This is a genomic window from Shewanella sp. KJ2020 (assembly GCF_024197625.1).
Lineage (GTDB): Bacteria > Pseudomonadota > Gammaproteobacteria > Enterobacterales > Shewanellaceae > Shewanella.
On record NZ_JAKUKD010000001.1, the window covers coordinates 1 to 57,671 of the forward strand.

General features: G+C 46.0%; 52 protein-coding genes and 1 tRNA gene. 34 read left to right on the plus strand and 19 right to left on the minus strand.

From position 1 onward, the window contains the following. Positions 1-1,169 precede the first annotated feature (1,169 nt). Positions 1,170-1,385 (minus strand): hypothetical protein, encoded by a 216-nt coding sequence (locus MJO46_RS00005; RefSeq protein WP_253987558.1) that lies wholly within the window; start codon positions 1,383-1,385, stop codon positions 1,170-1,172. A 343-nt stretch (positions 1,386-1,728) separates the two neighbouring features. On the opposite strand from MJO46_RS00005, the gene MJO46_RS00010 reads away from it, so the two are divergent. Then, positions 1,729-3,822: a TonB-dependent siderophore receptor gene (locus MJO46_RS00010; protein WP_367880905.1), complete on the plus strand. Its 2,094-nt coding sequence runs from the start codon at positions 1,729-1,731 to the stop codon at positions 3,820-3,822. Between the two features lie 260 nt (positions 3,823-4,082). On the opposite strand, the gene ggt is transcribed toward MJO46_RS00010, so the two are convergent. Next, the gene (gene ggt / locus MJO46_RS00015; RefSeq protein ID WP_253987560.1) at positions 4,083-5,822 is read right to left on the minus strand and encodes a gamma-glutamyltransferase; all 1,740 of its coding nucleotides are present in this window, start codon (positions 5,820-5,822) and stop codon (positions 4,083-4,085) included. A gap of 107 nt (positions 5,823-5,929) precedes the next feature. On the opposite strand from ggt, the gene MJO46_RS00020 reads away from it, so the two are divergent. Further along, positions 5,930-7,207 carry a GNAT family N-acetyltransferase gene (locus tag MJO46_RS00020; protein ID WP_253987561.1) on the plus strand — a complete coding sequence of 426 codons (1,278 nt, stop codon included), beginning with the start codon at positions 5,930-5,932 and terminating at the stop codon, positions 7,205-7,207. Between the two features lie 98 nt (positions 7,208-7,305). On the opposite strand, the gene MJO46_RS00025 is transcribed toward MJO46_RS00020, so the two are convergent. The 3 genes from MJO46_RS00025 to MJO46_RS00035 form a co-directional block, all read right to left on the minus strand. Further along, positions 7,306-7,929 (minus strand): LysE family translocator, encoded by a 624-nt coding sequence (locus MJO46_RS00025; RefSeq protein WP_253987562.1) that lies wholly within the window; start codon positions 7,927-7,929, stop codon positions 7,306-7,308. A gap of 296 nt (positions 7,930-8,225) precedes the next feature. After that, positions 8,226-9,266, minus strand: coding sequence for a 4-hydroxyphenylpyruvate dioxygenase (hppD, locus tag MJO46_RS00030; RefSeq protein WP_253987563.1), 1,041 nt, complete (start codon positions 9,264-9,266; stop codon positions 8,226-8,228). Positions 9,267-9,339: 73 nt separating this feature from the next. Continuing rightward, positions 9,340-10,500 (minus strand): homogentisate 1,2-dioxygenase, encoded by a 1,161-nt coding sequence (locus MJO46_RS00035; protein ID WP_253987564.1) that lies wholly within the window; start codon positions 10,498-10,500, stop codon positions 9,340-9,342. A 225-nt stretch (positions 10,501-10,725) separates the two neighbouring features. On the opposite strand from MJO46_RS00035, the gene MJO46_RS00040 reads away from it, so the two are divergent. Then, the gene (locus MJO46_RS00040) at positions 10,726-11,640 is read left to right on the plus strand and encodes a LysR family transcriptional regulator (RefSeq protein ID WP_253987565.1); all 915 of its coding nucleotides are present in this window, start codon (positions 10,726-10,728) and stop codon (positions 11,638-11,640) included. Between the two features lie 49 nt (positions 11,641-11,689). Here the strand turns inward: MJO46_RS00040 and MJO46_RS00045 are convergent, their stop codons facing one another. Both MJO46_RS00045 and MJO46_RS00050 read right to left on the minus strand, forming a co-directional pair. Further along, complete coding sequence (locus MJO46_RS00045) at positions 11,690-12,028, minus strand: hypothetical protein (RefSeq protein WP_253987566.1); 339 nt, start codon at positions 12,026-12,028, stop codon at positions 11,690-11,692. 84 nt (positions 12,029-12,112) lie between these two features. Continuing rightward, on the minus strand, positions 12,113-12,577 hold the full coding sequence (locus tag MJO46_RS00050) for an EVE domain-containing protein (RefSeq protein WP_253987567.1): 465 nt from the start codon (positions 12,575-12,577) through the stop codon (positions 12,113-12,115). 255 nt (positions 12,578-12,832) lie between these two features. On the opposite strand from MJO46_RS00050, the gene MJO46_RS00055 reads away from it, so the two are divergent. The 5 genes from MJO46_RS00055 to MJO46_RS00075 all read left to right on the plus strand — a co-directional run bounded on the left by MJO46_RS00055 (position 12,833) and on the right by MJO46_RS00075 (position 17,527). Then, positions 12,833-13,231 (plus strand): DUF6508 domain-containing protein, encoded by a 399-nt coding sequence (locus tag MJO46_RS00055; RefSeq protein WP_233095580.1) that lies wholly within the window; start codon positions 12,833-12,835, stop codon positions 13,229-13,231. Between the two features lie 123 nt (positions 13,232-13,354). Next, positions 13,355-15,082, plus strand: a complete 1,728-nt coding sequence (locus MJO46_RS00060; RefSeq protein ID WP_253987568.1) for an AMP-binding protein — start codon at positions 13,355-13,357, stop codon at positions 15,080-15,082. A gap of 98 nt (positions 15,083-15,180) precedes the next feature. Beyond that, a complete protein-coding gene (locus MJO46_RS00065) occupies positions 15,181-15,540 on the plus strand; it encodes a transporter substrate-binding domain-containing protein (protein ID WP_253987569.1) in 360 nt (119 codons plus the stop codon). An 83-nt stretch (positions 15,541-15,623) separates the two neighbouring features. Then, entirely contained in the window at positions 15,624-16,652 is a 1,029-nt protein-coding gene (locus tag MJO46_RS00070; RefSeq protein WP_253987570.1) for a M14 family zinc carboxypeptidase, read from the plus strand. Further along, positions 16,649-17,527 (plus strand): alpha/beta fold hydrolase, encoded by an 879-nt coding sequence (locus tag MJO46_RS00075; RefSeq protein WP_253987571.1) that lies wholly within the window; start codon positions 16,649-16,651, stop codon positions 17,525-17,527. Before MJO46_RS00070 ends, MJO46_RS00075 begins: the two co-directional genes overlap by 4 nt. A 29-nt stretch (positions 17,528-17,556) precedes the next feature. On the opposite strand, the gene MJO46_RS00080 is transcribed toward MJO46_RS00075, so the two are convergent. Beyond that, entirely contained in the window at positions 17,557-17,964 is a 408-nt protein-coding gene (locus tag MJO46_RS00080) for a YccF domain-containing protein (protein WP_198783127.1), read from the minus strand. Between the two features lie 274 nt (positions 17,965-18,238). On the opposite strand from MJO46_RS00080, the gene MJO46_RS00085 reads away from it, so the two are divergent. Beyond that, positions 18,239-19,171, plus strand: coding sequence for a pyridoxal-phosphate dependent enzyme (locus MJO46_RS00085; RefSeq protein WP_253987602.1), 933 nt, complete (start codon positions 18,239-18,241; stop codon positions 19,169-19,171). A 31-nt stretch (positions 19,172-19,202) separates the two neighbouring features. On the opposite strand, the gene MJO46_RS00090 is transcribed toward MJO46_RS00085, so the two are convergent. The 5 genes from MJO46_RS00090 to MJO46_RS00110 all read right to left on the minus strand — a co-directional run bounded on the left by MJO46_RS00090 (position 19,203) and on the right by MJO46_RS00110 (position 22,451). Then, positions 19,203-19,463 carry a hypothetical protein gene (locus MJO46_RS00090; protein ID WP_253987572.1) on the minus strand — a complete coding sequence of 87 codons (261 nt, stop codon included), beginning with the start codon at positions 19,461-19,463 and terminating at the stop codon, positions 19,203-19,205. A gap of 267 nt (positions 19,464-19,730) precedes the next feature. Beyond that, positions 19,731-19,904: a hypothetical protein gene (locus MJO46_RS00095; RefSeq protein ID WP_006082106.1), complete on the minus strand. Its 174-nt coding sequence runs from the start codon at positions 19,902-19,904 to the stop codon at positions 19,731-19,733. Between the two features lie 540 nt (positions 19,905-20,444). Beyond that, the gene (locus tag MJO46_RS00100) at positions 20,445-21,140 is read right to left on the minus strand and encodes a ChrR family anti-sigma-E factor (RefSeq protein ID WP_253987573.1); all 696 of its coding nucleotides are present in this window, start codon (positions 21,138-21,140) and stop codon (positions 20,445-20,447) included. Further along, positions 21,133-21,798, minus strand: a complete 666-nt coding sequence (locus MJO46_RS00105) for a sigma-70 family RNA polymerase sigma factor (RefSeq protein WP_253987574.1) — start codon at positions 21,796-21,798, stop codon at positions 21,133-21,135. The genes MJO46_RS00100 and MJO46_RS00105 overlap by 8 nt, the downstream gene beginning before the upstream one ends. A 101-nt stretch (positions 21,799-21,899) precedes the next feature. Beyond that, positions 21,900-22,451 carry an LON peptidase substrate-binding domain-containing protein gene (locus MJO46_RS00110; protein WP_253987575.1) on the minus strand — a complete coding sequence of 184 codons (552 nt, stop codon included), beginning with the start codon at positions 22,449-22,451 and terminating at the stop codon, positions 21,900-21,902. Positions 22,452-22,548: 97 nt separating this feature from the next. On the opposite strand from MJO46_RS00110, the gene MJO46_RS00115 reads away from it, so the two are divergent. Together MJO46_RS00115 and MJO46_RS00120 are read left to right on the plus strand one after the other, a co-directional pair. Further along, positions 22,549-23,166 carry a class I SAM-dependent methyltransferase gene (locus tag MJO46_RS00115; protein ID WP_253987576.1) on the plus strand — a complete coding sequence of 206 codons (618 nt, stop codon included), beginning with the start codon at positions 22,549-22,551 and terminating at the stop codon, positions 23,164-23,166. Positions 23,167-23,375: 209 nt separating this feature from the next. Further along, positions 23,376-24,320 (plus strand): chemotaxis protein CheV, encoded by a 945-nt coding sequence (locus MJO46_RS00120; protein WP_253987577.1) that lies wholly within the window; start codon positions 23,376-23,378, stop codon positions 24,318-24,320. 42 nt (positions 24,321-24,362) lie between these two features. On the opposite strand, the gene MJO46_RS00125 is transcribed toward MJO46_RS00120, so the two are convergent. Together MJO46_RS00125 and MJO46_RS00130 are read right to left on the minus strand one after the other, a co-directional pair. Next, complete coding sequence (locus MJO46_RS00125; protein WP_253987578.1) at positions 24,363-25,004, minus strand: hypothetical protein; 642 nt, start codon at positions 25,002-25,004, stop codon at positions 24,363-24,365. A 51-nt stretch (positions 25,005-25,055) separates the two neighbouring features. Continuing rightward, positions 25,056-25,415: a DUF2750 domain-containing protein gene (locus tag MJO46_RS00130; RefSeq protein ID WP_007648782.1), complete on the minus strand. Its 360-nt coding sequence runs from the start codon at positions 25,413-25,415 to the stop codon at positions 25,056-25,058. Positions 25,416-25,665: 250 nt separating this feature from the next. Here MJO46_RS00130 and MJO46_RS00135 point away from each other — a divergent pair, with 250 nt between their 5' ends. Together MJO46_RS00135 and MJO46_RS00140 are read left to right on the plus strand one after the other, a co-directional pair. Continuing rightward, positions 25,666-26,964, plus strand: coding sequence for a lytic murein transglycosylase (locus tag MJO46_RS00135; RefSeq protein ID WP_253987579.1), 1,299 nt, complete (start codon positions 25,666-25,668; stop codon positions 26,962-26,964). A gap of 102 nt (positions 26,965-27,066) precedes the next feature. Continuing rightward, positions 27,067-27,555, plus strand: coding sequence for a peptidylprolyl isomerase (locus tag MJO46_RS00140; RefSeq protein WP_253987580.1), 489 nt, complete (start codon positions 27,067-27,069; stop codon positions 27,553-27,555). A gap of 115 nt (positions 27,556-27,670) precedes the next feature. Here MJO46_RS00140 and MJO46_RS00145 read toward each other — a convergent pair whose 3' ends face one another. Beyond that, a complete protein-coding gene (locus tag MJO46_RS00145) occupies positions 27,671-29,647 on the minus strand; it encodes a M1 family metallopeptidase (RefSeq protein ID WP_253987581.1) in 1,977 nt (658 codons plus the stop codon). Positions 29,648-29,838: 191 nt separating this feature from the next. Here MJO46_RS00145 and MJO46_RS00150 point away from each other — a divergent pair, with 191 nt between their 5' ends. The 4 genes from MJO46_RS00150 to MJO46_RS00165 all read left to right on the plus strand — a co-directional run bounded on the left by MJO46_RS00150 (position 29,839) and on the right by MJO46_RS00165 (position 35,908). Next, positions 29,839-30,066 (plus strand): DUF3389 family protein, encoded by a 228-nt coding sequence (locus MJO46_RS00150; protein ID WP_253987603.1) that lies wholly within the window; start codon positions 29,839-29,841, stop codon positions 30,064-30,066. Positions 30,067-30,127: 61 nt separating this feature from the next. Next, entirely contained in the window at positions 30,128-30,799 is a 672-nt protein-coding gene (locus tag MJO46_RS00155; protein WP_253987582.1) for an alpha/beta hydrolase, read from the plus strand. A gap of 362 nt (positions 30,800-31,161) precedes the next feature. Further along, entirely contained in the window at positions 31,162-32,883 is a 1,722-nt protein-coding gene (gene ushA / locus MJO46_RS00160) for a bifunctional UDP-sugar hydrolase/5'-nucleotidase UshA (RefSeq protein WP_253987583.1), read from the plus strand. Positions 32,884-33,235: 352 nt separating this feature from the next. Further along, positions 33,236-35,908 carry a TonB-dependent receptor gene (locus tag MJO46_RS00165; RefSeq protein WP_253987584.1) on the plus strand — a complete coding sequence of 891 codons (2,673 nt, stop codon included), beginning with the start codon at positions 33,236-33,238 and terminating at the stop codon, positions 35,906-35,908. Between the two features lie 97 nt (positions 35,909-36,005). Here the strand turns inward: MJO46_RS00165 and MJO46_RS00170 are convergent, their stop codons facing one another. Together MJO46_RS00170 and MJO46_RS00175 are read right to left on the minus strand one after the other, a co-directional pair. Continuing rightward, positions 36,006-36,365 carry a TraR/DksA C4-type zinc finger protein gene (locus MJO46_RS00170; protein WP_253987585.1) on the minus strand — a complete coding sequence of 120 codons (360 nt, stop codon included), beginning with the start codon at positions 36,363-36,365 and terminating at the stop codon, positions 36,006-36,008. Positions 36,366-36,506: 141 nt separating this feature from the next. After that, a complete protein-coding gene (locus tag MJO46_RS00175; protein WP_253987586.1) occupies positions 36,507-37,454 on the minus strand; it encodes a tRNA-dihydrouridine synthase in 948 nt (315 codons plus the stop codon). Between the two features lie 280 nt (positions 37,455-37,734). On the opposite strand from MJO46_RS00175, the gene MJO46_RS00180 reads away from it, so the two are divergent. The 16 genes from MJO46_RS00180 to MJO46_RS00250 all read left to right on the plus strand — a co-directional run bounded on the left by MJO46_RS00180 (position 37,735) and on the right by MJO46_RS00250 (position 54,716). Beyond that, entirely contained in the window at positions 37,735-38,169 is a 435-nt protein-coding gene (locus MJO46_RS00180) for a hypothetical protein (RefSeq protein ID WP_253987587.1), read from the plus strand. Between the two features lie 138 nt (positions 38,170-38,307). Beyond that, entirely contained in the window at positions 38,308-39,150 is an 843-nt protein-coding gene (locus MJO46_RS00185) for a DUF692 domain-containing protein (RefSeq protein WP_253987588.1), read from the plus strand. After that, positions 39,150-39,896, plus strand: a complete 747-nt coding sequence (locus MJO46_RS00190; RefSeq protein ID WP_253987589.1) for a DUF2063 domain-containing protein — start codon at positions 39,150-39,152, stop codon at positions 39,894-39,896. The genes MJO46_RS00185 and MJO46_RS00190 overlap by 1 nt, the downstream gene beginning before the upstream one ends. Before the next feature lie 148 nt (positions 39,897-40,044). Next, positions 40,045-40,167 carry a hypothetical protein gene (locus MJO46_RS19860; protein WP_269820000.1) on the plus strand — a complete coding sequence of 41 codons (123 nt, stop codon included), beginning with the start codon at positions 40,045-40,047 and terminating at the stop codon, positions 40,165-40,167. An 80-nt stretch (positions 40,168-40,247) separates the two neighbouring features. Further along, positions 40,248-40,613 carry a YbaN family protein gene (locus tag MJO46_RS00195; RefSeq protein WP_253987604.1) on the plus strand — a complete coding sequence of 122 codons (366 nt, stop codon included), beginning with the start codon at positions 40,248-40,250 and terminating at the stop codon, positions 40,611-40,613. A gap of 230 nt (positions 40,614-40,843) precedes the next feature. Continuing rightward, positions 40,844-41,395, plus strand: a complete 552-nt coding sequence (gene apt / locus MJO46_RS00200; protein ID WP_198783146.1) for an adenine phosphoribosyltransferase — start codon at positions 40,844-40,846, stop codon at positions 41,393-41,395. Between the two features lie 118 nt (positions 41,396-41,513). Further along, entirely contained in the window at positions 41,514-44,339 is a 2,826-nt protein-coding gene (gene dnaX / locus MJO46_RS00205) for a DNA polymerase III subunit gamma/tau (protein WP_253987590.1), read from the plus strand. Between the two features lie 190 nt (positions 44,340-44,529). Further along, on the plus strand, positions 44,530-44,859 hold the full coding sequence (locus MJO46_RS00210) for a YbaB/EbfC family nucleoid-associated protein (protein ID WP_007648738.1): 330 nt from the start codon (positions 44,530-44,532) through the stop codon (positions 44,857-44,859). Positions 44,860-44,871: 12 nt separating this feature from the next. After that, complete coding sequence (recR, locus tag MJO46_RS00215) at positions 44,872-45,471, plus strand: recombination mediator RecR (protein WP_253987591.1); 600 nt, start codon at positions 44,872-44,874, stop codon at positions 45,469-45,471. A 211-nt stretch (positions 45,472-45,682) separates the two neighbouring features. Continuing rightward, positions 45,683-47,596 (plus strand): molecular chaperone HtpG, encoded by a 1,914-nt coding sequence (gene htpG, locus MJO46_RS00220; RefSeq protein ID WP_253987592.1) that lies wholly within the window; start codon positions 45,683-45,685, stop codon positions 47,594-47,596. Between the two features lie 90 nt (positions 47,597-47,686). Continuing rightward, the gene (locus tag MJO46_RS00225) at positions 47,687-48,550 is read left to right on the plus strand and encodes a tetratricopeptide repeat protein (RefSeq protein ID WP_253987593.1); all 864 of its coding nucleotides are present in this window, start codon (positions 47,687-47,689) and stop codon (positions 48,548-48,550) included. A 141-nt stretch (positions 48,551-48,691) separates the two neighbouring features. Then, on the plus strand, positions 48,692-49,336 hold the full coding sequence (gene adk, locus MJO46_RS00230) for an adenylate kinase (RefSeq protein ID WP_198783531.1): 645 nt from the start codon (positions 48,692-48,694) through the stop codon (positions 49,334-49,336). 111 nt (positions 49,337-49,447) lie between these two features. After that, on the plus strand, positions 49,448-50,455 hold the full coding sequence (gene hemH / locus MJO46_RS00235) for a ferrochelatase (RefSeq protein ID WP_253987594.1): 1,008 nt from the start codon (positions 49,448-49,450) through the stop codon (positions 50,453-50,455). 203 nt (positions 50,456-50,658) lie between these two features. Then, positions 50,659-51,963 carry an inosine/guanosine kinase gene (locus tag MJO46_RS00240; RefSeq protein ID WP_253987595.1) on the plus strand — a complete coding sequence of 435 codons (1,305 nt, stop codon included), beginning with the start codon at positions 50,659-50,661 and terminating at the stop codon, positions 51,961-51,963. A 217-nt stretch (positions 51,964-52,180) separates the two neighbouring features. Continuing rightward, positions 52,181-53,011: an ammonia-dependent NAD(+) synthetase gene (gene nadE, locus MJO46_RS00245; RefSeq protein WP_253987596.1), complete on the plus strand. Its 831-nt coding sequence runs from the start codon at positions 52,181-52,183 to the stop codon at positions 53,009-53,011. Between the two features lie 235 nt (positions 53,012-53,246). Beyond that, positions 53,247-54,716, plus strand: a complete 1,470-nt coding sequence (locus tag MJO46_RS00250) for a carboxylesterase (protein WP_253987597.1) — start codon at positions 53,247-53,249, stop codon at positions 54,714-54,716. Positions 54,717-54,867: 151 nt separating this feature from the next. Here the strand turns inward: MJO46_RS00250 and MJO46_RS00255 are convergent, their stop codons facing one another. Continuing rightward, on the minus strand, positions 54,868-57,045 hold the full coding sequence (locus tag MJO46_RS00255; protein WP_253987598.1) for a diguanylate cyclase: 2,178 nt from the start codon (positions 57,043-57,045) through the stop codon (positions 54,868-54,870). Positions 57,046-57,507: 462 nt separating this feature from the next. Here MJO46_RS00255 and MJO46_RS00260 point away from each other — a divergent pair. Next, positions 57,508-57,584 (plus strand) — tRNA-Pro (locus tag MJO46_RS00260). Positions 57,585-57,671 lie beyond the last annotated feature (87 nt).

Consider the following 57,671-nt stretch of genomic DNA (forward strand, 5'->3'; position numbering starts at 1 on the left):
AATGTCCATGATGATACTCCTAGGATTGCGACCGAAGCAGGTCGCGTCTAGCAAGTATTTAGGATGAGGGGAAAAGGATGGCTTTATCTTTATCTTGTTCCTGCCGCAAAGCGGCTTCGTTCAACAATCGCCTTAAACATCGCGGCCTACGGCCTACGGCCGCTGGACTCGCAACAAGTTGCTCGCCGTTTAGGCGAGCGTTATGCATTTTGAGGTAATCACATAGTGATTCGGGCAATTAAAAGTCAGTTAAACTTACAACCTCATTTCTACGCTGAATCAGCGAGAGTTGGCGGTTTCGGTTGCATACTGGGTGGAGTATTAGCATTTTACCTTTTCCAATATATTTCATCGTTCTTTGGTATAGCCACTGATGTCCCTATCCGGCAGTATGATCAAACGATAGTTGTTTTTATGTTCGCAAGCTGCCTCTTAACGCTTATTCTCTGTTTGTACATATTTTGTGTTTTATCAGCTTTCATTTACTACGGAATTAAGTACCAAAATGGACTCATTAGTAAAGACGAGTTTATAAATATCTCTTTTAAAGGTGTTTACCCAAAGCGCTGGCAGAAAGGCTATTGAAAAATGCATAACAAACGCCATCAAAACGCCGCTTTGCGGCTCGACTCGCAACAAGTTGCTCGCGTTTGTTGCGGGCGTTAACCCATAGAAATTTTTATCCGAAATTCGCCTGACGCAGCCGAGGTTCTGACACGCTTTTGTCCCAAAACGAGTCACATATCTTCTTTAAAACCTACAGACTACGCAAATGCCAAATAGGCTAGCCATGGTGATTAGCGAGACGACCGTCCGCCCCATGGACGGGGCGGTCGAGCATCCACGGATGGACTTGCTGCGTGTCGGTGAGTGAACACCATGGCAAGCCTGCGTTAGTGGATATCAGCCAACGAATCTAATCAGGTTGCCATAACTTTGATAATGCTATTACTCACCTTTAGTGCATTAAATCTAACGCACATCTGTCCCAAAGCGAGTCAGTATCTTCTTTTATATCGACATCCGAAATGACAGTTGAAACCAACACAAATCCAACTGTCTCTTGAAGAGTTCTTCTGGCGAAACAACTCACTGCGATAATATTTTCGCTCTAAATTAACTGTTGGAATAAATCCTGAATAGTTAACAGTATTAACTAGAGCTTGTGGCTATTCCTGGGGGATGCTCGGGGTTGTGATATCAGCTTTTAGTACTAAGACAATCAAAAAAATAACGCCCAATAACGGGAATAATCCCAGTATCGCGCCTAGCATCCCTGTGAGTTTAGGATTTGTCGTTTTTTTGCGACCGAGTGAATAACTCAATATGCCGAAAAACATCATGCTAGCGAAGAGCAACTGCAAAATCAGCAATAACATTGACACAATAAATTCCTTTTTAATTCATATGTTAGAGCTGGATAATATAGAGTGAGTGAATGCTAAGTCAATCTTATTCATAAGGATTGAACGCATGGCGGTAAGCAATAGGTGAGTTTCATCTATTGCTGAGTGAATCCTAAATGCCCGTAAAACAGAGGGTATCGAATAAGATCTAGCTAGCCATGCAATATAAACCAACATTGAGGCCCGCCTTCAGCATGTGATGTTCCCAGCATTTTACGAATTCCAGAGTGTAAAGGTAATGAGAATTGTTATCAATTTTTGTGTATTGATAATTATTTTCAATTAAAATGCATCTCTCAAACAACAATGATGGGGAATCATGATGCAAAAAACGCTGTTAGCTACACTCATTGCGAGTTTTTTATTCGTACCAAGCACCTACGCAAGTGAAGACAAGTCCGCTACTAATATTGAGGTCATTAGTATCAAGGGAAGTCGTTTAGATAAGGCCGCAACGGCAACAGGGTTACCTTTAACTCTGCGGGAAACTCCGCAATCCGTTACCATTATCGATCAAGAGTTTATTCAAAGTTTCTCACTCAATAGTGTCGCAGACTTAATGTTTTTAACCCCTGGCATTTATGCTCAAAAAGCTGAGACCAACCGCTATTTCTTTAGCTCTCGCGGTAATCCCATTACTAATTTCCAGTTTGATGGTGTGCCCGTTAACTATTCGAGTTTCTTTAATGACGCCTCAACTGACACTATATTATTTGACCGCGTTGAAGTTGTCCGTGGAGCAACAGGACTCTTAACAGGATCGGGCGAACCATCGGCGGCAATTAACCTTATCCGCAAACGTCCTAAAGCGACACCTGGCGGCTATGTCAGCGCAAAAGTCGGTTCATGGGATAGCTACCGCGTTGAAGGCGATGCCTCTGTTGATGTGACGGATAGTGGTGCTGTGCAGGCTCGTTTTGCCGCTGCCTATGAGAAATCAGATAGTTATATTGATCTTGCCAAAGATGAAAACCTCCAAGTTTATGGCGTGATCACGGCAAAACTCAGTGACAGTACCTTATTTACCCTAGGTGCTGATTACAGTGACCGTGATCCAAAAGGCTCAACTTGGGGTGGTCTTCCTCTATTTTATGCGGATGGCAGTTTGGCCAATGATCTACCTCGCTCGACCACAACCGCAGCCTCTTGGTCGAGTTGGCAACGTAATGGCGCGAATGTCTTTGCCACGCTTGAACATGATTTTGATAATAATTGGGACCTTAAATTTGACGTCGAACATCGTGAAGATGAGATGGACGGACACTTGCTGTATCTCTATGGCGCACCGGATAAAACGACAGGGTTAGGAATGGGGGCATCGGCGATGATCTATCAATCGACCCGTAAACAAGATGCAGCGCGACTATTTGCTTCAGGGCCATTTGAGCTCTTTGGTCGCGAGCATAAATTGACTGCTGGTTTATTGTATTCTAAGCAAGATACAACCGCAGATTCCTATTACCCATTAAATAGCATAAGTATTGGTAACTTCTTCGAATGGGATGGCTCAGTTGCCGAACCTAATTATCCGTCGACGCCAATCTATCAAGAAGGTGAGGAAATTCAAAAAGGGGCCTATCTCGCGACCCAAATTAATTTACATGATCAATGGATGTTGTTACTGGGTGGCCGCATTAGCCAATATAAGTTTGAATCAAACGCGGCGGCTGACTACAACAATAGCGATGTTTTTACGCCCTACGCGGGCCTTATATACAACCTGAACGATAGCATCTCGATTTACACCAGTTATACCGAAATTTTCCAGCCACAGGATGCAAAAGACGCGAATAATAAGCGCTTAGATCCCATGACCGGAAATAATATAGAACTGGGTGCGAAAGGGGATTTCTTCGATGAGAAACTGACCGCCAGTATTGCCGTATTTAAAGTGCAAAAGGAAAATGTGGCAGAACGTGACCCAAATTATCCCACACCTCTACCAGATGGTAGCTATCCAATGCGTGGAGTGGACGGAACCAGTAACCAAGGTTATGAAGTTGAGTTGAACGGTAGACCAGTAGAAGATTGGGATCTGTTTTTCAGCTATACCCATAGTACATCGGAAGATCAAGACGGGGCAGCCTTTAGCACTCATTTACCTAAGGATCTGATTCGTTTATCCTCGCTTTATCACTTTGATGGTGCACTCGCGGATCTGACAGCCGGTGGTAACTTAAGCTGGCAGAGTAAAATTTACAAAGATGACGCAGGTCCCAATGGTGAGCGTTCCGAGCAAGATAGCTATTATCTAGTCAATCTGATGACAAGCTATCAACTGACAGACGATGCTAAAGTTCAACTAAATATCAATAACTTATTTGATAAAAAATATTACTCCAGCATTGATTTTTACAACCAAGGTTTCTTCGGTGAACCACGGAATATTGAGTTAAACCTAAGCTATAACTTTTAAATAATCATTCCTGTAAGTTAGAGCTGTGAATGCCGTGTCTATTACGGCACGGCATTCACATAACTAGGTGGTCAGTGAGTGTAAGGTTCAACATTCGCTGAAAATAACCACTTTGCTTTGTTGGTTTGCCCGATCCTTGCAGAGATAATCGATATCCGCGACTTAGTTTAAATGTTCTTAATCAAACCGGGCGCTTGGCCTTATCTCCAATTCATTGCTTCCATGCCTTTATTACATATCACTTGTATGCCAATCAATGATTAGTAACCGATGGCTTCGCTACCCGAGTGGCGAGGATCTGAAGCGCCAAACATCCCTTGGTCTGTCACCATGATTGATTGTGTGCTGCCCATAGCGGACTGTACTTTCACTTTGTGGCCTTTGGCTTCGAGCAGGGAAATGGTATCGCGGTTAAGACTAGATTCGACCCGCAGCTCATCGGGTAACCATTGATGATGCACCCGCGCCGCATTACTGGCTTCGGCAATATTTAAGCCGTGGTCAATTACGTTCATAATGATTTGCAGTGTGGTGGTGATAATGCGTGAGCCGCCTGGGCTGCCAGTGACGAGGAAGGGCTTGCCATCTTTCATCACAATAGTGGGGCTCATTGAGCTGAGTGGGCGCTTATTGCCTTCAACCGCGTTGGCATCGCCGCCAACTAAACCGTAGCCGTTTGGTACGCCGGGTTTGGCCGAGAAATCATCCATCTCGTTATTGAGTAAAATGCCCGTCCCCTTTGCCACTAATCCCGAGCCGTAGCTGAAGTTTAGGGTATAAGTGTTTGATACAGCATTGCCCCACTTGTCCACCACCGAGAAATGGGTGGTTTGATCGCTCTCATAGGGTGCGAGTTTACCCGGTTTGATCTCCTCGCTTGGCGTTGTTTTATTGATGGCGATTTTGCTGGCGATTTTTTGGGCGTAGTCCTTACTCGTTAAAGCTTTGACGGGCACCTTATAAAAGTCGGGGTCGCCTAAGTATTCGCTGCGATCGCTATAGGCTTGCTTCATGGTTTCCGTCATCAAATGGAGTGTTTGAGCAGTATTATGGCCGAACTTATCGATGGGAAATTGCTGAAGTACATTGAGCATTTCAATGATATGTACACCGCCCGAGGAAGGGGGCGGCATAGAGACTACCTCATAGCCACGGTATTGGCCGCGCACGGGTTCTCGTTCGACAACCTTATAATTTTTAAGATCGTCTAAGGTCATAATGCCGCCTGCTTCCTGCACCGCATTAACGAGTTTGGCCGCCGTTTCACCTTCGTAGAATCCTTTGGTGCCTTTCTCGGCGATGAGTTGCAGGGAGTGGGCGAGTTCTGGCTGCTTTAAAATATCATCCACTTGGAAGTCGCTACCGTCGGCCTTATAGAAGATGGCTGCAGTGCTTGGCCATTGACTCATGCGGCGTTTTAAGCCTGCAAGGGATACCGCCAAATCGGGGGTGACGCTAATCCCTTCCTGTGCCATTTTAATGGCGGGGGCTGTGACCTCGGCAAGTGTCATAGTGCCATATTTTTCAAGGGCTAAACTCATACCCATTACGGTGCCAGGTACACCGACAGCAAGGCCGTGCTCGCGGCTTAGTTTAGGCACTGCATCACCATTTTCATCGAGGAAAATCTCTTTTTTTGCCTTTGATGGGGCCATTTCGCGGTAATCGATGGCGATAGTTTTATTTTCTTTGGCAATATGCACCAACATAAAGCCGCCACCGCCAATATTGCCCGCCCGCGGTAAAGTGACGGCTAAGCTGAAGGCGACCGCTACGGCCGCATCGACGGCATTACCACCTTGCTTTAGGATCTCAACGCCGGTGCGACTGGCGAGGGCTTCTTGGCTGGCAACCATGCCATGCTTGGCCCACACGGGTTGTGCGGTGGCCATCTGGCTGAAAATAGAAGGTTCATCGGCATAAAGCGTTGGGGAAGATAACAGTGGTAAAGCCATCGCAATGGCAAGAAGAAGCGGTTTAAGCTGCTTTGTTGGACGCATGTTCAATCCTGAATTTATTTTTGTTATGGCTATGCAATGTGCCGAGAATTAGGCTTAATTGCAACCTCATATGTTTGCTTATCACCCTAAGGATGAGAATTTACCTGATGACGCCGCTGATTTTGGCCTTTGCAAGTTCAATCGCTGATATTGCATCCCATGGGTGGAATGCCGTAATGGGCAAGGCTAACCCCTTCTGCCGTTATGAGTTTCTGTTGGCGCTTGAACAGAGTGGCTCAGCCTGCGCCGCAACGGGCTGGCTCCCTAAACATCTGTGTGTATTTGATGCCAGTGGCATGACTTGCCTTGAAAATGCAGAGGTGATTGACAGTAGCATTAGCTTGAGTTCGCAGGGCGCAAAGCATTTTATCGATTTGCCGCTTTTAGCTGTGATGCCCCTATACCAAAAGACCCACTCCTACGGTGAATACGTGTTTGATTGGGCGTGGGCTGAGGCCTATGAGCGCCATGGCTTGGAGTATTATCCTAAATGGGTAAATGCGATTCCTTTTACCCCAGTACAGGGACGGCGGCTGGGCATTCAGCCCGAATTAGCCAATGTGGAGCAAATGCGCATAGCCGAACTCTTGCTGCTGACATTGGATAGCCAACTAATGGGAGCGCGGGATGATATCCAGCTGTCCTCATGGCACAGTTTATTTGTGACACCCTCACAAGCCCCCTTATTTGAGCGCGTATTGGCGCCACTTATAAGGCGCTTAGGCACGCAGTTCCATTGGCATAATCGGGGTTATCGGGATTTTGAGGATTTTTTGGCGGGGTTTAGCTCGCGTAAGCGTAAAAATATCTTGAAGGAGCGGGCGCAGTTACAGCCGTTTAATCTTAAGTTTCATTTTGTTGAAGGTGAACAAATTAGCCCTTTGCAATGGCAAACATTTATCCAATGTTATCAATTAACGTATCTTAAGCGTTCAGGCCATCGGGGTTACTTAACCCCGGCATTTTTTCTACAGTTGGCGGCGCAATTAGCCGAGCACCTCCTACTGTTAGTGGTAGAAGATGCAAAGGGCGAGATGATAGCTGGCGCCTTATACCTCAAAGGCGAGAATACTCAAGGGCAGAAATGTTTATACGGTCGCTATTGGGGCACGACGGTCGAACTCGACGGCTTACACTTTGAGGCCTGCTATTACCAAGGTATTCAATATTGTATTGAACATGCGTTCCAATTGTTTGATGCGGGCGCGCAGGGCGAACATAAGGTGCTGCGCGGCTTTGAGCCCGTTGAGATGTATTCCTACCATAACATCGCCCATTCGGGATTTAAGGCGGCAATTGCGGATTTTGTCATGCAGGAAACCGAGCAAATGCAGCAATATATAGTGCAAATGCGAGATATTCTGCCCTATAAAAAAGCGACCTAATGGGTTTTTAGATCGCTTATCAAGCTATTTAACCGCGGGGCATTTAGCCTGCGGTTGTGCGGTGGAGATTGTGCGATTGCGCGGTGGAACTGGCCGATTTAGCTAATGGCTAACCACACGCCCACGCCTATCATCAGGCTACCTGCAATCCGATTTAGCCAACGAATATTATCGCCACGGCTTAGGAAGAGTCGCAGGCTTTTACCGCCGCTGGCGTAGGCGAGCATAGAGGTAAACTCGGTGACCATGATAATGCTCAGCAGCGCGAGTAGCTGCGGCGCAACGTCACGCTCGGCATTGATAAAGGGGGGCAGCAGCGACACCATAAATGCCCAGCCCTTAGGGTTAGCGATAGCAGTGATAAAGCCTTGGGAGATCAAGGTAAAATTACTGACTCTTGAGTTAGTGTCGTCATCGCTTAAAATGGCCATCTTGCCGCGCGCGCGCCACATTTGCACACCGATATAGCCTAAATAAATGCCGCCAATCCATTTAAAGATTTGAAATACTTCTGGATAGTTAAGCATGATGCTGGCAACACCCATCACGGCAGCGGTGGCAACTAATGCTACTCCAACCAGTTCACCGAGCATCATCCACAGGGTGCGACGCACGCCTATACTCATCCCAAGCGTCATGGCGAGGGTCATACACATGCCCGGCGTGATAGCAACAAAGAAGAAAGTCGGGATAAACACCGCGAGTAGGGCAAAATCTGGCATGGTTCGGTTCGTTTTGAGTCTGTACTAGAGGGCCGTTAGTGTAATGAAAATGGGGAATTTAGCCAATGCGTGAAACTTATGTTTAGGCAAGTAACTGTAACTTAGTGTGTAAATTCTGTGACTTCAGTTCAGCTATGTTTCCACTGTCTAAGATGGAGAGTTGATAAGGTGTTCATTACCTTATTGGTAAATTCTGTTACAACAAGGTGCGCAGATCATTCATCACCATTGTTGCACCGTCAGTTACTCATATAAAAAAACGGTGCGCAATGGCACCGTTTGTTATCTGGGGAGCTTTACAGTACGCCGCGGCGCATTTGATCCCGTTCAATCGACTGGAACAGGGCGGTAAAGTTGCCTTCACCAAAACCTAAGTTATTCTTACGTTGAATAATTTCGATGAAAATAGGCCCGAACAGGTTTTTAGTGAAGATCTGCAGTAAATAACCGGATTCATCGCCATCCACCAAAATTTGGTGATGTTTGATGCGCTCACGATCCTCAGTCACCTGCGGCAACTTATCGAAAATGGTGTCGTAGTACTCGGGAATAATATCTAGGCATTGGATTGAACTGCCTTCCATCGCATCCAGAGATTTAACAATATCGCGGCTTCTAAAGGCTAAGTGCTGCACACCTGGGCCATTGTATTCCTTGAGGTATTCATCGATTTGGTTTTTATCGTTGCCTTTACCTTCGTTGATGGGGATACAGAAACTACCATCGGGAGAGCGCAGGGCGTAGGACACGAGTGCGGTTTGTACGCCGCTGATATCAAAATAGCGTACCTCGGTAAAATCAAAGATATTTTTGTAGAAGTTGGCCCAATGTTCCATTGTGCCTTTGTAGACGTTGTTGGTTAAGTGATCGACTTCAATAAAGCCTTTCTCTTGGGTGATAATTTGCTCATCTAAATCTTCAAAATCAGTGGCATAGATATTGTTATCCGCACCGAAGGTGTCGATAAAATAAATTAAGCTGTCGCCAATGCCGTAGATAGCGGGATAGGGCAGATCTTTGTTGGCATCATCGGCGGGTTTTGCACCGCGCTCAACGGCAACCCGATAGGCAAAGCTCGCATCTTCGACACGCCAGCCCATAGAACAAATGGCAGGACCGTGGGATTTGGCAAATTTAGCCGAAAATCCGTCGCGCTCAGTGTTGAGCAGGAAGTTAATATCATTTTGTTTGTAATAGAGAATGTCTTTATTTTTGGCTTTTTTCAGCAGGGAAAAACCAAAATCAATAAAGACTTTATGCATAAAATCGCTATCGGGGCTGGCGAATTCGGTGAATTCGATACCTAATAAGCCCAGTGGATTGAGTTCGCTTGCCATGATCCTTTCCTTATTTATTGGTGCAACACGCTATCACTCTCATTGCTCCAGCGGGAGCCTTGGTGACTTAGGGCTAGTCTTCTAGCCAAGAGCGGTTGTAGTCTTTGCTCATGCAATTTTGTACATGTTCGGTTAATTTCAGTGGGGCGAAGGTGTCCACCATCACTGCATATTCATAGGTGTCTTTTTTGCCGATAGAGGCTTCGGTACGGCCCGGTTGTGGCCCGTGGGCAACGCCTTTTTGATGTAAGGTCATGTAACCCGCTTCAATGCCTGTGCGGCTCATAAAATCGCCATCGACGTAATACAAGACTTCGTCGCTATCGATGTTGTTGTGATAATAAGGCGCTGGAATCGATTTCGGATGGAAGTCGTATGGGCGTGGCACAAAGTTACACACCACAAAGTTATGGGCGGTAAAGACTAAGTGATCCGACGGGGGCAAATGAATTTTACCCACCTTTGGCGCGTATTCGGTGATATTGAATGCCCAAGGGTAGACACAACCATCCCAACCCACTAAATCAAAGGGATGCCACTCGAGTGTGGTGAGTTGGTACTTATCGCCAAACTTACACACTAAGGGGAAGGCGCCGCGTTCAACCACAGCATCTTGCAATGTAGGTATGCGCAAATCGCGCTCGCAATAAGGTGCCGATTCTAATAACTGACCATATTCATTACGAAAATGCTTAGGCACTTCCACCATAGAGAATGACTCTATAACGAAAAGTCGCACATTGTTGTAATCGTTGAATTTAAGTTGATAAGTCGTGCCGCGTGGGATCACAAGATAGTCCCACTTTTGGACGCTAATTGTGCCGTACTCGCTCAGGAGTGTGCCTTCGCCTTGATGGACAAAAATTACTTCATCGGCGTAGGCGTTACGGTAAAACTCAGCGGTATCTGTGGTCACTTTAGCGGTATAGAGGGCCACATCATTGTTATAAAAAATCTTGTTACGGGCGCTAAAGAAGTTGCCTTCGCGGTCGGCTTCGCGGGAGTCGAGTTTATAGTTCTGTACGAGTGAATCTTCCCAGTTTGCACCATGGCCTAGACTGTAGGGCGCGACTTCTAACGCCTTGGTCGGCATATTGTGGTGATACTTATTGGAATAAATATTGGAAAAACCATGGGTAGAGAAAAGCTCCTCGCGGTATAGCTCGCCGTTTTCCTTTTCAAATGCGATGTGGCGCTTTTGGGGTATTTGGCCTTGTTTCACATAAAATGGCATGGTGGATCCTTGATTTAGCAGCAGTATTCTCGATTTAAACGATGGTATGAGTTGCCCTACATCGCTTGTCGTTATTGTTATGTGATCTTGTTATCAATTTAGTTGCTTAGATGAACAAAAAAAAGAATAATAAATCTGTTATCTCAATCTAAAAATTAGATGGTATTCTAATCTTTACGAATCGTATTGTTTACGTGACATTTTCATTAGCGCCAAGGAGTCAGCATGCGCATCGATATTGAGGCCTTTAATGTACTGCAGGTGCTGGTGGAAGAGGGCAGTTTTGCCAAGGCGGCGGAGCGGCTACACAAGGCGCAATCGGCGGTGAGTTATCAAGTTAAAAAGTTAGAGGAGCACTTAGGCGTATCGCTTTTTAGCCGTGAACAATACCGCGCAGAGTTGACCCCAGAAGGGCGGGTGATTTTGGCCGAGGGGCATAGATTACTGCAACATCTTGCAAATATTGAACATTTAGCCAGTCGCTTTAGTGAAGGTTGGGAGCCTAAGCTGGAATTAGTCATAGATGGTGCCCTGCCAATGGAGCCCATAATGACGGCGCTTAAGCGTATGGCGGAGCATCAGATCCCCACAAAAATCCAACTCAATATGGAGTTTTTAGGTGGCGTACAGCATAGATTCGAGCGGGATAATGCCGACCTTATGCTAGTGAAAGACTATCGTACTGGCCCCTACTATCATCCGCAGCCGTTGCCCGCAATCACCAGTATTCTGGTGGCGAGTGCATCCCATCCCCTCGCGGTCATTAAAGACATTAGTTTGCCTGAATTGCAGCAGCATGTGGAATTGACCATAGAAGACTCGTCACCGAATAAAAGTTATCGGGATGAAATGCAGTTTGGCGGCGATAAAGTGTTTTATCTTTCTGGTTTTATTATGAAGAAAAACGCCTTATTAAAAGGCTTGGGTTTTGGTTGGTTGCCGGATTTCTTAGTACAAGAAGAGTTGGCTAAGGGGGAATTAGTTGAAATTGATTTTGTCGGTGGTAGCCGCTACACCTTTATTCCACAGTTAGTCTCGACGTTAGAACGGCCATTAGGGCGTGCTGGGCAACTCTTTACTGAATTAATTTTAGAAGAATTTGCTAAGGCCGAGCAGTTTAATGGTGTCGGTTTAGGATAAATGAAGGTACACGCCGATTGGGCGTGCACCCTGTGAGATTTATCTATCATTAGTGGGTAATGATATTGACTATATCGAGAATTTGACGGCTTTTTTCATCTAATTTAATAATAGAATCTTCGACTTGAATGCTGATCCTGCCATCTTTATCTAAAGGGACGACAATACGGCCACGATCATAGATGTCATAGTCAAGCACATCGCCACGGCGAAGTTTTTTCTGCCAACCTGGTGGTAGGGGCTCTCCTCGCTCAACTTTTTTCTGTAATCCTGGTGGTAAGTCTTTGTCTTTTTTACCTTGATCATTGTCAGGTTTAGCAAAGGCTAACATGGGTGCCATTAGGCTGAATGTGAGGCCTGTGATAATCACTAAGGTTAATTTATTCATCTATGCTCCTAAAAGCGTTTAGTTGATACAGTGACAATAGTTTAGCCTAAATGAACCTTAGCTGAACGTACCATGTCATCGGGTTTATTGACAGGTCAACATGAGTACCGCTTGCCATTGTTCGGCCGTGACGGGTTGAATACTGAGCCGAGCTCCCTTAGAGACCAAATACATATCCGATAGTTGTGGCAGGCTTTTTATCAGACTTAAGGGAATAATATCATTAAATTTTTCGACAAAACGAATGTCGACCCTTAGCCATCTTGGGTTAGCGGGATCAGACTTAGGGTCAAAATACTTTGAGTCGGGATCAAAGGCGCTACTGTCGGGATAGGCCGGTGTCACGACTTCGGCAATCCCCACAATTCCAGGGACTTTGCAGCTTGAGTGATAAAAAAACACTTTGTCGCCAATTTTCATGGCGTCACGCATAAAATTACGGGCCTGATAGTTGCGAATGCCAAACCAAGCTTCGGTCTGGTTCGGACAAGCCTTAAGATCATCGATGCTGAATTCATCGGGCTCGGATTTCATTAGCCAATAGTTCATCTTGTTTCCTTACTGCTCTTTCTGTTAATCGCTTAAATGCCCTTCAGTTTAACTTAATCTTTCCTCGTCCCCTAGTTAACCACCTGTTATGGCTATTGCTGATTTGATTAAGTTGCTGTTCAGATAGCGCGGCTTAACCTGTAGGCATCAATGATGTTTGGTATGTCTTATGCAGTTTTCAGTGCATTAGGCAAAGCGTCAATTTCGAACGTATTCACTGGCTCTTTGATAATCCAAATCAGTGGGGTGCACTATATGGTAACTTCAACAATGTCGACAACTTCAACCATGACGTCTGACTGTGGTTTGTACACTAAATATCTCAAAGATCTCACCGCAGGTGATGTGAGTTTACACCATGATCGCATGTTGGAATTCATCAACGATTTGACCACCCAAGGCTGGTTATTAGCGAATTTCACCTGGGATTACTGGTACAATAACAGCTACTTAGTCGACAAACCCGCCTATATTCGCGATGCAAGCATTGCCCAATGCAAGTTGCTGTTGACCGCCATGACGCGTTTAGAAGTTTTTAGCCCCGGTGTGTTAGAAAATATGCGTCGTCAAGGTATTTTGCTGGCGATTGTTGAACGGCTCCAAAGTTTGAATGTATCTAAATCGGATACACATTTTGAATTTATTAGTCGTTAAACCTATAGGGAATGGCTTGCCATATTCTTTAGTCTAATAAGACGTTTTTTTACTTGTGACCTAATCCGTGGATTGGTTAGTTTGGAGCTCGCTAACCATAATAATAAATGCACGGAGGCCTAAATGTCTGTTTCAACTCATCAAGCAAGCGATTCCCTCAAGCCCATCCCACTCAAATACAGCGAGTTTCGGGGGGGAGCAACACCCGAACTCGTTGATAAAACCATAGGTCAATATCTGGATGATATTGCTAAAACCTATCCCGAACAGCTCGCTATAGTGGTTCATCATCAAAATGTTCGCTGGAATTATCGTCAGTATCTTGCGCAAATCGACTCTCTGGCGACGGGATTGCTCAAACTTGGGATCAAACCCGGCGATAGAGTGGGGATTTGGTCGCCCAATAATATTGAATGGTGCTTAACCCAATATGCGACCGCTAAAATTGGCGCCATTATGGTGTGTATTAACCCCGCTTACCGCCCTGAAGAATTGCAGTATGCCTTAACCAATGTGGGGTGCCGCGCCCTGATTTGTGCCGATAGGTTTAAGTCCAGCAATTATCTTGAGATGTTATACCAATTGGCACCTGAGTTAACGGTTTGTCCCGCGGATAAATTACAAGCCAAAGCCGTACCTGAGCTTGAATTTGTGATCCGTATGGGCGCTGAAAAATCCGCCGGTATGTTGAATTTTGACGACCTGCTCGTCGAGGTGACCGCAGATGATAAAGCAACCCTCGAGCGTATTGGTGAAGAATTAAGTCCCTTCGATGCCATTAATATCCAGTTTACTTCTGGCACCACGGGTAGCCCGAAAGGTGCGACCCTATCTCACCATAACATTTTGAATAATGGTTATTTAGTTGCAGAAGCGATGAAGTTTACCTGTCACGATAAACTCTGTATTCCGGTCCCCTTATACCATTGTTTTGGCATGGTGCTTGGCAATTTAGTGTGTTTAGCGAAAGGCGCTGCGGCCATATTTCCTGGGGAGTCCTTCGATCCGCTCACAACGTTGCAAGTTGTTGAAAATGAGCGCTGCACAGCTTTGCATGGTGTTCCAACCATGTTTATTGCCGAACTTGAACATCCGGAGTTTGCGCGTTTTGATTTAAGCTCGCTGCGAACCGGCGTGATGGCGGGGGCAACTTGCCCAGAAGAGGTGATGCGCCGGGTACAAAACCTGATGTATATGCAGGAGGTGCTGATTGGTTATGGGCAGACGGAGTGTAGTCCGCTCAATCATATTACCGAAATTGATTCTCCAATAGAGAAACGTGTGCTCACCGTTGGCCGTGCTTTACCCCATACCGAAGTCAAAATCGTCGATGAATTTGGCGAAGTGTTGCCGATTAATCAACCCGGTGAAGTTTGCAGTCGCGGTTATTGCATTATGCAGTGTTATTGGAATGACCCTGACAAAACGGCGGCAACCATTGACAGTGAGGGTTGGCTGCATTCTGGCGATATTGGCCAAATGGATGAGCAAGGCTATGTGCAAATTGTTGGCCGGATTAAAGATATGATCATTCGCGGTGGTGAAAATATCTATCCCCGTGAAATCGAAGAGAAGCTCTACACCCATAAAGATGTGCAGGATGCGGCGGTCTTTGGGGTACAAAGTGATAAGTACGGTGAAGAAGTCTGTGCTTGGATCAAAGTTCGCTCGGGAGCGACGATTTCAGAGGCGGATATTCGGCATTTTCTTACCGAGAAGTTTGCCTACTTTAAGGTGCCGCGCTATATCAAATTTGTGGATCAGTATCCTATGACTGTGACAGGTAAAATCCAAAAATTCAAAATGCGTGAGCTTATGTACCAAGAACTGCATCAAGATATTAACGCATAACTCTACCACCTGAGATTATCTTGATTATGCCCTTTCAAGCCGCATAGGCGGCTTGAGTTCTACAATTTGTCATAACTCTTCACTTTCCCATAGGTGTTGTGAAAGATTATGTGAATACTGATGTGCTCGATAGCATGATTGTATCGGGTGTCCAACCCGTAGAAGCCGTCACATCAGACGAACTTAATATTAAAAAGGTGGCCGCAGGCCGTGTTGATGCGGCGGTAATAGATGTGAATGTGCTGCAATATTTATTGAAACAGAAAACCCTGCAGCCACTGGCTGACAAGCTGCAAATTAATCGACAGCTTCTTGCAAATAAACAGCTTTATATTGCCTTTAGAAACAATGATGAAGGCCGTCGTTGGCGGGACATAGTCGATCGTGGGCTGGCACAAATTGATGTTGAAGCCTTAGCCAATGATCTGCTCTACCATGATGACGTTGTTACTGAATAGTTCCTGTCATACCGCTGTCGTAATTTGCCATTAGCATCAGTTTAACGGTATGAGTCATTGCTCATCTCATTATTCTGGATGATATGGATAAATTGCCCTTTGAGTTAGATACACTGCAACAACTTATTGATACTCATCATCTTAAGTTGCAGTACCAAATCCTCGCCGACATACCCTTTCGAAATGAGCATTTCCCCCTTTATAGCGTTGAACTTGGGGTGGTGGTCGAGCCTTGTCCAACTGTACTGTTTGTCGGTGGTGTACACGGCGTCGAGCGTATTGGTGCTCAGGTGATATTGGCACTGCTGAACAGCTTGTTGCAACGCCTTGTATGGGATAAACATTTACAGCAACTGTTGAGCGGAATTCGGCTCGCCTTTGTCCCTGTGGTCAATCCTGTTGGTTTGTTTCTGGGAACTCGAGGTAATGGCAATCAAGTGGATTTGATGCGAAATGCCCCGATAGACTCCGCTGAAAAAGTGTCTTTTATGGTTGGGGGCCAGCGTTTATCCCCCCGTCTGCCATGGTTTCGCGGCATTGGTGGTATGGAACTTGAGACCGCAGGTGTGGTTGCCTATGTACAGCAGCTACTCAAGCGCAGTACGAGTCTGATTTCTTTAGATGCCCATTCGGGTTTTGGTTTGACCGATCATATTTGGTTTCCCTATGCCCATACCCGCGCCGCCTTTGAAAATGCCCATTTTATCTTTCACCTTAAGCAATTGTTTGAAATGAGTTATCCCCATCACGGCCATTATCGATTAGCGCCACAGAGTCAATTTTATCGCACCCACGGCGATATTTGGGATTATCTCTATCGCCAGCATCAGGGTGAGATGTTGAATGCGGCAGTGCCCTTTTTGCCCCTGACACTTGAAATGGGATCTTGGGCATGGATAAAGAAAAACCCAAGGCAGATTTTTAATTTTGCAGGTTTTTTTAATCCGCAGAAAACCCACCGTCACCACAGGATTTTGCGCAGGCACACAGTGCTGATGCAATTTTTAATGGAGGCGGCCTATGCTAAAGAATTAGAGCAATTATCATCTGAGCGTTTAGCCGAATTGGCCCAGAGCGCACAGCATTTTTGGTATCGGGAGGCTAAGTTATGACGACTTGGGTGTTATTACGCGGCTTAATGCGAGATCAGCGCCATTGGCATGGCTTTGATCAGCGTCTTCGGCAGAAGGGATTGAGAGTCTTAACGCCCGATCTCCCCGGAAATGGCCGCCTTACACATATTACGAGTCCGTTGAATATCGCCGACTATGCCGCGGCGGTATGGCAGCAAATTGACGAGCATTGCAGTGAGGCTGAACCCTTTTATCTGCTCGGTTTATCCATGGGCGGAATGCTGGCAATGGAGATGGCTCGCCAAAGGCCATGGCAGATAAAACAGGTATTTATCCTGAACAGTAGCGCTGCTAATTTATCACCTTGGTATCAAAGATTTAATCCAATTCATGCAGTTAAAGCTATTTTTTTGAGGAAAAAAGGCAAAGATTTAAATGCAATAGAATCGAGCATCGTACGTTTGACCAGTTTTCGTCACTGCAATGATAGACAGCTTATTGCCCATTGGAGTCAGTTGCGTAGGGTATCTTGTCCCAGTTTGAGTAACACATGGCGTCAGCTTTGGGCTGCATTGATATATCAATGCCCAGCCACACTTTTTGTCCCGGTTAGCGTACTTTGCGGTGACCGTGATGCGCTCGTGAGCATTGAGTCCAGTCGTGCCTTGGCAAGGCATTTTCAAACTGAATTAATTGTATTGGCCTATTGTGGCCATGATGCGGCCATCGATGTGCCAGCTAAGTTGGCACATTACCTGCTGGCATTGGCGCAGTCGGTTAAGATCCCAAAATCCACTTTACAGGCTGAAACAAGCGTCAAAAATGTTCACATACTGGATGAAGATCGAAGGCAAGATGAGGCTGGGTTGCTGGAGTGGGATAAAAAGGCGCTATCCAAGGTTGAGTGTGAATAGCGCCGATCCACGTTAAGTTGCGTTGGTCGTTAAGCTTTAGCTACGACGGTTTGACCTATTGGGGTCAGGCTTAACAGTGCCAATTTAATATGTTGGATCCCAAATGGGATACCGATTATGGTCACAAAACAGGCGAGGGCATGGGCTAAATGGCCTATGGCTAACCAGATCCCAAAGAGTAAGAACCAAATGATGTTGCCTATCATACCAAAGGCGCCAGTGCCTAAATCTTCACGTCCCGTTAGATGGCGGCGATTCATTTGCTCTTGACCGAAGGGCCAGAAGGTCATTTCGCCAATCACGAAACAGGCGCGGCCAAAGGGAATACCGATAATACTAATAAAGCACAAAATACCGGCGAGCCACCAAGCCAGCCCCATCACAAACCCTCCTAGGACAAACCACGCAATATTGAATACTAAGCGTAAAAGCGCCATGGAAAACTCCTTATTATCTTACAGACTTGTTTTATTGGCCTACGGTTTGGGAAATATCTCTGCCATCACCGAGCGTTAATTTGATATTGCGAGAATTGTGCCAGTTATTTTATTCTTAATAATCAGAATATTGTCTTGTTTTTGTTGAGTGCTGATTGTGAGCTTCACCAAAAAGTCGTGAAATTGCTAACTTCTTAAGGGCATGTTTTATAAAGGGACGTTACACTAGCCCATACCTTTGATAGACCAAGGCGTTTATTGTTTGAGTGCACCTATGTTTGCTAATACCCCCGTCGAAAAGATGTTTTTTGCTGGCCGTGACATTTTTCTAAAACGTGATGATTTATTACATCCGGCCTTTAGTGGTAATAAGGCTCGTAAGTTTGCCTATTTTTTAGCACATGAATTTCCTGGCATTAAAAAAGTGATTGGTCATGGCTCACCACAGGCTAACTCCCTTTACTCGCTCTCGGCCCTTGCCAACATCAAAGGTTGGCAGTGTGATTTTTATGTCGATCATATCGCTAGTCATATCCTTAACAACCCTTCGGGAAATTATGCTGCAGCTGTGGCGAATGGTACTAATATCATCGATTTGAGTCGGTTAGGGGGGAGATCTAACCCGGATACGGCTATTCGGTGCCAAGAATATATCGAACAGCAGGTATTACCCTATGAACCCGCAGCACTTTTTATCCCCGAAGGCGGACGCTGCCGTTACGCCGAATATGGCGTGAACATACTCGCAAACGAGATAGTCGAGTGGTCAAAAATGCATAATATCTCGGATTTAAAGGTGTTTTTACCCTCGGGAACGGGGACTACCGCGCTGTTTTTAAATCAGTATTTTATTCGGCAACAGACGGATATTCGTGTGGTTACCTGTGCAGTTGTTGGCGGGGATGCCTATCTGAGGCAACAGTTTTCGATGCTGAATCCAGATTTAAGTGAACACCCGCAGATAGTGAATGTGGGCAAGAAATACCACTTTGGTAAACTTTATGCTGAGTTTTATGCCATGTGGCAGCGGGTCTGCGCCTCAGGGATACAGTTTGAGCTGCTCTACGATCCCTTAGGGTTTATTGTGCTTGAGGATTATTTACAAGGCTGTGGCTCTAGTCCTGTGATGTATATCCACCAAGGTGGGTTGCTCGGTAATGACACTATGCTGCCGCGTTACCGGCGTAAATTTGCGAGTGATATTTAAGAAGGCTGCGCAATAAAACGCGCATATATTTTTAGGGTACTAGGCGATTGCGTTTCAGGATCTTATAGGTTCGAAGGCTCATTTTTTCGAGATTTTTTAAGTCCAATAAACTCGGATCGGATTCGCTATACTGCCAGTAGCTTATTTCTGCATCGAGCATTTCAAGCATTTTTTTTGAGCAACCTAAACATTCTCCCTGGCACATTTGCGCTTCATCCAAATGAAATGGAATACGCTGTTTAATTACGCTAATCATGTTTTGCATAGCGACTTTTGTATTGGGTTTTGGCATGACTCAGTGTTGAATGGGGCTTTGGGAGGGAATATTAGTGGATGCGAAAATGAAAAAAGGTGATCTAAATCTAATATACACATTTGGTTCGGCAGATATCTGTGTGAGTAAGATATAGCCAGAACCAAATGAGTTGCGTCAAAGAGACGTAGTGGGATAGCAAGGCGTGACATTTAGCTATCGGCTGCTTAAGTTATCGGTACGGCGAGGAAAATGGAAACCGAATTAACCTAATTTAAGCAAGCGGTATTACAGTATTAATTTGACTTATTTGTTTGCTGACAATAACCATTTCATAAAGCTAATGGCTTCTGTGCGCTTCGAAAAAGTCTGTCTGTTTTTACCTTGTCTATCGGTAAAAGCAATAGAGGTTTTGTTTACTGAGATTGAATCAACAGGGAAGTTCACTGTGATTTCATGTCCGTTAATTTTGTATGACATAAGCCACACTCCTTTTATTTAATTCACCCTTAGGTGAGAGAGTTATAACAATAAAATATCCTTAGCAACAGTGCGAAAGATGGTTCTAATAGTGTCGAGGTTACCCCATCTCTTAACGGTTGAGCAAGAGATGACTTATCGATAATTAATGTATCTCATCGATTATGTCAATGGATTCACTCAATTAAACCAGTTGAACATAGCTTAATGACAAGACTATGACAGCAATAAATTTAATAAGTTCATTAGACAAAATCAGATGCTGTTAGCACTAATTGATTGAGTTTACGGGGTTTTGCTTGTAGTAGGCTTTCTTCGTGAGGACCAAGATTTGATACATATCGATCAAACTGGATTAAAAAGGTAACAACAAGGTGGATCTCAAAACGAAGCGCAGTATATCAGCAAAAGTCACTTAAGCAAGTTTATTTTTTACCCAGAGAGATTATAAATTGCGACATATTAAACTTATGTGAACAATTTTAACCCATTTGTCGGGTAAACATAAAAAATAAGGCTGTTAGCGCTTCAGTTTTAGCGTTAATAAATCAGTTCACCTATAGGGTTAAGTAGCTTACTCAGGCCCTTAGTGAAATGCAGGGGAGCATCTAATACTGTGTAACATAAGCAACCTGTTTTTGTTTTTGGGGCATGGTGGGTTTGATGGTCTAATAAAATAAAATCCCCAGGGACATATTCACCGTTAATATCGGTAAATTCACCCGCAAGTAGTAGGGTTAGCTCATATCCTTTATGGGTATGTTGAGGTATTTCCCCAAGTGCATCTATGTGTAATAAACTGGCACGGGTGTTTAATTCGTCCACATCGAAGCGCATGCGGCTGACTTTGCCAAGTTGTTGCCATGGACGGGTTAAATGCTGGCGAAATACCGCTGGAATATTGTAGGTTGCCGTTTTTATTGACAGCGATATAGGTGAATAGCTAAGCGTAATATTTGCCTCTGGCTGACTAAAAATATGTGCCAACATGGCTTGTAGCTCATCAGGAAGCGGATCCGCCACTAAGGTCATGTCGGTCTGGGATGCTGTTATTACCTCCTCATTGCTTTGTGCGCTCAACACCTGCTGAGCCTGCTGTTCGGTCAATGTTGCGACAATAGCGGCGCATTTATCACACAGACTACAGTGGGCCGATATCGCAATGGCCATCGAGAGTGGGAGTTCACCCTTTGCATGGGCAAGCAGTAGCGCTTCCTGTGGATGATGTTTAATCATTATGTGTCTCCAAAAAGCTTTTTAGCTTTTCTAACCCCAGTCGTAGGCGGGATTTGATCGTGCCAATGGGGACATTTAAAGTGTCTGCTAACTCTTGCTGGGTGAGTTCTTGCATATAAATGCCCTGCACCACTTGGCGCTGAGTGAGGGGAAGGGCATCCATATGTTCGAGTAGTTTTGCTGTAAGTTTATGATCAGGCTGTGTCTCTTGGCTTACCGTATCGCAAAGTGGCCATATATCATCACCAAAAACATCTTCTTTGTTGTGTTGGACTCGCCTCAACATATCAAAGCACTGGTTACGCATTATGGTAAAAATCCAAGTGGTAACCGAACCTTTGTCTGCATTGTAAAGATGGGCTTTTGTCCATACGCTGGTCATGGTTTCTTGTACTAGATCCATTGCCAGGCCCTGTTGATTTAGGCGCTGTAAGCCGAAGGCTCGGATCTTAGGCATAAAATGAGTGAACAAATCGCCAAAGGCGGCTTTGTCTCTTTGATTGGCAACTTTTAACATCGCTGCGGTCAATCGATCTATTTCTACCTGCTGCTCAGTTAAATCTTGAGCATGAGTTTCATTATCCATAGCCGTGTTTATCAGGGATGAGATAGGTCTATGATACCGATTTTGCTCAGGTAGTGATTGAATATTTTCCATTATTTTGCCCTTATCCCCTAAACAGATGTCGGTAGTGGACCATTTTCCCCCTTCAGTGTTGAGTAATACGTCAGTGGCAAGATAAAAGATCACTGGATTATTTATTTTATTACGGCTCGGAGTAAGTTCCGCGCCATAGTGTGATCTTGGCTATTGATACAAGTGTATTTTTCCGCGGCCTGTACGGGTAATATTTCTAACCAGCGTTGGCAAACCCAGGCGATATCTTCAAATTGTGCCGCTTGGTAATGCTGTAAATGTTGAGGATATTCCTTAAGAATATTTTGTAGCATTTGGCTAAGGTAGCGTTCGTCCGTGGCGATGGGGACCGCTGGCCAATTATCGATGAGGGTGATATCTCCGCGTTTTAATCCATCGCTTTCAATCTCGATATGATTAAGTTTAAAGCGTTGACTACCTTGAATGCTGATCCCTAGGGTGCCATCGGCTAAGGTTTCAAAATCGATGATATGCACTAAAGTACCAATAGGTTGAATGGTTTTTCCATCGTCTGCCGTCATACATAGGCCAAAGCCTTGTTCGGTTTTTAACGACTCTGCCACTAAGCGTTTATAGCGAGGTTCAAAGATCCGCAGTTGGGTGTATCCCTCGGGTAATAAACAGATAGGCAATGGGAAAAGAGGTAATTTCATAGTGGCCTCGGGTGAACTAATGTCTATATCATTACGTAACATAGCGGAAATTTGATCAGTTATTCATATAAGAGTTTACTCACACTAAGGGGATGATATGAAGCTAAATCCATTTGAGAAGCAGATAGTCCGACATCCACTGCGATTTTGGCTACAGAATCATATCGAAGCCCCATTGTTAACGTCCATGATGCCTAAACCTATGGCGTGTTTTGAGCAGGCGCTCGAGATCGGTTGTGGTTTTGGTAACGGTATTCATCTGATCCGTGAGCATTTTGGCGCTGGACACGTTACTGCCGTGGATATTGATCCCGAAATGGTCGCTGCGGCAAAGGGGCGCTGGCAACGCTCACCCCATGGATTAAAGGATCTCGATTTTGCCATTGCGGATGCGACTCGGCTCCCCTTTGCCGATGCCCAGTTTGATATAGTGTTTAACTTTGCTGTTTTCCACCATATTCCCGATTGGCAAATAGCCATCGAAGAGGTCGCACGAGTGTTGAAACCCGACGGTTTTTTTGTGGTGGAGGACTTGTACCGCGCGGCTATCTGTAATCCGCTCAGTCGCAGATTATTTGAGCATCCACAACAAAACCGTTTTAATCACCGGGAATTTTTGGCGGTATTACGCCAAGCGGGATTTTTGATCGTCTGTGAGCGAAATGCGTTTAATCTTGCGGGTATGGTGCTTGCTCAAAAAACACTGCGTTTATGAGGTTATGTTTATCTGTGACTCCGCAGGGGAAATCCGCGCTTTGGGTGGCTCAAATCAATCATAATGGTTCCTCTATTGTGCGAGAGTGATTGTAATTTTTAGATAAAAGCGGGCCTTGGCATAGTTCTCATCCTTAGTTTACCGCTATAATTTAACTTAATCCTTAGCATGCGAGGAAAGGTTTTCCTCCAGAGTAGAGAAGCAGCATTATGGCAAACGTACTTGCAACCGTAGATCAACGAACCAAACTTGTCGGTGAGAACCGCCTTGAGTTGTTGCTTTTTCGGATTAACTCTACACAGCTATTTGCTATTAATGTCTTTAAAGTCAAAGAAGTGGTCAAGCTGCCGCCACTCAATGCTATGCCGGGCAGCCATCCGCATATTTTTGGCGTGGCAAATATTCGTGGCATGTCCATCCCTGTGATTGATTTACGTTCGGCGATAGGCTTTAGTCCCATCCCCCCTGGGGATGATGCAAATATGATCATCACCGAATATAACCGCAGCGTGCAGGGCTTTTTAGTGGGTAAGGTTGAGCACATTATCAACATGACGTGGAGCGACATTATGCCGCCGCCGAAAACGGCTGGGCGGAATAATTATCTGACGGCAATTACTCGCATCGAGCACCAAGGTCAGTCGCAATTAGTGTCGATTATTGACGTAGAGAAAGTGCTGGCGGAGATTATCCACTATGATGTACGCCTTTCCGAAGGGGTGCTGGATGAAAACCTAGTCCATGAAATGCCTGGACGAAAAATATTGATTGTCGATGACTCCTCCACCGCAAGGCGACAAGTGAGGGAGACTCTCGGCCAGTTAGGGATTGAAATTATTGAGGCTTCCGATGGCCTACAGGCCCTAAATTTGCTGCAAAAGTGGCGTGATGAGGGCAAGCAAGTTTCAAAAGAATTGTTAATGATGATAACCGACGCTGAAATGCCAGAAATGGACGGTTATAAACTGACCTATGAAGTGCGTAACGATAAAGCCATGGCGGATTTATTTATTACTCTCAATACCTCCCTCAGTGGCAGTTTTAATCATGCCATGGTTGAGAAAGTCGGTTGTGATCGTTTTATCTCTAAATTCCAACCCGATTTGCTGGTGGAGGTCGTGCAGGAAAGATTAAGGCAAGTCATTAATAACTAAGCTATGTCGTTAATAACGAGGTTGAGGGCTTAATGGGGCAGTTTAGCCTGCTAATTCGGCTTTGATATCGGCTAATACTTGCTGTTTCATTTCCTTGGCGGCGGCAATATGGATGCGAGCAAGCCTTAGGGCATAGCTAAATCGCCCCCGGCCGAGGAGTCTAACCAATTCGGCAAAAAAGCGTGGGTCAAGGGTAAATTGGGTGCTGTAATAGTGGATGGCTGCGTGTAGCGAAGTATAAATAACCCCATCAAATTCAAAGCCAGCGCCATGCCCTTGATCATCAATAGCGACGCCTTCGAGTACAATCGGCCAACCGGGCGCATTTATCCTGTCGCGGGCAATTTGATACATCATCCAAGCACTTTTCTTAAATCCCTCAAAGACTTTACAGGAGAATTCCGACTCGGCTAGTTCTTCTTCAGTCCAGTTAATCCCTATGGCCAAGTGTTTGGCATAAATGCGCATCAAGGCATCCTTTACCGCCATGCGGCAATCCCAAATGGAGGTCAGCCTATGTTGTTTAGCCAGAGTTAAACATTCGCCACAGGCGGGCACGGCGAGGGAAGGGTGGGGAGTATGTACTTGACTGTGATATTCAAAATAGCGATCACAGGGCTCACCACAGAACCAGCAGGTATGGCGTTTATCGAAGGGGGTATCAATGGGCGTGATAGCTGACATCAAGGTTTGAGTGCCCCAGACCTTGATGCCACATCACTTAAGCTAAAGGGCTTAAACTTCTTCAACATCAACTAAATCTTTGGCTAAAACGATAGGATCTAGCTCTAAACATTCTTCATCGGTTTGCCAATCAACACCGATTAATACACCGTCATCATTCAGATCAGAAACCCAATACTCTAAGAACTCTTCGAGTGAAATAGAAACGGCTTGGTAATCATGCCATTCTTCACTGCAGTGGGACTTTGCCGCCGCTTCGCTTGACCATAATGGCATCACATCTGTGTCTTCAAACTCACTGGAGTCACAAACGACCCAGCCTTCGCCAGTTTCATCCATTAGACCCCAAAGCGTCTGATGTTGTTTTACATTTTCGATAAAGCCAGCCAAAGCCGCATTGATTTCAGTCATGATAGGTCTCTTTGAAGTGTGCTGTTAACATCCCCATTATACGGTAACATCGACATAGGCCAAGGGATTCTTTGTTAAGATTTTTCTTGTGTTGGTTAACTGAGCAAGTAAGTCAGTTTATCCCAGTATTTGTCGTCATAAGGATTGTGTTAACTGGCGCTATGGGTCAGGATTGCTATTGTTTTAACGCGTATTGCTATCGCCTCAACGCGTATTTTTACCTTGGGAATCAAATATTGGAGTGATAGGTTTGATTAGAATTAAAGGAATTACCTACCTTGTCGCTAGCCTTGCTGCCAGTGTGAGTTTAAGTGCTTGTTCAACTGCCCCGACATCGAGCCCAAGCAGCAATACCGCCGTTGCCGATGTCAAGTCCCAGTCCCAGAGCAGTGAGCTAGATATTAATGCCACAATTCAAGCAAATGCCGATGCGTTTGCGGGTTGCATCACTACTTTACAGGCGCGGGCGCGCAGTGAAGGCCTATCGGACGATACGATTAATTCTACCGTCGCCAACCTGCAATTTGTGCCTAAGGTCATTGAGCTTGATCAGCAGCAGCCAGAATTTAGCCAAACTTTTGCCAATTATTTTAATAAACGCGCCACCGATTGGCGGGTTAACGAAGGCCGGCGTTTACTGCAAAAACATCGAGTATTACTGGATAAACTCGCTCAGGAATACGGCGTACCGCCCCAGTATATTTTGTCGTTTTGGGGATTAGAGACTAATTACGGCTCTTACAAGGGCAAAATGTCGGTACTCGACTCCCTTGCAACCTTGGCCTGTGAGCCGCGCCGCAGCAGTTATTTCACCACGGAATTGATGCAAGCACTTAAATTAAAAGAAAAATATAATTTTGATAAAGGCACTATGGTGGGGTCTTGGGCGGGGGCTATGGGGCATACGCAATTTATGCCATCGGCCTATGCTAAGTACGCCATTGATGGTGATGGCGATGGCAAAGCCGATCTTTGGAATAGTACCGCCGATGCCTTAACGTCGGCGGCAAATTTTTTACAGCACTTAGGTTGGCAACGCAATCAGCGCTGGGGTCGTGAAGTGTTGCTACCAGCGCATTTTAGTTACGATCATTTAGGGGCTAAGCAGGCATTACCACTCTCAGCTTGGGCGACACAGGCGGTTGTCCAGACGAATGGCCAGCCGTTACCCGCAGTGGATATCAATGCCGCGCTGTATTTGCCCGCAGGTCATACTGGACCTGCGTTTTTAGGCTATGAAAACTTTAATGTGATTATGCGTTGGAATCGCTCTGAATTTTACGCGATTACCGTGGGACATTTAGCCGATCGCATTAATGGCGGGGAGCCACTCAAGGTAAGCCCTTCGGAGCAGCCGCGTTTAAGCCGCGAGCAGGTTAAGCTATTGCAGGCCAAACTGAACGAGGCGGGTTTTGATGTGGGTAAGCCTGACGGTGTTTTAGGGCGCAATTCTGCCGCGGGGATCCAAGCCTTCCAGCGTAGCCAAAATATGGTTGCCGATGGTTTTCCAAGCCCTGAGGTCTTTACCGCCCTAGGTATCACGCTTTAAGCGGGGCATTAAACTGCTGGTGGGATAAAAAAGTGGAGTGAATAGGTCAGTTTTGTTAAGCTCGGCCGACATTTGAAATCGAAGTAAATCAAAGGATATTCGATGAGCATTAAAGACGATATGGTTGTGCAGTTTAATTACACGCTGCGCGACGAAAAAGGCGAAGTGATCGAGACCAATGAAGGCCGTGAACCTATCGCTTATTTACATGGCCATGACAACATGATGCCAGGTGTTGAAAACGCCATTGACGGTAAAGCGATTGGTGAAAAATTCACTGTGACTTTGCCTGCGGCCGAGACCTATGGTGAGCGCGTAGCCGATGCCGATGCCCATCAACGTGTGTCAGTAAAGCACTTATTAGGTGCGACTGTGTGGAAACCGGGTATGACGGCTGTGGTGAATACTGACCAAGGTCAGCGTCAAGTGACTATCGTTAAAGTGGGTAAATTTATGGCGACTGTGGATGTCAATCATCCTCTGGCTGGCCGTGATTTAACCTTCGATATCGAAATCGTTGGTGCCCGCGAGGCATCCGCTGAAGAAATTGCCCATGGTCACGCCCATGGTGCTGGTGGTCATCACCACTAATCTTAGGCTTCGGGCTCGACTCTTATCTGAACTATTAGTCCAGTATACGTAGAATGAATCGAGGCTGCAGATTGAATAGCAAAAGCCCAAACCTAGGTTTGGGCTTTTTGTTTCGTTAACGGCTATGTTGATGCTCGATTGGCTTGTCGGCAAACATCATATCTAGGCTTGCTTGGGTTTGTGGATGGTAGCCATCGCGGACACTGAGATACACGCCTTTAGCCCAGTTGTAATGTTCTGTGCTGGCGAGTTTTTGGTATAAGGGCACAATAAGCCGGCGGCGACCAATATCGGTAAGATACTGTTTTAAATCGGGGAGTACTTGATAATAGCCATTATCTAGTGCGAGTGAATACCAGGCAAAGGCGATCTCGTTATTACTCGTTCCCGTAAAATGGAATGCGCTATCTAGCTCCATCAGTTGGGCTTGGCTTAAATTGAGCCGAGGCATTTCATTAATAAAGCGCAGCCATTGATGCACAGTCCAAGTTTGAGTGCTTAAGGCCGTTGCCGCCACTTTCTCCTCCAGCCAAGCTTGTCTCTGGTTGTCGATATCATCAAAGGCGTGGGAATTCGGGGGCACTAAGAATGCGGGTAAACCTTGGCCTTCAATCCAAGTATCCACTTCTGCTTCGCTGACCACATTCGGGTATTTCTGGAGTAAATTTTGTGTGAGGTATTCACGGAACTGCGCCGTGGTAATACTTTGAAAGGCAAAATGATTGAAGTAGTTTTTGACGAAGATATCGAAGTGTTCACGGCCAAATTTGTGTTCGAGGAAACGCAAAAATAGTTGCCCTTTTACATAGGGGACACCGCTAAAGGCATCGTCAGGATCCCGTTCGCCAAGTGCAATATGCAGCACTGAATCCTCGGGGGCGAGAGCCTCAAGTTCGGCAAGTAATTCTGAGTAGCCAATGGTTTGCTCCATCAGCGCACGGTCACGGCCGTAGAGATCTTCCATAATGCGGTTTTCGACATAGGTCGTAAACCCCTCATTGAGCCACAGATCGCGCCAAGTAGCGTTAGTCACTAAATTGCCGGACCACGAGTGGGCAAGTTCGTGGGCTATCAGACTCACTAGGCTTTTATCACCGGCGATCACCGTTGGCGTAATAAAGGAAAGCCGTGGGTTTTCCATCCCGCCGTAGGGAAAACTTGGCGGCAAGATCAGCAAGTCATATCGTCCCCAGCGATAATCACCGTAGCGTTTAGCTGCGATGTTGATCATTTGAGGTGTGTCGGCAAATTCCTTGCTCGCTTTATCGAGGATCTCTGGCTCAGCCCAAATGCCAGAAATATTATCTAAGGGCGCAAACTGTAAATGTCCGGCCGCAATGGCGATCAAATAGGCGGGAATGGCCTGTGGCATAGTGAACTGGGTCTGAGTGGGTGAAAGTGAGGTGCGATCGGCGCTCATCACCACGGTAATGGCCTTGTCGGCGGTGATCGTCGCACTGTAGGTTTGGCGCACCGCTGGCGTATCTTGCAGTGGGATCCAGCTGCGGGCATGGATAGCCTGACTCTGGCTGAACATAAATGGCAACTGTTTACCTTGGGTTTGGGCTGGTGTTAGCCATTGAATACCCGAAGGATTTTTGGACGTATGATAATTAATTTTAACCTTTTGGGTATCTTTATCGGCAAGCGCTATAGTCAGCGCCGCGCCTTTAACTTCATCCTGTTTAGCCAGATTGAAAGACACCTGTTGCCATTGACCTTGGGCATTTAATGCACTGACATGGTTAATGGTGAGATCGCGCGTGTCTAATATGAGGGTTTGACCCGCACTATGCCAATCTAAGCTGAGGATCACATCCCCGGACAGTTTATTGGCTTCAAAATCCAGGCGCAGGGCGAGATCCACATGGCTAATACTCACTTCACCGTAGTTGGCATAGGTCAGCGTATCCCTATTTTGTTGTCTATCGGCGGGATTGGGTGCTGGCACTAAGCTGTCTGTACTGAGTGCGTGAGTATTTGCTGTGCCAGTCTTTTGTGTGTCTGTATGCGCCGCAGCATAGCGGTAAGGAGAGCAGAGTAGTGTTAACAGTAATGCACTGCTTAGGATAGAACGATAACGGGGATACATAATTAAAACCTAATTAAATGATTATTTTTGTTCGGGTTAGGGCAATAGTGTGTCCATGCTTGGGTTTATCTTCACCCCGCAGGCTAAGGGCGAAAGTGTACCTGAAGTTTTGTTATCCTTGTCAAATTTTGCCATCGGTTAAATGCAGCAAGTTTGTTATCATGGCGCGTTTTTCACAGATGGTGTCCAATATGGTCATAGATTTCTCGCAGGGTAAGTTAATTGTCACTGAGTATGAAGTGCAGGTAAGGCTCAATGTCGCCAGCATTGTGCTGCTGGCGGGCGCGGAAGATATCGCTTTAAGGCGGGAACCACCCCTGTTGATCGCCAATGGGGGCGCCGTGCGCTGGAGTGTAAAATTGGATAACGAAACGCAGCTCCAATCAGTGCAAGAGATTTTAGGGATTGATTGCGAGTAGCTTTCATCGACCTTTTTAGCCGCCGTGGATTTTTATTGGATTAGATTAGGAATAGTTAAGCATGTCTAACACACTTGAATGTATTGTCGTTGAACCTAAAACGCCCGCAACGGCCGCAGTGATCTGGTTACATGGTCTCGGGGATTCGGGCGCCGGATTCGCACCTGTAGTGCCTGCGCTAGGTTTACCGAGCGATCACAGCATTCGATTTATTTTTCCCCATGCTCCAGAGCAGGCCGTGACCATCAATGGCGGCTACGTGATGCGCGCTTGGTACGATATTAAAAGCATGGATCTTCACGACAGGGCTGATATGCAGGGCGTTATCGCATCGGAAGCCAGTGTCAAAGCGCTTATTAATGCACAAATCGCCGCCGGTATTCCAAGTGAGCGTATTGTATTAGCGGGATTTAGCCAAGGCGGGGTGATGAGCCTGTTCTCGGGGCTACGTTTTGAGCAAACATTAGCCGGTATTATGGCGCTATCCTGTTATTTACCTACGGGAGATGTCCTGCCAGCCCAATTAAGCCCTGCGAATGCGCAAACGCCAATATTACAACAACACGGTATACAAGATGATGTAGTGCCATTATCCGCCGGCCTATTAGCGAAAGAAGCGTTAATGGCGGGAGGATATAAAGTGCAATGGCAAACTTACCCAATGCCACATTCCGTGATCCCTGCGCAGCTAAAAGCGATTAGTCAGTGGTTATTACAGCGTTTTGAAATGTAGCTAAGTCTAATTGCTGATAAAAACGGCATGCGGTAAATAAAATATCACCCATGCCTGTTTTTTATGGTGAACAATCATATTCTCTCCAAGTTAAATCTAAATTGTTTATATTGAATGATTTAGCCCTCTTTTTTTTATCATCAGTTAGCGATATTTCAATATTTAAAAATCGGTCTTTTAGCTTATTTTTTATTTGAAACAAAAGTGTCTTAAACAACCCTAAAATTCCACATTAAAATCACGTTTATTAATAAAATTGACACAATTTAGCTTTATTCTTTGATATTATGCATGGCGCGAACTTGATGGAGTTCGCGCCAATTTATCTATGATAAAATAATTAAAATCAAGGGGTTGATGTAATGACAAATAAGCTTATTAAAGGACTAGTCGCCACTGCTGTTCTCGCAGCTCTCGCTGGTTGTAATAGTGATGATGACAACACTAAAGTGCCAACAAGTTGTGCCGAAGCGGGCAGTGCTTGTAAAACCTTTACCGTATTACACACTAATGATAACCATGGTCGTTTCTGGGAAAACAGCGATGGTGAATATGGTTTAGCCGCTCAGAAAACTTTGGTTGATCAAATTCGTGCAGAAGTGAGCAAGAATGGTGGTCAAACTTTATTACTATCTGGCGGTGATATTAATACTGGTGTGCCAGAATCAGATTTACAGGATGCAATTCCTGATTTTACGGGTATGAACAAAATTGGTTATGACGCTATGGCGGTCGGTAACCATGAATTTGATAACCCATTATCTGTCGTAGATATGCAGCGTCGTCTTGCTGAATTCCCTATGCTGGCAGCAAACATTTATCGTAAAAATGCTGATGGTACTCAAGGCGAGCGTTATTTTGACGCCTATAAAATTTTTGATATTAACGGCCTAAAAGTGGCTGTTATTGGTTTAACCACGGAAGATACCGCTAAGATTGGTAACCCAGAATTTATTAGCGATTTAATCTTTACCGATCCTAAGACCGAAGTCGCCAAAGTCATCAAAGAAATTAAAGACGCAAAATCTGCCGATATTATTTTCGCAACCACACATATGGGTCACTACGCCGATGGTCAGAACGGTAGCAACGCCCCTGGCGATGTAGCTATGGTGCGTGCTTTAAACAAAGGTGATTTGCAAGTTGTGATTGGTGGTCACTCGCAAAACCCAGTGTGTATGGAACCTGGCAGCGATAACAAAGCCTATGCCTCTTTCAAACCGGGCGATGATTGTGCACCGGATCAGCAAAATGGCACTTGGATTATGCAAGCCCATGAATGGGGCAAATATGTGGGCCGCGCAGATTTTGAATACTTCAATGGTGAACTTCATTTAGCCAGCTATAAGCTTGTGCCTGTTAACATGCGCAAACTCGATGAGGCAGGTAAGAAAACGGCTGATTTAGCCGGTGCGAAGATCGAGCCTGATGCTGAGTTAAAAGAGCTGCTGTCTTACTATCAAGAGAAAGGCCAAGCTAAGTTAGACGAAGTGATCGCCACTACTGATGCATTGCTCGATGGTGAGCGTGCAAACGTGCGTAATAAGCAAACTAACCTAGGCCGTATGTTAGCCATGGCGCAAAGCGGTAAAGTGTCCGCCGATTTTGGCGTGATGAACTCAGGTGGTGTGCGTGCATCGATTCAACCTGGCAACATTAGTTACCGTGATGTCCTGACTGTGCAGCCATTTGGTAATATGGTTACCCTAAACGAAATGACCGGCACTGAAGTTGCGGCATACTTAGGGGCAGTGGGCAGTCTCCAAATTGGCTCTGGTGGTTATGCACAAATCACAGGTGTGAAAATGACCATTGACTGTGTGGCTAAGACCGCCAATATCAGTGAGATCAACGGTAAAGACTTTAGCCCAACAGGAAACTACAAGTTTACCGTTCCTAGCTTTAATGCTGCGGGCGGCGACGGTTATCCAAAACTGGCAAGCCCAATCCAAACTGGTTATGTAGACGCTGACTTGTTGTACTCTTTCTTAAAAGAGAAGCAAGCGATTGTTGCGGCTGACTATAACCCTGTTGGTGATATAGTTTACGAAAACTCTGCTAGTGTTGAAGGTTGTAAGCTCTAACGCTGAGTTTATATTGCCTAGGTAGGCCTCAATGCCACTCATTCGAGTGGCATTTTTATTTTTCTGTTGTCAAATTCCCACTATTTTTTATCCTAAAGATACATATCGAATCAATTGTTTGTTTTTGTGGTCGTTAATTTTTAATTTAAAATGTTAATAACAAATAAATTATATTGTATCGACTTCTGCAGTTATCTATGTATCAAATTGTTTTAATTGTGTTGTTTGTTGATTTTAGTTGTTGACTAAAAATTGCTGAATTAACACTATCTCTACAGCAAGAGGATACTTGCTATATCAATTATAAAAATAACAACAATAGGTTTTTAATATAAACCTCAAGGAGAGATAGATGCGTTATTTAACCCTTACAGCAAAAGCTGTTCGCACTAGTTTAATGACGGTTGCAACAACGGCTGTGGTCTTTTCTGGCTCAGGCTTTGCCGCAGAAGGAAATACAGCTGAAGAAAGTGCTAAAGTCGAGCGTATTGAAGTAACAGGTTCGCGTATTAAACAAGTCGATATGGAAACCGTTTCACCCGTTACTGTGATTAATGCCGCCGATATTGCCATGACAGGTGAAAAAACCGTTGCGGATGTTTTGAATAATTCTGCGATAAACAGTTTTGGTTCTTGGCGTGGTATTTCTGGATATGGCTCGGGGGCGAGTTCCACAAGTAATGTGAATTTGCGTGGTTTAGGTTCATCGGCCACCTTAGTGTTACTCGATGGTCGCCGTATGCCTGGCACCAGTTCAAGCTCAGGCTCAGTAGCAGATACCTCTTCAATCCCTATGGCCATTGTTGAGCGTATTGAGATCCTGCGGGATGGCGCATCGGCGGTATATGGCTCCGATGCGGTTGCGGGGGTGATAAACATTATTACCAAGAAAGAATTTGAGGGTTTACAATTAGATTACAGCACTGAGCAGCCAAGTGTTGAAGGTGGCGATGCCAACCGTTTATCGATTGCCACTGGCTATAATACCGATAAAGGCAATATCACGTTAACCTATGAGTATTACGATACGAAAGCTGTGATGGACCGTGATGTTTGGAATATGGATGATCCTAGCTATTCGGCTTATAGTGGTTTTAGTTCGGTGCCAAATGGTAAATATGGAACGGGCAACGGTAGTTGGTATAGTAATTCAGATATTTGTGAGCAAACCGAAAACACGGTAGACAGCACAGATGGCAATAATAATGGGCGTTGTTTATATAACCATGGCAATGTGACTAAATTATTTGGCGATCAAACGCGTAATTCTGTGCTATCTAATTTCTCCTATGAAATATCAGATGATATTAAGTTTCGCGGTCGTGCATCTGCGTCACTTGCTGAAACTGAAACTCGTTATGCGGGTACACCAGTATCAACTAATTATCCTGTTATGAGTGCCGATAATAAATTTAATCCAGTCGGTGAAGATTTAACGCTCTCTATGCGAGGCGCACAACTCGGTGAGCGTGATACGTTAACTGAAACCAATAACTTTGATATTTTAGCGGGCTTTGTTGGCACCATTGATTATGGCAATGGTATCGACTGGGAATTAAATGCCCAGCATGCAACATCAACAACGAATAGCTTTAATTATAATTTACTCAACGACGATATTATTCAGCAGGAAATTGATTCTGAGAAATATGATATTTTCAATACTTCAGGTATGAGTTACGAGCAGTGGAACCAACAGATGACGGATCTGTATCGTAAAGCTGCCCACACTGGGGTGTATCAAGGTAAATTTGAAAGCACTCAAATTGATGGATTAGCTTCGACACTGCTTGTTGATCATGGCGATGTCTCTGTTGCTATGGTCGGTGGTCTTGAATATGAGATGATCAAATTCAAGCAAACTAGCGATCCAGAATCAGCGGCGGGGATTATTTCTGGTGGTTCGGGTGGTGATGATGTCGATGCCACGCGTGACCGTAGTGCCGCGTATCTCGAGTTTCAAGTGGGTTTACCTGCCAATGTTGAGTTTTCTGCCGCGGTTCGTTATGAGCGTTATGAACAGGAAGGTTCTCTGACAGGGCCCCAAGGCGAAGTGGTTAATTCATCGACCTTCGATGCCGTGGTGCCTAAGTTCGGCTTAAGCTGGCGCCCAGTGGATAGTTTGTTACTGCGTGCCAGTTACGGTGATTCGTTCCGCGCGCCGAATATGAGTGAAATGTTCTCGTCTCAATCCTTGAGTTTTGAGAAGGCGGTGGATTCCCTATGGTGTAATGAACCCGGCAATGTGGATGCCATATATTGCGCTACCAATAACCAGCATAAAACCTGGTACGGTGGCAACCCGAACTTAGAGGCTGAAGAGGGCAACTCGTTAACCTTAGGCGGCGTGTGGAACGTTACTGACGCTTGGAACCTAGAGTTATCATACTATTCAATCACCTACGACAATAAAATTGAGTCGATTGATGTCGATGATATTCTGCGCGATGAAATCAAGAATGGGTCGTCTCCCTATGTGACCCGCGGGGCAGATGGCAAAATTGAGTATATCGAGGCGGGAGTTCGCAACTTAGCGACCGTAGAAACCTCGGGAATCGATTTTGTGACTGCCTATAACTTAGAGACAGGCCTTGGCGACTTCAATTTTAAATTGGACTTGACCCATGTGCTCGACTTTAAGAAGCAAGATAATGCCGAAGCAGAAATGATCGATTATGCGGGGCTGACGGATTCACCGGATTGGCGCGGTAATTTCGCGACCAGTTGGAAATATGATGACTTCTCAGCGGCATGGACAGTTGTCTATATCGGTAGTCAATCAGCGGGCTATTACAATGAGTTAGAAGAAACCGATCGTTATATCGATTACTCAAACTACTTTAAACATAACATTCAGTTTGCCTATAACCATGCCTACAACGGCACTATCACGGTAGGGGTGAATAATGTGTTTGATGCTGAAGCGCCCAACTATTATACCTATGCGGATTATCGTGATGTAAACGTGGGTTTATATGATGTGCTAGGTCGTACTTACTACCTGAGAATAAACCAGAAGTTTTAAGTTGTCCCCTCCCTGGATAACTCAAACCTCCGCTTGCGGAGGTTTTTTTGCTTTTGTGGATAAAAAGCATAGCACGAATGGTTGAAACCGGACTCACTCAATGGGTGAGGCGTAGTTCATGGCGGTGTTCATGTAAGTAGTGCTCGGCGCATGCACTGCAGCGTTGTTCGGTCGGATCTTGGTGTAAACGCCCAGATTCAATTTCAGCCTCACAGTCTGAGCAGAGACCGTAGAGTCCTAAGTCAAGTTGGCAGAAGGCGGCATCGAGTTTATTTAAACGGCAAAAGAGTGGGTGTTCAGCCAAAGGTGTTAGGGCTAATTTATCGATCAACTCACCCAAACTTAGGTTGGCAAAATGTGCCCCTAGCACTTCGATAAACTCGGGGTGCGTGCCGATTTCTTTCCTTAGATTCGCTTCAAGCTCTGACAATACTTGTCTGATATGGATGGTGCTCACGTAAAATCGCCTGTTTTATCTGACTCTAGGCGTTTAGTCTAATAGTTCCACTATCAACGACTATGATAAAGATCAAGTATCAGCGCGATTTTTCGTGTTGTTGAGCCGTTTAAAACAAAAAAGTAATTCATTTACATTGGATTATTGCTGCAGCATCTCCTGGGTCTTTTCTAACACTCGCACTATTTCTTCGGTCGTTTTATAGATCCGCAATTCCCGAAACAGGGTATCAGCTTCGGGATATTGACGATTGAGATAGCTAAACCATTGTTTAATTCGGGCGGGATAATAGTCGCTCTTACGGCCGCTTAGCTCCCTTTGGGTATAACTTAGCATTAACCCTAAGGTTTGCGCCCAAGTGTAAGGCGTTGCACCGGTTTTGATTGTATCGGCTAAATTAGGCAGTGAAATCGCGCCGCGGCCTATCATGATACTGTCGCAGCCCGTGACTTCTATGCAGCGTTTGGCATCGTCACTGTTCCAAATTTCCCCGTTAGCGATCACTGGGATAGGTAGGCGTTTTCTCACCTCGGTAATGTATTCCCAATAGGCTGGCGGTTTATAACCATCGACTTTGCTGCGGGCATGGATAGCCAATTCCGTTGCACCGGCCTCATAAACGGCGAGGGCATTTTCCATAAACAGCGACTTATCCTCATAGCCTAAACGGATCTTTGCTGTAACAGGTTGCTCGCTAGGGACGGCTTGGCGCATGGCGCGGACAATATCGTGAATACTATCGGGGTATTGTAATAAAACGGCGCCCCCTTTACTGCGGTTAACCATTTTGGCAGGGCAGCCAAAATTGGCATCGACGCCGTGGGAGCCGAGTTCAATCGCACGAAGGGCATTATCACCCATGCATTGGGGCTCTTGCCCAAGCAACTGCACCCGCACTGGAGTGCCAGAAGGTGTCTTGCCACCATTGAGCAGTTCTGGGCAGAGTTTGAGAAAGACTTTTTCAGGCAGCAGTTGGTCAACCACTCGAACAAATTCAGTGACCAGCAAATCGTAGGGATTGATAGTCGATAGGATGTCACGCATCAGATCGTCTACTACGCCTTCCATTGGAGCCAAAATCACACGCACAGCCGTTAACCCGCATCAGTTCTTAAAGGGCGTGCATTCTACTCTATTGCCCCAGAGTTACAAAGCGCTGGCGTTAAGCACGTTGACGTTAATCAGTTCCGATAGTGTTAAACCCCAATAAGGCCAATAAACGGTTTGCCCTAACAGGATATTTTGATTATTTCTGTGATTTAGTGATATTTTTTGAAATGGAATTGAAGCTGAGCTGGTCTTTTGCAGTAAGCCAGCGACTCAAACAGTGGTTGGCCATTATTCATCAATAAATAGGAAGGGACCGGATATGAATTCAGTTAAAAAAACAGCGGTAGCAGTTGCACTCGGCACTGTAGTTGTGAGCTCAGCTTTTGCCGTCAATGCACAAACCAACCCGTTTGGATTTGAAGCCATGGATGCGGGTTATCAAATTGTGGGTTCTGAAGGTAAATGTGGTGAGGCGAAATGCGGCGCCGAGATGAAGAAAGCGGCAGCTGAGAAAGCCAAAGAAGGCAAATGTGGCGAAGCAAAATGCGGCGCCGATATGAAAAAAGCCGCCGATAAGGCCCATGAAGGTAAATGTGGCGAAGGCAAATGCGGCGCCGATATGAAAAAAGCTGCCGATAAAGCCCATGAAGGTAAATGTGGTGAAGCTAAATGCGGCGCCGATATGAAAAAAACGGCCGATAAAGTAGAAGCTAAAACCGAAGCCGTTAAAAAAGAAATCAAAGAAGTAAAATAAGCGCTCAAGTAGCGCCTATTGATTTTGCGCTTGAGCGATATGGCCAGCCTATGCTGGCCTTTGTTTAGCGGTTTCCCCTTAAGGATGTCTCTAAGTGAAATTCTCTAACCAAAGCTATCTAAGTGAAGGGTGGTGCAGATGCAATATCAAGGATTAGTTGGGCTAGGTTTACGGCGAGAAATGCTCGAGGAGTTTTGCCAGCATGTCCCTAGTGAGATCCATTTTTTCGAAGTCGCCCCTGAAAACTGGATGACCCTCGGCGGTAAATATGGTCGGCAATTTCGCCAACTAACGGAGCAGCATGAGTTTTATTGCCATGGTTTGAGTTTATCTATAGGTAGCCCTGCGCCTTTAGATGTCGACTTTGTGCGCCGTATTAAAGCCTTTATGGATTTACATCAAATTCAAATTTATTCCGAACACTTAAGTTACTGCTCTGGTCAAGGTCATATGTACGATTTGATGCCGATCCCTTTTACCGATGCGGCGGTCAAGCATGTGGCCTCGCGGGTTAAACAAGTGGAGGATATTTTAGAACGGCCGCTGATTCTCGAAAATGTCTCCTTTTATGCCGCGCCGAGTGCACAAATGACAGAGCGGGAATTTGTCACCGCAGTGCTCGAAGAGGCTGACTGTAAGTTGCTGTTAGATGTGAATAATATTTACGTTAATTCGATAAACCACAGCTACGATGCCAGTGCCTTTTTAAGCGCCATGCCAAGTGATCGTATTGCTTATTTGCATATTGCAGGACATTACCAACAGGCCGAAGATCTGCTTATCGACACCCATGGTGCAGACATCAATGACCCTGTATGGGCGCTGCTTAAAGCCTGTTACGCCCAGCATGGCGTATTACCCACCTTACTCGAACGGGACTTTAATTTGCCAAGTACGGCCCAGTTGCTCGGGGAAATAACCCAAATCCATGATCACCAAAGGCAGGCGCTTAAGCCCATGTCACCTCGGAGGATGGCTTAATGGATTTTAAACATGTACAACAATCCTTTATCGACTATATCCGTGATCCCGAAAAGCCATTGCCCGCAGGCGTGCCCCTTGAGCGGATGCAGGTTTACCGTGAACTGTTTTTCAATAATGTGATGGGTTTTGTCTCCAATGGTTTTCCCGTGCTTAAGAGTTTGTACTCAGAGGCTGATTGGCAGGCATTAGTACAGGCCTTTTTTAGTCAGCATGATTGCCAATCGCCAATTTTTATTGATATTGCAGGGGAGTTTTTACATTTCCTGCAGCAGGAATACCAACCCAAGGATAACGATCCGCCGTTTATGCTAGAACTGGCCCACTATGAATGGCTCGAATTGGTGGTGGCCGTTGCCCAGCAAAAGGGCGATGAGCAGGTGATTCAGGCCGAGCAAATCCCCCATGTTCCCCTGTGTTTAGCGGCGACGGCGAGGGTGGCGCAGTATCATTTTCCCGTACAGCATATACGTCAAGATTATCGCCCTGAGCAGGCGCTCGAAACGCCCGTATTCTTTTGTCTCTATCAAGACAATGATGGGGAAGTGTGTTTTCTGCAATTAACGCCCCTAAGTGCCCAAGTCTTGGCCTATATGGTTGAGCGAGGGAAGGTGATGTTTAGTGACATACTCACATGGTTAACAAACACTTATCCGCAGATGGCGCAGGAGATACTGGCGAAGGGATCTTTAGATCTACTCGAGCAATTAGCCATAAAAGGGATAGTGCGTGGTCTTCGTCAATAAGGTGTATAAATCATCAAAATAAATGCAATAACCCTACATAAAAAGGGTTTTTGTTGATTTGACAAACCGCTACAATGTCGCCCGTTTTGTGATCTTTATCACCATTAGATCCCGCGCACTTATACTTGCACATACTTGAGGAGCTGTAATGAGTAGTCAGCCATTTAAAGACCCATTTAACTTTATGTATTTTATTGGTTTTATTTTAGTCTTATTGTTGCCGACACTGCCAGCAAGCCTGACTTGGTTAAAACATCTAGGTTTAATTTAAGCGGGTTTTAAGCTCGAGTTGATATACAATTGCCACTCTTTGAGTGGTTTTTGTTTTTTAGAGAAGGGCATTATCAGCTTATGGTATTGAAGCGCGGATTCTTTTTAGTCGTGGGATTAACGGCTTTAGTCCTTGGACTACTCGGTATTGTGCTCCCCCTATTACCGACAGTGCCATTTATCTTGTTGGCCGCCTTTTGTTTTGCTCGCTCGAGTGAACGTCTACACAACTGGTTGATGGCACATCCATGGTTTGCCGATGCATTAACCCAATGGCAACAGCAGGGAGCAATACGCAAGGGATTGAAGCGAAAAGCCATGATGCTAAGCGCCCTCAGTTTTAGCCTCAGTATTGTGCTGGTACCACTCCTGTGGGTAAAGGGACTATTATTCACTATGGCTTTGTTTTTACTATGGTATCTTAGCCGTATTCCTGAAATTGAATAATAGCCTGTGTTTTGCCCTTTTGTGATGGGTTTTACCTTGTGTGAATAGGGTTTGATCTAAGGCACAAATTGATAACCAATTCATCACTTGAGCACAGTGCCTGTTGCAACTCAAACCAAAGCGGCATAAGCTTTGTGCGACTTTTCAACGCTCGTCCACACTCGATGTGGACGTTTTGTTTTTACCGTCAGTATTGGCGAACAGATTAAGTAACTTATTAAGTAAATATGATGGCTATGAATACAGAAACCTTATCCTTGATAAAGCAAAGCATTAAAACGATTCCGAATTATCCTAAGGAAGGGATCCTATTTCGTGATGTCACCAGTTTGCTTGAGAATGCCGCAGCCTATAAGGCGACTATCGATCTGCTCGTGGAACAATACCGTGGTAAAGGCTTTACCAAAATTGTTGGGACCGAAGCCCGCGGTTTCTTATTTGGCGCGCCATTAGCACTAGAGTTAGGCATTGGTTTTGTGCCAGTACGTAAACCTGGCAAATTGCCCCGTGCGACCATTAGCCAAAGCTATGAGCTTGAATATGGCCACGATAGCCTAGAAATCCACATTGATGCCATTGTTGCCAATGATAAAGTATTAGTCGTTGACGATTTACTGGCAACGGGCGGCACCATTGAAGCGACGGTTAAACTTATCCGTCAACTGGGCGGCGAAGTGAAGGATGCGGCCTTTGTGATCTCTCTACCTGACTTAGGTGGTGAGGCGCGTTTAACTGCATTAGGGCTTGAGTTGGTTAAACTTTGTGAGTTTGAAGGCGAATAATTCTTCAGCCAAAGGCGCCTTGGGATAGTTTAATGGCATGTCACACCCTGACATGTTATCTTTCAAAGTTCCCGGGGCGCATGCTCCCATTTTTGTATCACACACTCTGGGGAGTTCCATGTCATATCAGGTGTTAGCCAGAAAATGGCGCCCTGCCACATTTGAACAAATGGTTGGTCAAAGCCATGTATTGCATGCTTTAACCAATGCGTTAAGTCAGCAGCGTTTACACCATGCCTACCTGTTTACAGGGACTCGGGGCGTGGGTAAAACCAGCTTAGCGCGACTCTTTGCCAAAGGCTTAAATTGCGAACAAGGTGTCACTGCAACGCCCTGCGGCGTCTGTGGTAGTTGTGTTGAAATCGCCCAGAGTCGGTTTGTCGACTTAATCGAAGTCGATGCTGCCTCCCGCACTAAGGTCGATGATACCCGCGAGTTACTCGACAATGTGCAGTATCGCCCGACCCGGGGTCGTTTTAAGGTTTATCTTATCGACGAAGTGCATATGCTGTCGCGCAGCAGCTTTAACGCACTGCTAAAAACCTTAGAAGAACCCCCTGAGCACGTTAAATTTCTGCTAGCAACCACCGATCCACAAAAACTGCCCGTGACTGTGCTATCCCGTTGTTTGCAATTTAATTTAAAAAGTTTGACCCAGCAGGAAATTGGCACTCAGCTTAATCATATCTTGACCCAAGAGCAGTTTCCCTTTGATGCAGAAGCCTTAAAACTGCTGGCAAAAGCCGCCAATGGCAGTATGCGTGATGCCTTAAGCTTAACGGATCAGGCCATTGCCTTTGGTGGCGGTACTGTGATGCTTACTCAAGTGCAGACCATGCTCGGCAGCATCGATGAACAGCATGTCCTGCGCTTGCTGAAAGCCTTAACCGATGCCGATATCGGCGTGTTAATGCAAACCTGTGGTCAAGTGCTGGCCTATGGCGCCGATGCCCAAGAAGTGCTGCGCAGTTTGCTGGAGTTATTACACCAGATCATCTTAACGCAATTTGCCCCGGCTGCGGCTCAGCAATCCTTATACAGTGCGCAAATTCGCGCCTTTGCCGAGCAATTAACGCCGGAGCAAGTACAGCTTTATTATCAGATCCTATTAACCGGACGCAAAGACTTACCCTATGCACCGGATCCTAAATCGGGTCTGGAAATGGCCTTACTGCGCGCCGTTGCCTTTGTGCCAGAAAAAAGTGTTAAACGCTGGCAAGTCGATGCACCGGCCGAGGTGAGTCTGCCTTCGGGACAAACCTCAATATCGACTGCGGCTGTCGCCCCAATGGCAGAAAGAGTGGCTGACAAAGTGGTTGAAAAAGAGGCTGAAAAAAAAACAGCATTAATTGAGCCCGCTGTAGTTAAGTATATAGTCGCTGAGCCCATTGTAGCTGAACCCACAGTCTCAGGCTCCCTTGCCACTCAAACTCAAGTGACTCCCCAAACTGAAGTTATCGTCGATGAAACTCTGTCCGATGCCGCCGAGAATGCAGCACTCGTGGCGGAGCAAACATTGATCATCAGCCAAGCGCAGAGTCAGGGTTTTAGCCCGCAAATCGAACAACCCGATGCCGCCGCAAGTATTAGTGTCGGGGATTTTGGGACGCCTAGTTCTGCTGCACAAGGTGTTACAGAGCTGGATATTGCAGACAATGGCCCGCTCGATTATGCCTACGGTGAATATGCACATTATGCGGAAGAACCCGTATCACTCGATGCCTACCAAGATGTCTATCAAATTGATAATAATTACTTTTTTAATGGCGATGCTGCAGCGTTAGGGCAGGAAAGCACGGCTGTGCAAGGGACGAGTTCGACCACTCAAACATCGCAATCCCTAACATCTAGCTCGGCAAGTCAGCCGCAAAATCAACCGGATTTAGCCGCTACAGCATCCCTAGAAGATGACGATATTTTATCGGCTGTGCTGGCTGCACGGGAATCACTGCTGTCAGATCTCGAGGCCTTGAGTGCTAAGGACGGTGATGAAAAAAAGCCATCACTGGATCCAAAGCTGAAAGTACCCGCCCTCGGTAAGAGTGCTGCAGAGCCCAGTGTCAGTGCTCGACCCGTATTGAACACCCAACCAACGCCATCGGTAATGCCTGCGGCTAAAGTGACTGCGGGCTTTGATGAGGCTGATTTGGATGAAGCCGATTTTGATGAGGCTGATTTTGAGGAGGCTGATTTTGAGGAGCTTAGTATCGATAAGCGTGGGTTTGATGGGACAGGTTATGATGATAAGCCAAGTGCGTCCGCTAAATCCCAATTAGAGAGTAACGATCGTCCGCCTTGGGAAGAGGCGCCCACTGTGACGGCCAGCACTGAACTTATACCAGCCAGCACTGAGCTTGAGCCACAATCGTCCGTTGACGCGAGTGCTTTGCAGTCACCACCAAGGGTGAGCGAAATCAAAACGCCGCCAGCTCAAGCCCTTAGCGTACAAACCAGCGCTGCGGGCAGCAATGAAACGGGGCTCTGCGTGGCTGAGCCCATTAGCGGCGATCCGTTGGATTTACACTGGTATAAATTAATGGCGAGTTTAGACGTGGGCGGCCGCGTGCGCCAACTGGCCGTGAATTCTGTGTGTCAGGCACTAGAAGATCCTTTGCCATTATTATTAAAACCCGATCAGAAGCATTTAGCGGCCGATATCGCCATTGAACAACTTGAACAGGCACTGACCACGACGCTTGGGAACCCCAGGCGGGTAACAGTGGTCATAGGAAGCGATCCAAAGCGGGAAACGCCACTCGAACTGCGTAAGCGTTTCCACCAAGAGTTATTGCAGCAGGCGCAGCAATCCTTAATTAAAGACGATAATGTTCAATGGCTTATTCAGCGTCTCGGGGCAGAGCTTGATACCGATACCTTAGTGTATCCACCAGAACTGTTAAACCAACGCAGCCAGCAGATCCAAGCATTGCCTGAGCCTAAGTGATGCCGCTTGTATGGCTTCAGCCCTCAAGCGAAGGCTATGGTCTGTGATTGGCTTGGATAATGCCTAAAACTGCGTATCGAGATCATAAGTTTATTAACGGGATAACGGCATAGATTGCCAATCCGATTTATTTCAGTAAGATTAGCCAGCTTTAAAGCTTGCGACTCACCCTAATAGAAGAGAAATGACTATGTTTGGAAAAGGCGGTATGGGCAATTTGATGAAACAAGCCCAGATGATGCAAGAAAAAATGGCGAAAATGCAGGAAGAAATTGCCCGCATGGAAATGGTTGGCGAATCGGGTGCCGGCCTAGTTAAAGTCACTATGACGGGCGCGCACACTGTGCGTAAAGTCGAAATCGACCCCAGTCTGATGGAAGACGATAAAGAAATGCTAGAAGATTTGATCGCGGCAGCCTGTAACGATGCCGCCCGTCGTATTGAAGAGAATCAAAAAGCAAAAATGGCTGAAGTCACTGGCGGTATGCAATTACCCCCAGGCATGAAAATGCCGTTTTAACTGAGATAAACAATGAAATTTAGTCCACTGCTTGACGAGCTAATTCAGTCCCTGCGTTGTTTACCTGGGGTTGGGCCTAAGTCGGCACAACGTATGGCGTTTCAGTTGCTTGAACGGGATAGAAAGGCGGGGCTTAAATTAGCCGCTGCCCTGTCCAGTGCTATGAGCGATATCGGCCATTGTCAGTCCTGCCGAACCTATACTGAAGAGACTCTGTGCCCCATTTGTGCGAGTCATAAGCGCGGTTCATCTACCACTATCTGTGTGGTTGAAACTCCGGCGGATGTGTTAGCCATTGAGGCGGGTGGACATTTCAGTGGTCGTTATTTTGTACTGCTGGGCCATTTGTCTCCCCTCGATGGTGTCGGGCCAGACGAGTTAGGGCTTGCCTTGCTCGAACGTCACTTAGCCTCGGGGGATGTTTCTGAGCTGATCCTCGCCACCAACCCCACGGTTGAAGGGGAGGCAACGGCGCATTTTATCGCCGATATGGCCAGACGCCATAGGGTGATGATCAGCCGTATCGCCCACGGCGTTCCCGTTGGCGGTGAGCTTGAATATGTGGATAGCACCACTTTGGCGTTGTCCTTTAATGGCCGTTTGCCGTTGTAACTGACGGTTTCTTAAAAGATCATTGTCTATTAAACCCGTCCAGCGACAGCTTGTGCGGGTTTTTTATTGGCCTTTACCCCTCAAAATGCCTTCTTTTTCACCATTCACGACTCGTTTTATTCCTTGCCCTTGAAAAGCCAATTTGCAGCCCCATTTAAGTAAGCACTGAGCGTTATTTTTAGTAAATTGCGTAACAAATAAGGAAAATTTCATGTCACAACAAGAAACTCATGGTTTTCAAACTGAAGTCAAACAGCTGTTGCATTTGATGATCCATTCTTTGTATTCCAACAAAGAAATTTTCTTGCGTGAACTGGTCTCTAACGCTGCGGATGCGGCCGATAAGCTGCGTTACCTCGCGTTGACCAATGACGCATTATACGAAGGTGACGGTGAGCTGCGGGTGCGTATTAGCGCCGATAAAGACAAAGGCACTGTGACCATCGAAGATAACGGTGTGGGTATGACCCGCGATGGCGTGATTGAGCATTTAGGTACTATTGCAAAATCAGGCACCGCCGAATTCTTTAAAAACCTCTCTGGCGAAGCCTCAAAGGATTCGCAGTTAATCGGCCAGTTCGGTGTGGGCTTCTATTCTGCCTTTATCGTGGCGAAAAAAGTCACAGTCCGTACCCGCGCGGCAGGTCATCAGGCCAATGAAGCCGTGCTGTGGGAATCGGAAGGTGAGGGTAGCTTCACCGTTGAAACCATCACTAAGGCGACTCGTGGTACAGAGATCACCTTACATTTACGTGATGAAGAGAAAGAGTTTGCCGATGATTGGCGCCTGCGCTCTATCATCACTAAATACTCAGATCATATCTCTGTGCCCGTTGAAATGTGGCAGGAAGGCACCCCTGAGCGCGATGGTCCAGATGGCGAAAAAATCCCAGCGACCGAGGGTTACTGGAAGGTCATGAACAAGGCGACCGCCCTGTGGATGCGCAATAAATCTGAGATCAGTGACGAAGAGTATCAAGAATTCTATAAGCATATTTCCCATGACTACACAGATGCACTGCTGTGGAGCCATAACCGCGTAGAAGGTAAACAGGAATATACTAACCTCTTGTATATTCCCTCAAAAGCGCCGTGGGATATGTGGAATCGTGACCGTAAGCATGGCCTGAAATTCTTTGTTCAACGCGTGTTTATTATGGATGACGCCGAGCAGTTTATGCCATCTTACCTGCGCTTTGTGCAGGGCTTGATTGACTCAAACGATTTGCCGCTGAACGTGTCCCGTGAGATTCTGCAGGACAACCACATCACCAAAGCGATGCGCACTGGTATCACTAAGCGCGTGTTGGGTATGTTGGAAAAACTGGCAAAAGACGATGCGGAAAAATACCAAAAATTCTGGGCCGAATTTGGTCAAGTGTTAAAAGAAGGTCCAGCGGAAGACTTTGCTAACCGTGAACGTATTGCTGGCTTACTGCGTTTTGCATCGACCCATACGGGCAGCGCGGCGCCGACTGTGTCACTCGATGACTACATCAGTCGCATGAAGGAAGGCCAAAGCAAGATTTACTATATCGTTGCCGATAGCCACGAAGCGGCGGCTAACAGCCCGCACTTAGAACTGCTGCGTAAGAAAGGCATCGAAGTGTTGCTGATGTCAGAGCGTATCGACGAGTGGTTAATCAATCACTTAACCGAATACAAAGAAAAACAATTGCACTCAGTCACCCGCGGTGAGCTGGAATTAGGTGAGCTGGAAGATGCGGCCGAGAAGGAAGCACAGGAGAAACTCGCCGAGGAATCTGCACCATTAGTTGAGCGCATTAAAGCGGCATTAGGCGCTAGCGTGGCCGATGTGAAGGTGACCTCACGTTTAACCGACACCCCTGCCTGTGTGGTCACGGGTGAAGGCGAAATGTCGACCCAAATGATTAAACTGATGCAGGCAGCGGGTCAGCCTGTACCAGAGGTTAAGCCGACGTTTGAGATCAACCCAGCGCACCCATTAGTGTCGCGCTTAAATGATCTTCAGGATGAAGCCGCCTTTGCCGATTGGTCTAACTTACTGTTACAACAGGCGCAGTTATCGGAAAAGGGCAGCCTTGCCGATCCATCGGCCTTTATTAAGCTGATGAACCAAATGTTACTGGCGAATCTGAAGTAAGAAACGTTTGGGCCCATAGGAATACATGCTATGGGCCTTATTTTTAGCACTTATTTCAACCTTAGATGCTTTTAATATTAAGGGAACATCATGGACAATATCCTCGATCTGACTAGAGACAATATTCAGCAAGTGGTTGATGCTTCGATGCAACAGATCGTGGTGTTAGCCTTTTGGGCACAGCCTCAAGCGCAAAGTGTTGCCATGGTGCAAACACTCGAGCAACTTGCCATGCAGCATGCTGGCCGTTTTGTGCTGGCGAAAGTGAATTGCGAAACCGAGTTGGAAATCGCTAACTATTTCCGCATACAGAGCTTACCTACCACCTTAGTGCTTGATAAAGGCCAACCTATTGATGGTTTTGCCGGAATGCAGGAGGCGGCGCAGGTGAGCGCTATGCTGGAGAAGCATTTACCGCCCCTGTGGCAGTTACAGCTTGAGCAAGCTAAAGCCTTACTGGCCTTAAGCCAAGTTTCCAGTGACGATTTAGCCACGGCTGCTGTGTTACTCAAAGATGCCTATAGCGCCTCAAATCATGCGGCGGAGGTGAGTTTAGTGCTCGCCGATGTGTATCTAATGCAGGGAGAACTTGCCCAGGCACAAGCCTTACTCGAGCAAATTGGCCTTGCGGATCAAGACGGTTATTACCAGAGCTTAAAGGCAAAATTAACCCTAGCTTTAGATGCGGCGGATACGCCAGAAATTCGCGATCTACAGCAAAAATTTGAGCAACATCCACAGGATTTAGTGCTATTACTCGAATTAAGCAAGGCGCTCCACGCGGCTCACCGTGATGATGAGGCGTTAGCACTGTTGTTCACTGTGCTCAGTAAGGATTTGGGTGCTGAAAATGGCGCTGTAAAACAAGTGTTTATGGAGATTTTAACCGCCCTTGGCCAAGGCAATGCCCTAGCTAACCAATATCGCCGTAAGCTCTATACCTTGCTCTATTAATGCGTAAAATTACCTAGGATCCGCAGTTTATTTGCAGTTTCTGAGGCTAAAGTCGAAGCTAAAACCCTTCTCAATGGCGGCCAGATGTGCGAAGATCGCCGCCCTAAGAAGAATATCAATGCGAAAAAGAGGACTCTTGAGATGCGCATTATCCTATTGGGCGCCCCAGGTGCCGGTAAAGGTACCCAGGCCCAGTTCATTATGGAACAGTATGGTATCCCACAAATTTCTACTGGCGACATGTTACGCGCCGCCGTTAAAGCCGGTACTCCGCTGGGTTTAGAAGCGAAGAAAGTGATGGATGCAGGCCAACTGGTTTCTGATGATCTGATCATTGGACTGGTTAAAGAGCGTATCGCACAGGACGACTGTGCTAAAGGGTTTCTGTTAGACGGTTTCCCACGTACTATCCCACAAGCGGATGCGATGGCGGCCAACGGTATTAGCATTGATCACGTGATTGAAATTGATGTGCCTGACGAAGAAATCGTTAAACGCATGAGCGGTCGTCGAGTTCACCCAGGTTCTGGCCGTGTTTACCATGTGATTTTCAATCCACCTAAAGTGGAAGGTAAAGACGACGTGACCGGCGAAGATTTAGCGATTCGTCCCGATGATGAAGAAAGCACAGTGCGTAAACGCCTGGCAATTTACCACGAGCAAACTAAGCCGCTCGTTGAATACTACGGTAAAGTGGCTGCTGCTGGTCAAACAAAATACAACAAATTTGATGGTACACAATCGGTTGCGGCCGTGAGTGAACAGCTTGCCAGTGTATTGAAGTAACCAAAAAAGCGCCATTTACGAGAACAAGTTCTCATATTAGAAAAAAGCCTGCCAATGCAGGCTTTTTTTATGGGTATCTGAATGTTAGCCTGCCAAGGAATGTCACTAACTATGGGTCTTATCTTGAATCCTCCTTCCCCTGCTTTCGGTGTATTATTGGTCAATCTTGGCACCCCCGATGAACCTACCCCTAAGGCCGTTAGGCGTTTTCTAAAGCAGTTTTTAAGCGATCCCCGTGTGGTCGATCTTTCGCCTTGGCTTTGGCAGCCCTTACTCAATGGGGTTATCCTCAATACCCGCCCCGCAAAAGTGGCTAAGTTATACCAAAGCATTTGGACCGATGAAGGCTCACCCTTAATGGTGATAAGTGTACGTCAAGCACAAAAGCTGGCGGTCGATCTGAGTGCAACCTTTAACCAAACTATCCCCGTCGAACTGGGGATGAGCTATGGTAATCCATCAATCGAGGCCGGATTTGAGCGCCTTAAGGCCCAAGGGGCAGAGCGGATTGTAGTCTTACCTCTTTATCCGCAATATTCCTGCTCGACGGTGGCGAGTGTGTTTGATGCCGTTGCCAGTTATGTTAAAACCGTACGTGATATACCGCAGCTGCGCTTTAACAAGCAATATTTTGACCATGAGGCCTATATCGCGGCCTTGGCCCACAGCGTCAAACGTCATTGGAAAACCTATGGTCAAGCCGATAAGTTGCTGCTGTCATTCCACGGTATTCCGCTGCGTTATGTTAATGAGGGCGACCCATACCGGGATCAATGTCTTACGACGGCTAAGCTTTTAGCGCAAAAACTCGAGTTAAATGAATCACAATGGCAGGTTTGCTTTCAATCGCGTTTTGGTCGTGAAGAATGGCTTACTCCCTATGCCGATGAATTGCTGACTAAGTTACCTTCACAGGGCGTTAAGAGTGTCGATGTGATTTGTCCTGCATTTGCGACCGATTGCCTCGAAACCTTAGAGGAAATCTCCATCGGCGGCAAAGAAACCTTTTTACACGCGGGTGGTGAGTCTTATCGATTTATTCCCTGCTTAAATGATGATGAGCTGCATATAGAATTACTGAGGCTACTTGTACAAGAGCAAGTCCAGTCTTGGGATTGAGGCCTGAATGACAGTTAAAAATCTCTACTTGAAACGTTAACACTCCCCTAGTTTCATGCTGATTTTATGGTAGAATCTGCGCCCTTGTGGCTAGGGAGTGGATTTTTTGTCTCGCTAGCCTAGACTCATTATTTTTAGGACGCTGGCGAGTGTATGCTCGTCATAATGCCAATTAGCATGGATGCCAGGAAAAGAGAACCACTATGAAGTTTCCCGGTCAGCGCAAGTCGAAACATTATTTCCCGGTCAAAACCCGAGACCCACTGCTTGAGCAGCTGACTCAACAGCCTCAACCCTTTGCTACTTATATCAGCGGTATAGATCAAACCCTAGTGGATATCGAAGCGAAAGTGGAGGATGAACTGCTCAGTCGTTATGGATTGCCTAAGGGAAATTCGACCCTGATTAATGATGAGCAAGCCCATCAACTCTATACCGAGCTGAAACAGAATGGGTTGATCAGCGATGAATTTGCCGGCGGCACTATCGGCAATACAGTACACAATTATTCTATTTTGGCCGATGACCGCTCTGTGTTATTTGGGGTTATGAGCCAAAATATTGAGGTAGGCAGTTACGCTTACCGTTACCTTTGCAATACCTCCTCCAAAGTTGATCTTAACTTCCTGCAACCCGTCGATGGCCCTATTGGCCGCTGTTTTACCCTGATTTCTGAGTGTGGTGAGCGAACGTTTGCGATTAGCAAAGGCGCGATGGATAAGTTGACACCGGAATTTATCGATAAAGACGTAGTGCAGGGCAGTTCGGCCTTAGTCTTAACCGCCTACTTAATGCGGGCGAGTGGCGGCGATCGTATTACCGATGCGGCTATGTACGCGATTGAGTATGCAAAAGAAGCCGAAGTCCCAGTGGTATTGACCTTAGGCACCCGGTTCTTGATTGAAGAAGATCCACTCTGGTGGCAAAACTTCATTAAAGAACATGTGACTATCCTGGCGATGAATGAGGATGAAGGCGAGGCCCTAACGGGGTTTCGTGACCCTCTATTAGCCAGTGAAAAAGCCCTCGAGTGGTGCGATATGGTGTTAACCACCGCTGGCCCTATTGGTTTGTATACTGCGGGTTATGCCGAAGATTCTGAAAAGCGCGAAACGACTCATACCCTGTTGCCGGGGGCAATTCCTGAATTTAACCGTTATGAATTCTCGCGGCCTAAATTGAAAAGTGACTGCGAAACGCCGATTAAAGTGTATGCCCACATTTCCCCTTATATGGGTGGGCCTGAAAAAATCGGTAACACTAACGGAGCGGGGGATGGCGCGCTATCGGCGCTGTTACATGATCTGGCAGCCAATACGTTCCATAAAGCCAATGTGCCCGGTTCAAGTAAGCATAAGCGTGATGGGCTCTGTTATTCCTCATTCTCGCAAATTTGTAAGTACGCTAACCGCGTGGCTTACGAGGTGTTGGCCCAGCACAGTCCACGCCTATCCCGTGGCTTACCCGAACGGGAAGACAGCTTAGAAGAGTCCTACTGGGAAAGATAAACCAGTATTGACTGAGTTAATAAGGGCAATAGCGGCAAACCGTTATTGCCCTTGTTGTTTTATGGGCGCAATGTTTTTGGTGCTGGCGTGATGACGTTTTCCTCAACAATTAGCCCAATGGGCGATATTTTTCGCTACAGACAAGGTCGAATAAATGTTACCGTTAGTGGGTTCAAATCGGCCCAAATCACAGTGATTGTTTAAGGTGGAATTTTCGGTGAAAGCGCAAATCTTAAAAGAAATGAAGGTGCTCAAGACGATTGAGCCAGAATTTGAAGTGCAGCGCCGTGTGGCGTTTATCAAGGCAAAACTGAAAGAAGCCCGCAGCAAAGCATTAGTGTTAGGGATCAGTGGTGGTGTTGATTCCTCCACCGCAGGGCGTTTATGTCAGCTCGCTGTGGATAGCCTTAATGGTGAGCATCCTGATGGTGGCTATCAATTTATTGCGGTGCGCTTACCCTATCAAATTCAAAAAGATGAGCACGAAGCCCAACAAGCTTGTCAATTTATTCAACCGACCAAATTAGTTACAATCAATGTGCATCAAGGGGTTGATGGCGTGCATCAAGCGACCTTAACCGCCTTTGTCGAAGCGGGACTGCACTCACCGGATGCGGCCAAAATCGATTTTATTAAGGGTAACGTGAAAGCGCGGATGCGGATGATCGCCCAGTATGAGTTAGCCGGTTTGGTCGGCGGCTTAGTGGTGGGCACTGATCACAGCGCCGAAAATATTACCGGTTTTTACACTAAGTGGGGTGACGGTGCCTGCGATTTAGCCCCCTTATTTGGTCTGAATAAACGTCAAGTACGCCAGTTAGCCGCCTATCTTGGCGCTCCTGAGTCCTTAGTCTACAAGGCACCGACTGCAGATTTAGAAGATAACCAGCCTTTATTGGAAGATGAAGTCGCATTGGGGCTCACCTATGCGCAAATCGATGATTTCCTCGAGGGAAAAGAGGTCGATAAAGCGGTTGAAGATAAGTTGATTAATATCTATAGGGCGACGCAGCATAAGCGCCAGCCTATTCCAACGATCTACGATTGAGTGTGACCCCCTAAAAAAGCCCTCGCTGTTTTTACCGCGGGGGCTTTTTGTTGCTTAAAATATCCCTGCTAGCGTGATGGCAACCTATAGTTAACGGACCATAAATACTCATTTTTATTTGTCTATGCTAACTATACTAAGACCCCAATGGGCAGTCTAAGATGCAAAACGTTGAAGGTTTCTTTTATCTAACCATATAATATTAAAAATATTTTATTTCGTGCTAGGGACTGCTATGAAGGCCATCATCATAGGTTCAACCAAACACCTATTTTTAGCCGCATTTTATGCAAGTGTTGGCATATTGGTCGCTTTACTTGCGACAAGCATTTATTTTTTGAATGCGAGGCCCGATCTTTCCCTATGGCATACCACAAAGCTTAAAAATGAATTTCGCTATAACACTAAGATCACGGATTTTAGTGAATATAGTGCGCTAGAAGACAAGCTGTTTGCCGAAGTCGATAAAAAAGTGCGGCAAAAAATCCCCGCGTCAGAGCACTCCCCGGTAAACCGCTATGTGAAAAACAGTCTCTCGGATCCCATCCATTGGACACAGAATTGGAATCGCAGCTTCGAGTGGCCGAAAAAAGAGGCGGCATTTGGTGTGTTACTGCTCCACGGCATGTCCGATTCGCCCTATGCCATGTCCAATGTGGCCGAGCATTTTAAGGGAAAGGCCCATGTGCTTGGTTTGCGTTTCCCTGGACACGGCACGCTTCCCAGTGGGCTGACTGAACTCTATTGGCAGGATTTAGCCGCGGCGGTCAACTTGGCGACGGCCCATATGAAGCGTGAGCTTAATGGTAAACCCTTATTTGTGATTGGTTTTTCAACGGGTGCCGCCGTCGCGCTCAACCATGAACTCGAACTTATCAACCAAAATAAGTCCCCAGATTATGCTGGGATGATTTTTATCTCGCCGGCAATCGGCCTTGCGCCCAGTGCCGCCGTGGCGCGTTGGCAGAACTGGATTGGTCAGTTATTAGGGTTGGATAAATTGCAGTGGAACAGTATTCAAGTGGAGTACGATCCCTTTAAATACATGTCCTTTGCGGTGAATGCGGGGGATGTGGTGTACCAATTAGCATTGCGTAATCAGGGATTGCTGGCGGGGTTAACGCCTGTGCAGCGAGAACAGATCCCGTCGATACTCACCTTTCAATCCGTAGTGGATGCGACGGTTTCAAGCCGCGCAGTGGTCAATACTCTCTATCAAGTATTGCCTGCAAAGGGGCACGAGTTGGTTTTGTTTGATATGAATCGCACCTCGATTAACCGCAATATGATGCTCAATGATCCTTTACCTCAGCTGTTACCAACTAACCTTAGCAGTGTGCATTATCGAGGCACTTTGATTGAAAATATCAACCCTGAGACCACACAGGTACAGGCGCGGGAATTTGCTGTTTTACCACATCAAGATGCACAAACGTCAAAGAATATTATCCCCTTAACCTTGAACTGGCCTGAGGATGTCTATGCCTTATCCCATGTGGCCATCCTCTTTGCCAAGGATGATGGACTCTACGGCCTCAGAAACGATACCGATAAGCGCCGCATTCAAATTGGTGGCGCAGCAGCCCGGGGGGAACGTGGTGTGCTGAGTGTCTCGGCGGCGGAAATGCTCAGGCAAAAGTGGAATCCTTTTTTCCCTTATCTACTTGAGCGTATGGATGAGTACCGACTCGCCCATATGCACTAGTATTTTGTGACTGATTAGCCGCTCAGGTTTCATAACGCCTGAGCTGTTATTGATATTCAGACTTATAGATGGGCTCAGTTGATCTAGCCTAAAACCACTTTTGCTTTTAAACGAGTTTATCTTCAACGGCATTCTCTTAAACAAGCTTTTATTAAACAATCAGACTGCAAACAACCCGATCACGCCCCTGTTCCTTTGAAAGATACAAGTTAGCGTCGGCTTGCTTAAGCCAGTACTCTAAGGCGTCGCTATAGGTGGCATTGGCAATCACAGCGCCAATACTCGCCGTGACATTGAAGCTTCGATTATCCTGCGGATTGATGATCACAGTATCAGCGAGTTGCTGTTTAAACTCATTAAGATGTGCTTCGACGTTCAGGGCATTACACATAGGTAAAATCAGCAAAAACTCTTCGCCGCCGTAGCGCGAGAGCAAATCAATATCTCGCTTGAAGAATGAGGTTAAGAGTTCAGCAACCACTTTTAAACACTCGCCGCCTAAATGGCCATAAGTATCATTAATTTGCTTAAAGTGGTCTAAGTCCAATATGGCAAGCGTCATGGCATCTTGACCCCGTTCACACATCTGTTGGATAAGCGAGAACTGATGTTCGGTATAACGGCGATTATAGATATTCGTCAGCGGATCGCGCTCGGCTAAATCCTTTAATTTCACATTTGCAGCCTCTAAATCTTGGGTGCGCTGCTGCACTTTTTGTTCAAGTTCTTGTTGGTGTTCGAGCAAGGTTTGCTGGTTTGAGGCCAAACTTTCATACAAGCTATATATCTCTTTAGGAGTACTTTTATCGAGTAGATCATGTTCAAATTTCTCGTCACTGGCTTTATCTTGCACAGCAGGACCGAAATGCTGCGCTAAAAGCGACAGAGGTTCGGTCAGTAACTTACTGATGGCTTTAGTGATAAAAAAGGCGCCGACTAAGGAACAAAACAGCAAAATCACCATGTTGACATATTGGCGTTCAGCCAGTTTTAAAAGCGGCACAAAAGGCTCTAAAACATAGAGTTGCCAACCATTATTTAACTTATGCTGGGCATAGATATACTCAGGGGTATTTGAATCTAGGTTATGCAGGTTCATGAGCTTAAGCCGGGCGCGATAAATCTCACTGCCCTTGGTGAATGACAATGGGCTGAGTGGCGCCAATCCTAATCCCTCGGAGGCATAAATCAGATTGTTGTTCTCATCTGTCAGTAGAATAGATTGCTGCTCATGGTGCAGGTTTTGTTTATCTATGTTGGAAAAATAGCGTAAATTTAAACTGCCTTCGACAATCCCTCTGGCTTGATTGGGAGCATTTGGACTAAAAATGGGGGTACTGATGGCAACGATTACGTCATTACCAAAACCTCTACCGATAAATGCGGGTGATACAAAGGTTTTATGGTGATAAAACGCTTGGATAAAGTATTCCCTATCCATCACAGAAGATATTTCTGCTAGGCGATCTAAGTTCACAATATTGGCCATTGGACTGGCAGCGAGCAAATTGCCTTGCTCATTCGCAATCAGCATAGTTTTAAAGCTTTGATTACTATCGTGTACGCTCGACAGTAATGCCTGCCACTCATTGATGCCAGCGTTCGACAGGCTCAAAAACTTGGCCGTGCTAGCGATGACTTGCGTGTTGTAAGCGAGGTAGTTGTCGGTTGCGTGGCTCAAATGAGTTGCCGTATCGTCCAGATTGCGATTAATCATCACTTGTTGTTTATCAATAAAAAAGTGATTAAAAGCTAAGGATGAGACCAATAAGCTCACGGTAATAATTAAGGTAAACAAGTAACTGAGCTGCGAGCTAAAAGTACGGCGATTAAGATTGGTCAGCTTGCCTTTAAAATGCCATAGGCTTGGAATAGCAACCACACAGAGTTCACCAATTGCAGCGTAAATCATGCCATTAACGGCTTGTTTTATCGCGGTAAAAGGAATGTGGCTGGCGGGCATTTTAGCAATGATAGCCATATAAATGGCTAACAGCGGGATCCCCAATAACACCCAATAACTCACACTGGCATAGAGTATTTGAATATCTCGGCGCCTTGCAAAACCAAGCCATAATGCTTCCAGTAAAAACAGTAAATACACGTGTGGGCTCGACCACACGATCATGAGCCCCGTTGCGGTAAATAGGGCGGTGATCAACGCATACCAAGGCCCTAAGAGTATTGCCACTATCACCACGGCGACGTTACCCAGAATCAATTGCACATTAGCGAATAAAGGGATGGGAAAAAGATTCAGGACTAAGCCGAATACACCCAGAATAATGGCCAGTCTGAGATGGGCGGTTTGGAAGGCGGGTAGATGCAAAGAAAAGTCCCTTTAGAAAATCGCTTGTGTTAACTGTCTGTGATTATGGCACAAATAAACCCAACGCCTCTACTCTATCTCAGTGCTGAACATTTCTGTAACTGCAGTCTGCAATTGAAGCTAGCACTTGAAAGCCACAATTGGATCTGATTGTGTGAACGAATTAGAGAGGCGAATAATGTCACCGCTTTATCTAAGTCAACATAGGATGAATTCGCGTAAGCAGCAGGCTGATGATTAGCTGGGTCAATGGATTAGGCTATTCTCGAACTGTTTCTGATGAAAATTGTGTCATTCAGAACATAAACTAAGCAGTCGATCAAAGAGATGTAATGAAGCCCTTGCGCAGTTGCGAGGCAATTGCTAAAGTCTGGCTCACTTAAGGTGAACCCCAACAAATAGCGCCTTAAGTACAGAGTGATTTAGGCTTATCTCGGATAATATTATAAGTCACTTAAATTTCGGTATGTAGCGCAGCCCGGTAGCGCACTGTCATGGGGTGTCAGGGGTCGGAGGTTCGAATCCTCTCATACCGACCAAATTTCTCTTTTAAAGAGTATAAAAAGCCTCACTTTTTAAGTGGGGCTTTTTAGTTTTAGAATTCCACTCGCAAAATTCTCGCAAAA

Bases quoted from the DNA above. Each gene is read 5' to 3' on its own strand.
- MJO46_RS00130 (WP_007648782.1), bottom strand. From the start codon at position 25,415: ATGACTGAAATCAATGCGGCTTTGGCTGGCTTTATCGAAAATGTAAAA.
- MJO46_RS00055 (WP_233095580.1), top strand. From the start codon at position 12,833: ATGGTAACTTCAACAATGTCGACAACTTCAACCATGACGTCTGACTGT.
- dnaX (WP_253987590.1), top strand. From the start codon at position 41,514: ATGTCATATCAGGTGTTAGCCAGAAAATGGCGCCCTGCCACATTTGAA.
- MJO46_RS00095 (WP_006082106.1), bottom strand. From the start codon at position 19,904: ATGTCATACAAAATTAACGGACATGAAATCACAGTGAACTTCCCTGTT.
- MJO46_RS00090 (WP_253987572.1), bottom strand. From the start codon at position 19,463: ATGCCAAAACCCAATACAAAAGTCGCTATGCAAAACATGATTAGCGTA.
- MJO46_RS00240 (WP_253987595.1), top strand. From the start codon at position 50,659: ATGAAGTTTCCCGGTCAGCGCAAGTCGAAACATTATTTCCCGGTCAAA.
- MJO46_RS00210 (WP_007648738.1), top strand. From the start codon at position 44,530: ATGTTTGGAAAAGGCGGTATGGGCAATTTGATGAAACAAGCCCAGATG.
- MJO46_RS00045 (WP_253987566.1), bottom strand. From the start codon at position 12,028: ATGAATAAATTAACCTTAGTGATTATCACAGGCCTCACATTCAGCCTA.
- hppD (WP_253987563.1), bottom strand. From the start codon at position 9,266: ATGGCAAGCGAACTCAATCCACTGGGCTTATTAGGTATCGAATTCACC.
- MJO46_RS00010 (WP_367880905.1), top strand. From the start codon at position 1,729: ATGCAAAAAACGCTGTTAGCTACACTCATTGCGAGTTTTTTATTCGTA.
- recR (WP_253987591.1), top strand. From the start codon at position 44,872: ATGAAATTTAGTCCACTGCTTGACGAGCTAATTCAGTCCCTGCGTTGT.
- MJO46_RS00190 (WP_253987589.1), top strand. From the start codon at position 39,150: ATGGATTTTAAACATGTACAACAATCCTTTATCGACTATATCCGTGAT.
- MJO46_RS00080 (WP_198783127.1), bottom strand. From the start codon at position 17,964: ATGGCGCTTTTACGCTTAGTATTCAATATTGCGTGGTTTGTCCTAGGA.
- hemH (WP_253987594.1), top strand. From the start codon at position 49,448: ATGGGTCTTATCTTGAATCCTCCTTCCCCTGCTTTCGGTGTATTATTG.
- MJO46_RS00250 (WP_253987597.1), top strand. From the start codon at position 53,247: ATGAAGGCCATCATCATAGGTTCAACCAAACACCTATTTTTAGCCGCA.
- MJO46_RS00060 (WP_253987568.1), top strand. From the start codon at position 13,355: ATGTCTGTTTCAACTCATCAAGCAAGCGATTCCCTCAAGCCCATCCCA.
- ggt (WP_253987560.1), bottom strand. From the start codon at position 5,822: ATGCGTCCAACAAAGCAGCTTAAACCGCTTCTTCTTGCCATTGCGATG.
- MJO46_RS00185 (WP_253987588.1), top strand. From the start codon at position 38,308: ATGCAATATCAAGGATTAGTTGGGCTAGGTTTACGGCGAGAAATGCTC.
- MJO46_RS00040 (WP_253987565.1), top strand. From the start codon at position 10,726: ATGCGCATCGATATTGAGGCCTTTAATGTACTGCAGGTGCTGGTGGAA.
- ushA (WP_253987583.1), top strand. From the start codon at position 31,162: ATGACAAATAAGCTTATTAAAGGACTAGTCGCCACTGCTGTTCTCGCA.
- MJO46_RS00140 (WP_253987580.1), top strand. From the start codon at position 27,067: ATGAGCATTAAAGACGATATGGTTGTGCAGTTTAATTACACGCTGCGC.
- MJO46_RS00050 (WP_253987567.1), bottom strand. From the start codon at position 12,577: ATGAACTATTGGCTAATGAAATCCGAGCCCGATGAATTCAGCATCGAT.
- htpG (WP_253987592.1), top strand. From the start codon at position 45,683: ATGTCACAACAAGAAACTCATGGTTTTCAAACTGAAGTCAAACAGCTG.
- MJO46_RS00125 (WP_253987578.1), bottom strand. From the start codon at position 25,004: ATGTCAGCTATCACGCCCATTGATACCCCCTTCGATAAACGCCATACC.
- MJO46_RS00120 (WP_253987577.1), top strand. From the start codon at position 23,376: ATGGCAAACGTACTTGCAACCGTAGATCAACGAACCAAACTTGTCGGT.
- MJO46_RS00020 (WP_253987561.1), top strand. From the start codon at position 5,930: ATGACGCCGCTGATTTTGGCCTTTGCAAGTTCAATCGCTGATATTGCA.
- MJO46_RS00105 (WP_253987574.1), bottom strand. From the start codon at position 21,798: ATGGAAAATATTCAATCACTACCTGAGCAAAATCGGTATCATAGACCT.
- MJO46_RS00195 (WP_253987604.1), top strand. From the start codon at position 40,248: ATGGTATTGAAGCGCGGATTCTTTTTAGTCGTGGGATTAACGGCTTTA.
- adk (WP_198783531.1), top strand. From the start codon at position 48,692: ATGCGCATTATCCTATTGGGCGCCCCAGGTGCCGGTAAAGGTACCCAG.
- MJO46_RS00070 (WP_253987570.1), top strand. From the start codon at position 15,624: ATGGATAAATTGCCCTTTGAGTTAGATACACTGCAACAACTTATTGAT.
- MJO46_RS00155 (WP_253987582.1), top strand. From the start codon at position 30,128: ATGTCTAACACACTTGAATGTATTGTCGTTGAACCTAAAACGCCCGCA.
- MJO46_RS00180 (WP_253987587.1), top strand. From the start codon at position 37,735: ATGAATTCAGTTAAAAAAACAGCGGTAGCAGTTGCACTCGGCACTGTA.
- MJO46_RS00150 (WP_253987603.1), top strand. From the start codon at position 29,839: ATGGTCATAGATTTCTCGCAGGGTAAGTTAATTGTCACTGAGTATGAA.
- MJO46_RS00075 (WP_253987571.1), top strand. From the start codon at position 16,649: ATGACGACTTGGGTGTTATTACGCGGCTTAATGCGAGATCAGCGCCAT.
- MJO46_RS00115 (WP_253987576.1), top strand. From the start codon at position 22,549: ATGAAGCTAAATCCATTTGAGAAGCAGATAGTCCGACATCCACTGCGA.
- MJO46_RS00225 (WP_253987593.1), top strand. From the start codon at position 47,687: ATGGACAATATCCTCGATCTGACTAGAGACAATATTCAGCAAGTGGTT.
- MJO46_RS00110 (WP_253987575.1), bottom strand. From the start codon at position 22,451: ATGAAATTACCTCTTTTCCCATTGCCTATCTGTTTATTACCCGAGGGA.
- apt (WP_198783146.1), top strand. From the start codon at position 40,844: ATGGCTATGAATACAGAAACCTTATCCTTGATAAAGCAAAGCATTAAA.
- MJO46_RS00035 (WP_253987564.1), bottom strand. From the start codon at position 10,500: ATGCCATTTTATGTGAAACAAGGCCAAATACCCCAAAAGCGCCACATC.
- MJO46_RS00025 (WP_253987562.1), bottom strand. From the start codon at position 7,929: ATGCCAGATTTTGCCCTACTCGCGGTGTTTATCCCGACTTTCTTCTTT.
- MJO46_RS00085 (WP_253987602.1), top strand. From the start codon at position 18,239: ATGTTTGCTAATACCCCCGTCGAAAAGATGTTTTTTGCTGGCCGTGAC.
- MJO46_RS00100 (WP_253987573.1), bottom strand. From the start codon at position 21,140: ATGATTAAACATCATCCACAGGAAGCGCTACTGCTTGCCCATGCAAAG.
- MJO46_RS19860 (WP_269820000.1), top strand. From the start codon at position 40,045: ATGAGTAGTCAGCCATTTAAAGACCCATTTAACTTTATGTATTTTATT.
- MJO46_RS00145 (WP_253987581.1), bottom strand. From the start codon at position 29,647: ATGTATCCCCGTTATCGTTCTATCCTAAGCAGTGCATTACTGTTAACA.
- MJO46_RS00165 (WP_253987584.1), top strand. From the start codon at position 33,236: ATGCGTTATTTAACCCTTACAGCAAAAGCTGTTCGCACTAGTTTAATG.